The 55,984-nt window shown below is 69.3% G+C and carries 58 protein-coding genes (1 of these 58 cut by a window edge); 31 read left to right on the forward strand and 27 right to left on the reverse strand.

Annotated features, from left to right (window positions below; translation table 11 throughout):
• Window positions 1–38: 38 nt before the first annotated feature.
• The 7 genes from FPZ12_RS20970 to FPZ12_RS21000 all read right to left on the reverse strand — a co-directional run bounded on the left by FPZ12_RS20970 (window position 39) and on the right by FPZ12_RS21000 (window position 5,751).
• Window positions 39–662, reverse strand: coding sequence for a TetR/AcrR family transcriptional regulator (locus FPZ12_RS20970; RefSeq protein WP_166462846.1), 624 nt, complete (start codon window positions 660–662; stop codon window positions 39–41).
• 116 nt (window positions 663–778) lie between these two features.
• On the reverse strand, window positions 779–1,282 hold the full coding sequence (locus tag FPZ12_RS20975; RefSeq protein ID WP_144756357.1) for an HtaA domain-containing protein: 504 nt from the start codon (window positions 1,280–1,282) through the stop codon (window positions 779–781).
• Window positions 1,283–1,347: 65 nt separating this feature from the next.
• Window positions 1,348–2,307 (reverse strand): NADPH:quinone oxidoreductase family protein, encoded by a 960-nt coding sequence (locus FPZ12_RS20980; RefSeq protein ID WP_144756359.1) that lies wholly within the window; start codon window positions 2,305–2,307, stop codon window positions 1,348–1,350.
• 50 nt (window positions 2,308–2,357) lie between these two features.
• Window positions 2,358–2,780: a MarR family winged helix-turn-helix transcriptional regulator gene (locus FPZ12_RS20985; RefSeq protein WP_208025935.1), complete on the reverse strand. Its 423-nt coding sequence runs from the start codon at window positions 2,778–2,780 to the stop codon at window positions 2,358–2,360.
• A 31-nt stretch (window positions 2,781–2,811) separates the two neighbouring features.
• Complete coding sequence (locus FPZ12_RS20990; protein ID WP_144756361.1) at window positions 2,812–4,041, reverse strand: MFS transporter; 1,230 nt, start codon at window positions 4,039–4,041, stop codon at window positions 2,812–2,814.
• Between the two features lie 69 nt (window positions 4,042–4,110).
• Window positions 4,111–5,046: a 4-hydroxy-tetrahydrodipicolinate synthase gene (dapA, locus tag FPZ12_RS20995; protein ID WP_144756363.1), complete on the reverse strand. Its 936-nt coding sequence runs from the start codon at window positions 5,044–5,046 to the stop codon at window positions 4,111–4,113.
• Window positions 5,047–5,055: 9 nt separating this feature from the next.
• Window positions 5,056–5,751, reverse strand: coding sequence for an RraA family protein (locus FPZ12_RS21000; RefSeq protein ID WP_144756365.1), 696 nt, complete (start codon window positions 5,749–5,751; stop codon window positions 5,056–5,058).
• 43 nt (window positions 5,752–5,794) lie between these two features.
• Between FPZ12_RS21000 and FPZ12_RS21005 the strand changes: the two genes are divergently transcribed.
• The gene (locus tag FPZ12_RS21005) at window positions 5,795–6,694 is read left to right on the forward strand and encodes a LysR family transcriptional regulator (RefSeq protein ID WP_144756367.1); all 900 of its coding nucleotides are present in this window, start codon (window positions 5,795–5,797) and stop codon (window positions 6,692–6,694) included.
• Between the two features lie 11 nt (window positions 6,695–6,705).
• Here the strand turns inward: FPZ12_RS21005 and FPZ12_RS21010 are convergent, their stop codons facing one another.
• The 3 genes from FPZ12_RS21010 to FPZ12_RS21020 are packed head-to-tail and all read right to left on the reverse strand — an operon-like array spanning window position 6,706 to window position 9,329.
• The gene (locus FPZ12_RS21010) at window positions 6,706–8,037 is read right to left on the reverse strand and encodes an MFS transporter (RefSeq protein ID WP_144756369.1); all 1,332 of its coding nucleotides are present in this window, start codon (window positions 8,035–8,037) and stop codon (window positions 6,706–6,708) included.
• Window positions 8,024–8,920 (reverse strand): amidohydrolase family protein, encoded by an 897-nt coding sequence (locus FPZ12_RS21015; RefSeq protein ID WP_144756370.1) that lies wholly within the window; start codon window positions 8,918–8,920, stop codon window positions 8,024–8,026. The genes FPZ12_RS21010 and FPZ12_RS21015 overlap by 14 nt, the downstream gene beginning before the upstream one ends.
• Window positions 8,913–9,329 (reverse strand): RidA family protein, encoded by a 417-nt coding sequence (locus FPZ12_RS21020; protein ID WP_144756372.1) that lies wholly within the window; start codon window positions 9,327–9,329, stop codon window positions 8,913–8,915. Before FPZ12_RS21020 ends, FPZ12_RS21015 begins: the two co-directional genes overlap by 8 nt.
• Window positions 9,330–9,482: 153 nt before the next feature.
• Here FPZ12_RS21020 and FPZ12_RS21025 point away from each other — a divergent pair, with 153 nt between their 5' ends.
• The 21 genes from FPZ12_RS21025 (at window position 9,483) to FPZ12_RS21125 (ending at window position 32,081) form a co-directional block, all read left to right on the forward strand.
• Window positions 9,483–10,343 (forward strand): HpcH/HpaI aldolase family protein, encoded by an 861-nt coding sequence (locus tag FPZ12_RS21025; protein ID WP_144756374.1) that lies wholly within the window; start codon window positions 9,483–9,485, stop codon window positions 10,341–10,343.
• A complete protein-coding gene (locus tag FPZ12_RS21030) occupies window positions 10,340–11,377 on the forward strand; it encodes an amidohydrolase family protein (protein ID WP_144756376.1) in 1,038 nt (345 codons plus the stop codon). The genes FPZ12_RS21025 and FPZ12_RS21030 overlap by 4 nt, the downstream gene beginning before the upstream one ends.
• A complete protein-coding gene (locus FPZ12_RS21035; RefSeq protein WP_144756378.1) occupies window positions 11,374–13,029 on the forward strand; it encodes a thiamine pyrophosphate-binding protein in 1,656 nt (551 codons plus the stop codon). Before FPZ12_RS21030 ends, FPZ12_RS21035 begins: the two co-directional genes overlap by 4 nt.
• On the forward strand, window positions 13,029–13,886 hold the full coding sequence (locus FPZ12_RS21040) for a substrate-binding domain-containing protein (protein ID WP_144756380.1): 858 nt from the start codon (window positions 13,029–13,031) through the stop codon (window positions 13,884–13,886). Before FPZ12_RS21035 ends, FPZ12_RS21040 begins: the two co-directional genes overlap by 1 nt.
• Window positions 13,883–14,752 carry an amidohydrolase family protein gene (locus FPZ12_RS21045; protein ID WP_144756382.1) on the forward strand — a complete coding sequence of 290 codons (870 nt, stop codon included), beginning with the start codon at window positions 13,883–13,885 and terminating at the stop codon, window positions 14,750–14,752. Before FPZ12_RS21040 ends, FPZ12_RS21045 begins: the two co-directional genes overlap by 4 nt.
• A 13-nt stretch (window positions 14,753–14,765) precedes the next feature.
• Window positions 14,766–15,845, forward strand: coding sequence for an ABC transporter substrate-binding protein (locus FPZ12_RS21050; RefSeq protein ID WP_144756384.1), 1,080 nt, complete (start codon window positions 14,766–14,768; stop codon window positions 15,843–15,845).
• A gap of 52 nt (window positions 15,846–15,897) precedes the next feature.
• Window positions 15,898–17,679 carry an ABC transporter permease gene (locus FPZ12_RS21055; protein ID WP_144756386.1) on the forward strand — a complete coding sequence of 594 codons (1,782 nt, stop codon included), beginning with the start codon at window positions 15,898–15,900 and terminating at the stop codon, window positions 17,677–17,679.
• A complete protein-coding gene (locus FPZ12_RS21060; RefSeq protein ID WP_144756388.1) occupies window positions 17,676–18,836 on the forward strand; it encodes an ABC transporter ATP-binding protein in 1,161 nt (386 codons plus the stop codon). Before FPZ12_RS21055 ends, FPZ12_RS21060 begins: the two co-directional genes overlap by 4 nt.
• Before the next feature lie 146 nt (window positions 18,837–18,982).
• A complete protein-coding gene (locus tag FPZ12_RS21065; RefSeq protein WP_208025936.1) occupies window positions 18,983–20,356 on the forward strand; it encodes an NADP-dependent succinic semialdehyde dehydrogenase in 1,374 nt (457 codons plus the stop codon).
• A gap of 86 nt (window positions 20,357–20,442) precedes the next feature.
• Window positions 20,443–21,165 (forward strand): GntR family transcriptional regulator, encoded by a 723-nt coding sequence (locus tag FPZ12_RS21070; protein ID WP_144756392.1) that lies wholly within the window; start codon window positions 20,443–20,445, stop codon window positions 21,163–21,165.
• Between the two features lie 205 nt (window positions 21,166–21,370).
• Window positions 21,371–22,798, forward strand: a complete 1,428-nt coding sequence (locus FPZ12_RS21075) for an MmgE/PrpD family protein (RefSeq protein WP_166462847.1) — start codon at window positions 21,371–21,373, stop codon at window positions 22,796–22,798.
• A gap of 23 nt (window positions 22,799–22,821) precedes the next feature.
• Window positions 22,822–23,742 (forward strand): VOC family protein, encoded by a 921-nt coding sequence (locus FPZ12_RS21080; RefSeq protein ID WP_144756396.1) that lies wholly within the window; start codon window positions 22,822–22,824, stop codon window positions 23,740–23,742.
• Between the two features lie 29 nt (window positions 23,743–23,771).
• On the forward strand, window positions 23,772–24,788 hold the full coding sequence (locus tag FPZ12_RS21085) for a dihydrodipicolinate synthase family protein (RefSeq protein ID WP_144756398.1): 1,017 nt from the start codon (window positions 23,772–23,774) through the stop codon (window positions 24,786–24,788).
• 11 nt (window positions 24,789–24,799) lie between these two features.
• On the forward strand, window positions 24,800–25,819 hold the full coding sequence (locus tag FPZ12_RS21090; RefSeq protein ID WP_166462848.1) for an ornithine cyclodeaminase family protein: 1,020 nt from the start codon (window positions 24,800–24,802) through the stop codon (window positions 25,817–25,819).
• A 1-nt stretch (window position 25,820) separates the two neighbouring features.
• Window positions 25,821–26,864, forward strand: a complete 1,044-nt coding sequence (locus FPZ12_RS21095) for a substrate-binding domain-containing protein (RefSeq protein ID WP_144756402.1) — start codon at window positions 25,821–25,823, stop codon at window positions 26,862–26,864.
• Complete coding sequence (locus FPZ12_RS21100; RefSeq protein WP_150980435.1) at window positions 26,861–27,760, forward strand: substrate-binding domain-containing protein; 900 nt, start codon at window positions 26,861–26,863, stop codon at window positions 27,758–27,760. The genes FPZ12_RS21095 and FPZ12_RS21100 overlap by 4 nt, the downstream gene beginning before the upstream one ends.
• Window positions 27,761–27,780: 20 nt before the next feature.
• Window positions 27,781–28,407 carry a cysteine hydrolase family protein gene (locus FPZ12_RS21105; RefSeq protein WP_144749163.1) on the forward strand — a complete coding sequence of 209 codons (627 nt, stop codon included), beginning with the start codon at window positions 27,781–27,783 and terminating at the stop codon, window positions 28,405–28,407.
• Window positions 28,404–29,273, forward strand: a complete 870-nt coding sequence (locus FPZ12_RS21110) for an isocitrate lyase/PEP mutase family protein (protein ID WP_144749164.1) — start codon at window positions 28,404–28,406, stop codon at window positions 29,271–29,273. Before FPZ12_RS21105 ends, FPZ12_RS21110 begins: the two co-directional genes overlap by 4 nt.
• 65 nt (window positions 29,274–29,338) lie before the next feature.
• On the forward strand, window positions 29,339–30,223 hold the full coding sequence (locus FPZ12_RS21115) for an ABC transporter permease (protein WP_144749165.1): 885 nt from the start codon (window positions 29,339–29,341) through the stop codon (window positions 30,221–30,223).
• Window positions 30,224–30,261: 38 nt separating this feature from the next.
• Window positions 30,262–31,266 carry an ABC transporter substrate-binding protein gene (locus FPZ12_RS21120; protein WP_144749166.1) on the forward strand — a complete coding sequence of 335 codons (1,005 nt, stop codon included), beginning with the start codon at window positions 30,262–30,264 and terminating at the stop codon, window positions 31,264–31,266.
• Window positions 31,267–31,301: 35 nt separating this feature from the next.
• Window positions 31,302–32,081 (forward strand): ABC transporter ATP-binding protein, encoded by a 780-nt coding sequence (locus FPZ12_RS21125; protein ID WP_166462849.1) that lies wholly within the window; start codon window positions 31,302–31,304, stop codon window positions 32,079–32,081.
• 21 nt (window positions 32,082–32,102) lie between these two features.
• On the opposite strand, the gene FPZ12_RS21130 is transcribed toward FPZ12_RS21125, so the two are convergent.
• Entirely contained in the window at window positions 32,103–32,678 is a 576-nt protein-coding gene (locus tag FPZ12_RS21130) for a TetR/AcrR family transcriptional regulator (protein ID WP_144749168.1), read from the reverse strand.
• Between the two features lie 99 nt (window positions 32,679–32,777).
• Between FPZ12_RS21130 and FPZ12_RS21135 the strand changes: the two genes are divergently transcribed.
• On the forward strand, window positions 32,778–33,341 hold the full coding sequence (locus tag FPZ12_RS21135; RefSeq protein WP_144749169.1) for a YbhB/YbcL family Raf kinase inhibitor-like protein: 564 nt from the start codon (window positions 32,778–32,780) through the stop codon (window positions 33,339–33,341).
• Between the two features lie 68 nt (window positions 33,342–33,409).
• Here the strand turns inward: FPZ12_RS21135 and FPZ12_RS21140 are convergent, their stop codons facing one another.
• From FPZ12_RS21140 to FPZ12_RS21165, 6 genes are all read right to left on the reverse strand, one after another.
• Window positions 33,410–34,447 (reverse strand): sugar kinase, encoded by a 1,038-nt coding sequence (locus FPZ12_RS21140; protein ID WP_208025937.1) that lies wholly within the window; start codon window positions 34,445–34,447, stop codon window positions 33,410–33,412.
• Window positions 34,444–34,983 (reverse strand): bifunctional 4-hydroxy-2-oxoglutarate aldolase/2-dehydro-3-deoxy-phosphogluconate aldolase, encoded by a 540-nt coding sequence (locus FPZ12_RS21145; RefSeq protein WP_144749170.1) that lies wholly within the window; start codon window positions 34,981–34,983, stop codon window positions 34,444–34,446. Before FPZ12_RS21145 ends, FPZ12_RS21140 begins: the two co-directional genes overlap by 4 nt.
• Window positions 34,980–36,257 (reverse strand): MFS transporter, encoded by a 1,278-nt coding sequence (locus tag FPZ12_RS21150; protein WP_144749171.1) that lies wholly within the window; start codon window positions 36,255–36,257, stop codon window positions 34,980–34,982. The genes FPZ12_RS21145 and FPZ12_RS21150 overlap by 4 nt, the downstream gene beginning before the upstream one ends.
• Window positions 36,258–36,284: 27 nt before the next feature.
• Complete coding sequence (locus tag FPZ12_RS21155) at window positions 36,285–37,400, reverse strand: mandelate racemase/muconate lactonizing enzyme family protein (protein WP_144749172.1); 1,116 nt, start codon at window positions 37,398–37,400, stop codon at window positions 36,285–36,287.
• Window positions 37,397–38,413 (reverse strand): LacI family DNA-binding transcriptional regulator, encoded by a 1,017-nt coding sequence (locus FPZ12_RS21160; protein ID WP_144749173.1) that lies wholly within the window; start codon window positions 38,411–38,413, stop codon window positions 37,397–37,399. Before FPZ12_RS21160 ends, FPZ12_RS21155 begins: the two co-directional genes overlap by 4 nt.
• 65 nt (window positions 38,414–38,478) lie before the next feature.
• The gene (locus FPZ12_RS21165) at window positions 38,479–39,798 is read right to left on the reverse strand and encodes an aminotransferase class I/II-fold pyridoxal phosphate-dependent enzyme (protein ID WP_144749174.1); all 1,320 of its coding nucleotides are present in this window, start codon (window positions 39,796–39,798) and stop codon (window positions 38,479–38,481) included.
• A 26-nt stretch (window positions 39,799–39,824) separates the two neighbouring features.
• Between FPZ12_RS21165 and FPZ12_RS21170 the strand changes: the two genes are divergently transcribed.
• Genes FPZ12_RS21170 through FPZ12_RS21185 form a run of 4 tightly spaced genes read left to right on the forward strand, consistent with a single transcriptional unit; the run spans window position 39,825 to window position 44,295 of the window.
• Complete coding sequence (locus FPZ12_RS21170; protein WP_144749175.1) at window positions 39,825–40,457, forward strand: FMN-binding negative transcriptional regulator; 633 nt, start codon at window positions 39,825–39,827, stop codon at window positions 40,455–40,457.
• A 39-nt stretch (window positions 40,458–40,496) separates the two neighbouring features.
• A complete protein-coding gene (locus tag FPZ12_RS21175) occupies window positions 40,497–41,804 on the forward strand; it encodes an MFS transporter (protein WP_144749176.1) in 1,308 nt (435 codons plus the stop codon).
• Window positions 41,801–43,339, forward strand: coding sequence for an amidohydrolase (locus FPZ12_RS21180; protein ID WP_208025938.1), 1,539 nt, complete (start codon window positions 41,801–41,803; stop codon window positions 43,337–43,339). Before FPZ12_RS21175 ends, FPZ12_RS21180 begins: the two co-directional genes overlap by 4 nt.
• On the forward strand, window positions 43,327–44,295 hold the full coding sequence (locus FPZ12_RS21185) for an NAD(P)-dependent oxidoreductase (RefSeq protein WP_144749177.1): 969 nt from the start codon (window positions 43,327–43,329) through the stop codon (window positions 44,293–44,295). The genes FPZ12_RS21180 and FPZ12_RS21185 overlap by 13 nt, the downstream gene beginning before the upstream one ends.
• Here FPZ12_RS21185 and tcuA read toward each other — a convergent pair.
• Window positions 44,252–45,730, reverse strand: a complete 1,479-nt coding sequence (tcuA, locus tag FPZ12_RS21190) for an FAD-dependent tricarballylate dehydrogenase TcuA (protein ID WP_144749178.1) — start codon at window positions 45,728–45,730, stop codon at window positions 44,252–44,254. The genes FPZ12_RS21185 and tcuA overlap by 44 nt on opposite strands.
• A 151-nt stretch (window positions 45,731–45,881) precedes the next feature.
• On the opposite strand from tcuA, the gene FPZ12_RS21195 reads away from it, so the two are divergent.
• Entirely contained in the window at window positions 45,882–46,307 is a 426-nt protein-coding gene (locus FPZ12_RS21195) for a DoxX family protein (RefSeq protein WP_144749179.1), read from the forward strand.
• Window positions 46,308–46,309: 2 nt separating this feature from the next.
• Here FPZ12_RS21195 and FPZ12_RS21200 read toward each other — a convergent pair whose 3' ends face one another.
• The 9 genes from FPZ12_RS21200 to FPZ12_RS21240 all read right to left on the reverse strand — a co-directional run bounded on the left by FPZ12_RS21200 (window position 46,310) and on the right by FPZ12_RS21240 (window position 54,443).
• The gene (locus FPZ12_RS21200; protein WP_166462850.1) at window positions 46,310–46,741 is read right to left on the reverse strand and encodes a PadR family transcriptional regulator; all 432 of its coding nucleotides are present in this window, start codon (window positions 46,739–46,741) and stop codon (window positions 46,310–46,312) included.
• 132 nt (window positions 46,742–46,873) lie between these two features.
• A complete protein-coding gene (locus tag FPZ12_RS21205; RefSeq protein WP_144749181.1) occupies window positions 46,874–47,548 on the reverse strand; it encodes an O-methyltransferase in 675 nt (224 codons plus the stop codon).
• Complete coding sequence (locus FPZ12_RS21210) at window positions 47,548–48,366, reverse strand: siderophore-interacting protein (RefSeq protein ID WP_144749182.1); 819 nt, start codon at window positions 48,364–48,366, stop codon at window positions 47,548–47,550. The genes FPZ12_RS21205 and FPZ12_RS21210 overlap by 1 nt, the downstream gene beginning before the upstream one ends.
• Entirely contained in the window at window positions 48,363–49,073 is a 711-nt protein-coding gene (locus tag FPZ12_RS21215) for a class II aldolase/adducin family protein (RefSeq protein WP_166462851.1), read from the reverse strand. Before FPZ12_RS21215 ends, FPZ12_RS21210 begins: the two co-directional genes overlap by 4 nt.
• Complete coding sequence (locus FPZ12_RS21220) at window positions 49,070–50,074, reverse strand: ABC transporter ATP-binding protein (protein ID WP_424923624.1); 1,005 nt, start codon at window positions 50,072–50,074, stop codon at window positions 49,070–49,072. The genes FPZ12_RS21215 and FPZ12_RS21220 overlap by 4 nt, the downstream gene beginning before the upstream one ends.
• Window positions 50,055–51,044 (reverse strand): ABC transporter ATP-binding protein, encoded by a 990-nt coding sequence (locus tag FPZ12_RS21225; protein WP_144749185.1) that lies wholly within the window; start codon window positions 51,042–51,044, stop codon window positions 50,055–50,057. The genes FPZ12_RS21220 and FPZ12_RS21225 overlap by 20 nt, the downstream gene beginning before the upstream one ends.
• Window positions 51,041–51,931: an ABC transporter permease gene (locus FPZ12_RS21230; protein WP_144749186.1), complete on the reverse strand. Its 891-nt coding sequence runs from the start codon at window positions 51,929–51,931 to the stop codon at window positions 51,041–51,043. The genes FPZ12_RS21225 and FPZ12_RS21230 overlap by 4 nt, the downstream gene beginning before the upstream one ends.
• A complete protein-coding gene (locus tag FPZ12_RS21235; protein ID WP_208025939.1) occupies window positions 51,928–52,893 on the reverse strand; it encodes an ABC transporter permease in 966 nt (321 codons plus the stop codon). Before FPZ12_RS21235 ends, FPZ12_RS21230 begins: the two co-directional genes overlap by 4 nt.
• The gene (locus FPZ12_RS21240) at window positions 52,878–54,443 is read right to left on the reverse strand and encodes an ABC transporter substrate-binding protein (RefSeq protein ID WP_144749187.1); all 1,566 of its coding nucleotides are present in this window, start codon (window positions 54,441–54,443) and stop codon (window positions 52,878–52,880) included. The genes FPZ12_RS21235 and FPZ12_RS21240 overlap by 16 nt, the downstream gene beginning before the upstream one ends.
• Window positions 54,444–54,849: 406 nt before the next feature.
• Here FPZ12_RS21240 and FPZ12_RS21245 point away from each other — a divergent pair, with 406 nt between their 5' ends.
• The 3 genes from FPZ12_RS21245 to FPZ12_RS21255 form a co-directional block, all read left to right on the forward strand.
• Window positions 54,850–55,302 (forward strand): pyridoxamine 5'-phosphate oxidase family protein, encoded by a 453-nt coding sequence (locus FPZ12_RS21245; protein ID WP_144749188.1) that lies wholly within the window; start codon window positions 54,850–54,852, stop codon window positions 55,300–55,302.
• Window positions 55,303–55,369: 67 nt separating this feature from the next.
• Entirely contained in the window at window positions 55,370–55,774 is a 405-nt protein-coding gene (locus FPZ12_RS21250; protein ID WP_144749189.1) for a VOC family protein, read from the forward strand.
• A 7-nt stretch (window positions 55,775–55,781) separates the two neighbouring features.
• Window positions 55,782–55,984 carry the start of an alpha/beta fold hydrolase gene (locus FPZ12_RS21255; RefSeq protein ID WP_144749190.1) on the forward strand. It continues 586 nt past the right edge of the window, so only the first 203 of its 789 coding nucleotides appear in the window; its start codon is at window positions 55,782–55,784; the stop codon falls past the right edge of the window.

A 55,984-nucleotide genomic window follows, 5' to 3' on the forward strand; every position in this document is an offset into this window, starting at 1 on the left:
GGCCGGATCGGGAGCGGGAGTCGGGACTGGCGCCGGGCCTAACGCTGGCGGCGCCGGGGGTGGGCGGCGATCGAAGGCCAGAGCAGGTCGAGGCTTTCCCGGTCGCGGTCCGTCCCGTCCGTGCCGGTGCGCAGGCTGACCACGAGCTGGGCGCCGTAGATCATCGTCGCCGCGTGTTCGGTGTTCACGTCTTCGCGGACGTCGCCGCTGGCCTTCATCTCGTCGAGCAGCTCCGCGATCGCGCGGGTGCGCGGTTCGAGGACGAGCTCGTCGAGCAGCTCGTTCAGCTCCGGGATGCGCGGGCTTTCGGCGAGCAGCGTGGCGTAGAGCCGGCGGATCTCGTCATCGTCGTCCGGCCGGAGCCCGCTGAGCAGACGCAGCACTCTTTCCTTGGGCGGCAACCCATCCGGGCTCGCCGGGGCCGGGGCGCCCCGCTGCTCCAGCGCCGCGCGGACGGCGGCGACGACGAGCGCGTGCTTACTGGGCCAGCGCAGGTACATCGTGGGCCGGGTGGTGCCCGCGTCGCTCGCGATCTTCGCCAGCGACATGCCCGTGTACCCGTCCTCCACGAACCTGCGCACGGTCGCCCTGAGGATCGTCTCGTCCACGCCGGTGTCCCGCGGGCGCCCCGTTTGCGGGCGCGGGACCGATCCGGTCACCACCGGGCCTCCTCGGGCCGGCGACGACCGGCCGAAGACGCACCAGTGCTCACCACACCCCGCAGGATACTGCCCGCGTGTTCGCTTTGGCCCGATTGGTGCTTTCCGGACGAGCCGGCTCAGGCGACGGTGAAGCTGAACGTCTCGAACGGTTCGCCGGCCTGGTAGGTCTCGCCGAAGAGCTCGACGCCCTCGGGCGCGAGCCGGACATCGGTCGCGTCCCAGCGCTCGCGTCCGTCGTCCGCGACAGGCCCGGCGAGGTCGAACGTCACGAGCCGCATGTACTCGCCGCCGGCCGAGTCCGGGTTCGGCACGGTCAGCTCGCCCTTGCCGTCGATCACCGTCACCCGGGGCTCGGAGATCCGCACCGACATCATGCCGAAATGCGCGTCGAACTGGACGAGACCGCCGAACGCGAAGACCGTGCCGTTGGCGTCGGTGGCCTCGTTCTCCTTGTGCGGGAACAGGATTTCGTTGCGCTCGTTCACCCCGGCGCCACGGCTGAGGTACGCCTTGCCGTCCGGCGTGCGGGCCACGTACGCCACGAAGCTGCTCTTGATGCCCCAGGTCAGTCCGGTGAAGTCCGCGGGGGTGCCGGGCTGTGCCTCGCGGGGATCAGTCATGGTTCGGCCTCAGTTCTGCGTTCGGTTTCGTGCTAAGACAGTGCCGGGTCGCCAATATACGGCCGTCAGGGCTCGATGACGACCTTGCCCAGCACCTGACGGGTGTCCAGCCGCGCCACGGCTTCGCCCGCGTCCTCCAGCGCGTAGGTCGCCGCGATCGGCGGGTCGACCTGGCCGGATTCGAGGTAGGGCACCAGCTTTTCCCACATCTCCTGCTGGAAACCCGGTCGCTTGGCCACGAACGCGCCCCAGCCGACGCCGCGCACGTCGATGTTGTTGAGCAGCAACCGGTTCACCTTGACCGTGGGGATGTCGCCCGCGGTGAAGCCGATGACGAGCAGCCTGCCGAGCGGGCCGAGCGAACGCAGCGAGTCGGTGAACCGGTCGCCGCCGACCGGGTCGACGACAAGGTCGACGCCGCCGGTCAGCTCCTTGACCGCGTCCTTGAAACCCTCGGCCAGCACCGCCTCGTCGGAGCCGACCGACTTGACGAACTCCGCCTTCTCCGGCGTGGACACCACGGAGATCACGCGGGCGCCCATCGCCTTCGCCAGCTGGATCGTCGCGGTGCCGATCCCGCCGGCCGCGCCTTGCACCAGCACGGTTTCGCCCTCCCGGAGCTGCCCGCGCACGCCGAGCCCGAACACCATCGTCAGGTAGTTCATCGGCAGGCACGCGGCCGCGGCGAACCCGACCCGTTCCGGCAGCCGGAACACGTTCTCCACCGGCGCGGCGGCCAGCTCGGCGAACCCGCCGACCGTGGTGCTCGCGGCGACCCGGTCACCCGGCGCGAAACCCGAATCCGCCGGTGCCTCGCGGACGACCCCGGCGAGCTCGCCGCCGAGCACGAACGGGATTTCGGGCTTGTACTGGTACTTGTCCTGGGTGAGCAGCACGTCGGGGAAGTTCACCCCGGCCGCCTCGACCTCGATCAGGACCTCGCCGGGCCCGGCGGTCCTGTCCGGCACGGTCCCGATTTCGAGCGCCTTCGGTCCGTCTGTCCTCGTCACCTGTGCTGCACGCATGAGATCACCTTACGAGCCGAGCGCACGGCGGACACGTGCGCCGGTGGTGCTCACTCTTCCTGGATCTTGTGCAGGATCCGGGCCGCTTCGGCGAGGACGGTCAGCTCCTGGTCCGACAGCTTTTCCAGCCGGGACGCCATCCAGGCGTCCCGGTTCCGCTTGACGCGGCGCAGGGTTTTCGCGCCTTCGGGCGTCAGCGAGACGATCACATGCCTGCCGTCATCCGGGTCGGCGGAGCGGCTGACGTAGTCCAGGCGCTGGAGCGCGTTGATGGTCCGTGTCATGGCGGGCCCCGAGACCCTGTCCCGGTCGGCGAGCTGGGTGGCGGTGCGCGGCTGGTGTTCGAGCTGGGTCAGTACGGAGTACAGATGCGGCGCGATCTCCGCGCTGCTGTCGGCCCGCACGAGCCGGGCGATCCGCATGCAGGCGAGCCTGAGCGCGCTCGACACTTCGTACAGTTCGGACCTGCGCACAACCGCCAGCTTAGGCCACCCGCGCGGGCGGTCAGCTCAGGAAACCCCGCGCGCGCAGGACGAAGTACAGGACGAACGTCAGCACCGCCATCGCCGCCGCGCCCACGAACACCGAGCCCGTGCCCGCCGCGGACGCGAGCGCGCCGAGCGCGACGGCGCCGATCGCCTGGGACAGATCCATCGCCATGAAGAACGTGGAATTGGCCAGCCCGCGGCTTTCCCTGGCCGCCGAGAGCACCGCCATCGAGTTGAGCCCCGGCTGCACCGAACCGAAACCCAGCCCGTAGCAAGCGCCGGCGGCCATCAGCACGGGCAGGCCGGGTGACCAGGCGATCCCGAGCAGGCCCGCCGCGATCAGGGTGATGCCCGGCGCGATGATCCACACCGCGCCGAACCGCCGCTCGATCCGCCCGACGAGCAGGCGCGCCACCGCGACCGCCACCGCCGACGCGGTGTAGTACAGCCCGGCGTTCGCGATGCCGTGGCCGATCGCGTGCACCGCCATGAAGGTGTTCACCGCGGCGCCGCCGAACATCAGGAAGAACATGATCAGCGACGGCCGCCAGGCGTGCTCGTCGACGATCCTGCTCCACCACGGCCCGGCGCCGGTTTCGTCCCGCGCCCGCTCCGCCGCGCGCCGCTCGCGGTCGAGCCGCACGGCGATCTTCCGCAGCGGGAAGCGGACGAGCAGGTTCAGCACGCCGAGCGCGAAAACGACGCTGAACGCCACCCGGTAGCCGAACGCGCCGAGCAGCGTCAGCGCGAACCACGGCGCGAACAGCTGGGCGACGGTCTGCTCGATGCCGAGATAGCCGAGCCCTTCCGCCATCCGCCCTTCCGGGATGAGGTCGGTCGCCAGCGTCGTCACCGCGGTGCCGTTGAAACTGAACCCGAGGCCCTGCAAGGCGCGCACCGCGAGCAGCGCCCACACCGGCAGCGTCGGCACGTACAGGCCTGTCGCCACCATGTACAGCAACGCGCCCAGCACCATGACGATGTACCGGCCGCGGGTGTCGACCAGCCTGCCGGACAACGGCCGCACCAGTACCGCGGCGAGCATGTAGCAGGTGGTGGTCAGCCCCGCGACCGTCGTGGAAAACCCGCGCTGGACAACGTAAAGCGGGACGAGCGCGATCAGCATGAACGTGCAGATACGCAGCAGCCCGTTCGCGACCATCAGGCTGACGAAGGGGACCGTGAAGATCCGGCCCGCCCCTTCCGCGCCGGCCCGCGGCGAGCCCGGCGCCAGTCCCCGCGTCACGATACTTACCCTAGGTCATTAACCGAGTGAAGTAAATGCCTCCTGTTCCGTCCTCAATGGACGGTTCGCTCAGCGGGCCGGATTTCCCGGACGGGGGAGCAGATCCGCGCCCTCGGCCAGCAGCTTTTCGACCTTGACCTTGCCTTCGCCGGTGAGTGGGACCAGCGGCGGGCGGACGAAACCGGATGCGATGCGGCCTTCCCTGGCCAGCGCCCATTTGAGCGGCGCCGGGTTGGTCTCGACGAACAGCAGGTCGGCCAGCGGGTGCAGGCCGAAGTGCAGCTCGCGCGCCCGGGCGTGCTCTCCGCTTTCCCAGGCTTCGTACATCCCCGCGACCGCCGCCGGGGCCAGGTTGGCGACCGCGCTGATGAAGCCGACGCCGCCGAGTGCCAGCAGGGGGAGGCACAGCAGTTCGATGCCGGACCAGACCAGCAGGTCCGGCCCGCAGGCGTGCAGCACGCGGGAGAAATGCGCGAAGTCCTTGGTGGTCTCCTTGATCCCGACGACGTTGTCGAAGTCGCGGTGCAGCCGGGCGACCGTTTCCGGCGCGATCTCCACCGCCGTGCGTGACGGCACGTTGTAGATCACCACGGGCAGCTCGGGGAATTCGCGGGCGACGGTCGCGTACCAGTTGTAGAGGCCCAGCTGGGTGGGCTGCGCGTAGTAGGGCGTGATGATGAGTACGGCGTCCGCGCCGGCGTCGCGGGCGATCGCGGTCAGTTCGAGGGTTTCGTCGAGTTTGGCGCTGCCGGTGCCGGGCAGGAAGGGCACCCGGTCGTCGACCGCGGCCGCGACCGTGCGGATCGCGTCGGCCCGCTCGGCGAGCGTCTGCGCGCCGGGTTCACCGGTCGAGCCGCCGAGCGAGATGGCGTGCGATCCGTGGCCCAGCTGGAAATCGACCAGGCCGCGTAGGCTGTCGTGGTCGACGGAGCCGTCGGCGTGGAACGGGGTGACCAAGGGAGCGATCGAGCCGCGCAGCCGGGCGGGATCGTTACGGAACTTCACGGTGTTCTCCTAGTTGTTGGTGAGCCATTCGTCGTAGCGGTTCCGCCAGGTGGGGCCGAGCGGGTAGAGGCCTTCGATTCCGGCGCCCGCGGCCACCTGTTCGGCGATGAACCGCTCCTGGCGCTCCTGCTCGATCGCGGCGTCGAGTACTTCGCGTACCAGCGATGGTGGGATGACCAGCACGCCGTCGTCGTCGCCGGCGAGCCAGTCGCCGGGGAGCACGGCCGCGCCGCCGCAAGCGACGGGAACGTCGATGTCCCAAGGCACATGCCGCCGCCCGAGTACCGCCGGGTGCGCCCCGCCGTGGAACACCGGGATGCCGAGTTCCGCGACGACCGCCGCGTCTCGCAGGCCGCCGTCGGTGACGATGGCCGCCGCCCCGAGCACTTCGGCGCGTTTGGCGAGGATGTCGCCGATCGTGCCGCTGCCGCGTTCTCCGCGAGCCTCCATGACGAGGACCTCGCCGTCGCCCAGCGACTCGATCGCCCGCTTCTGGGCGTTGAAACCGCCACCCCGTTCGGCGAACAGGTCTTCGCGGTGCGGCAGGTACCGCAGCGTGCGGGCGCGCCCGGCGAAGCGTGCGCCCGGCTTGGCCGGGTACACGCCGTCGACGGTGACGTTGTTGAGCCCGCGCTGCCGCAACTGCGCCGACAGCGTGGCCACGGAAACCGTGGTCAGTCCGGTGCGGACGTCGTCATCCGCCATGCTCGGCCGCCTTTCTCACGGAAGGGATTGCTAAATTCGGGGCATGAATATCGACTTCGCGTTGCTGCGCTCGTTCGTGGTGCTGGCCGAGGAGCTGCACTTCGCGCGCGCCGCGGAGCGCCTGTACATCGAGCAGCCGGCGTTGAGTCAGCGGATCCGCCGCCTCGAGCGCAGGATCGAGGTCCAGCTGTTCGACCGCGACACCCGCAATGTCCGGTTGACGCCCGCGGGAGTGGAGTTCCTCAAGGACATCCGGGACGTACTGGAGCGGTTCGACGCGGCCGTCGCGCGGGCGCAGGAGACGGCGTCCGGCGATCGCGGCACCATCCGCGTGGCTTACACGTTCAGCGTGGGCTACGAGACGCTGCCGGTGCTGCTCGCCGGTCTCGACGCCGGTTCCGGGCTGCAGGCCGAAGCGCTGGAGCTGTGGGAGAACGACGTCCTGGACGCCGTGCGCCGCCGCAGGCAGGACGTCGGACTGGTGCGGTACGACCCCGTCGACCCGGAGCTCGCCTCGGTGCTGATCCGCCGCGAGCGGCTGGTTCTCGCGGTACCGCACGGACATCGGCTCGCCACGACGACGGAGGTGTCGCTGGCCGGGCTGTCCGAAGAGCAGTTCGTGATCATCCCGCGCACCGTGGCGCCCGGCTATCACGCGGTGATCGAGAAGGTGTTCGCCAAGGCCGGGTTCGAGCCCGAGACCGTCGCGAACGCCGTCCCCGGCAGCCGTGTCATGGCGGATCTGCAGCGCAACAACGCGGTCGCCCTGCTGCCTTCTTCCGCCCAGCGCGTTCACCCTGAAGGCGTCGCCGCCTTCCTGCGGATCGAAGAGGACTTCGCGAACCTGCCCGTCCGGTTGATCCACCGGGAGGACGCGAGCACGGCCGTGCGGGCCTTCGCCGACCGGGCACAGCAGATCGCCCGCGAGCGCGGCTGGCTTTAGCGCGCCGCCCCTCACGACGGCGTGGGGTTGTTCAGCGCGCCACGGGTTTCCGCGGACCTGGCCACCGAGACGAGGAACACGACGGAAATGGCCAGGCTGAGCACGATCAGGGTCGGTAGCATGGATCCGGTGTCCGGGCTGACGGCCGTCACGAGCGTGGGCATCATCCCGCCGAGGCCGTACCCGACCGTCCACGTGAACGCGGTCGCCGTGGACCGGATTTCCGTCGGGAACCGCTCGTTCAGGAAGATGATCAACGGCGAGGTGACCGCCCCGGACACCACGACCATCAGGAACCCGCCGAGCAGCAGGACGGCCGTGCCCGGTTCGGCGAGCGCGTCGAGCAGGACGTAGGTGCCGGGGATGCACACCAGCGCCGCCGCCCCGGACACGAGGAGAACCTTGCGCCGCCCGGCATGCTGGCTCAGGTGCCCGCCGATCGCGCCGATCAGCACGCCGCCGATCATGGTGATCAGCATGAGCGAACTGGCCGTGCGCTGGTCCACTTTGAACACTTGTTTGTAGACGGTCGGCAGGATGCCGGTGGTCACGTAGTAGGCGGCCGAACCGGTGAACACGATGACGATGCTGCTGAGCACGCGGCCACGCCACTGCTTCGAGAACAGGACGTGCCCGGGTCGCCCGGTCGCCGCGCTCTCACGATTTTGCCGCCACAGCGGCGATTCCTCGGTCTTGCGGAGGAGCGCGTAGTTCAGGACCGAGGCGACGAGTCCGAAGACGAACACCAGCCGCCAGCCCCAGGCCGCGAACGCCGGTTCCCCGAGCACGGCGACGAGGACGAGGATCGCCACGTTGATCACGGCGACGCCGAGGCTCGCGCCGCCGCCCTTGATGATCCCCGACGTGAGGCCGCGGAAGCGTTCCGGCACGCTTTCGGTGGCCAGCGTGTGGGTGGACGCGGTGATGCCGCCGATGAACACCCCTTGCACGACTCGCATCAGGATCAGGCCGATCGGCGCGAGCAGCCCGATCGTCCCGATGCCCGGCAGCAGCCCCAGCAAGGCCGTAGCGACCCCGCTGCCGAGTACGGCGATGGCCATCGAACGACGCCGTCCCGCGCGGTCGGCCAGCGAACCGAACAGCAGCGAGCCCAGCGGCCGGACGACGAGGCTGATCCCGAACGAGGCGTAGGTGGCGGTCAGCGCCAGCATCGGCTTTTCGGCCGGGAAGAACGCTTTCGACACGGCGGAAGCGACGTTCAGGACCACCATCAGGTCCAGGATGTCGATCGTCCACCCGACCGTCGCGACGGCGATGACGTGCACGTCCCGCCGGCGCAGCCGGGTTTCCTCCCGGACCTCCGTGCGTTCACTCGCGACCATCGCCGCCACCGTCGGCGAACCCGAAGACCTTCGCCGGATTCGTGACCAGGATCTGCTTCCGGGTCGCTTCGTCGGGCGCGTAGCGCGCGAACAGGTCGAGCAGCTCCCCGTCGTTCGGGACGGGAACGGGGCGGATCGGATGCGGCCAGTCGCTGGCCCACAGCATGCGGTCCGGCGCACGCCGGATGTACTCGCGCGCGTACGCGACGGCGTCGTCCCACGGGTGGCCTTCGGCTTCGGCGCGTTTGTCGCCGTTGGACAGCAGCATCCACCAGTTGCCGGCGTCGAGCAGGTCCAGCATCTTCTTGAACCGGGGATCGGCGAGGCCGCGGTGGTACTGCAGCGGTCCCATGTGGTCGACGATGATGTCGGCGGCGACGCCGTCGAACAGCGAGGTCACCTCGTCCGGGTCCAGGTCGACCAGCTGCAGCTTGAAGTACCAGCCGAGCTCGGTGACCCGCTTGATCGTCCGCCGGATCTCGTCCGGGGCGAGCCTGCTGGCGGTGAGCTTCGGGTGGAAGTTGAACCGCGCGCCGCGGATGCCAGCCGCGTGCATGGCGGCGAGCTGGTCGTCGGACACCGAATCGTCGACGCGCCCGCAGCCCCGGTACCCGCTGCCCGCCGTCGCCAGCGCCTCGATGAGCGCGGAGTGGTCGGTGCCGTACGCGGTGGGCTGCACGATCACGCCGCGGTCGATCCCGGGCGTCTTGTGCATCCGCAGCATCGCTTCCACGGTGGCGTCGTAGGCGACGTAAGCGGCGTCCGGCCGCACCGGAAAACGGTCCCGATCGCCGAAAACGTGCACCTGGCCGTCACACGAACCGGCGGGAAGCCGCCATTCCGGCGCGCGTGTCTCCGGATCGAAGGTCCCGTATTCAACCATGAATTCCTCCCTCGGCCGCGTCCCCGACAACTGCGACGACGGCGCACTGGATCCGGATGTGCGGACGGTTCGTGCCGGTGGAGACCTGCCGCGCCGGGCGCCGCGCGGGGTCCGGGAACAGCGCGCACCACTGCTCGTTGAGCACCGCCCGGTCGGCGGATTCCCCCAGCTGGATGTCGAACTTCGCGACGTCGTCCAGTGAGCCGCCCGCCGCGGTCAGCACCGCGCCCACGCTGGTGAACATCCGCTCGCACTCGTCGGCGAACTCCGCGGGAAAGCTCGCGGGATCAGCCCCGTTCTCGCCGCCGTGAATTACGCCGGTGAACAAAAGACCCCCGAGACGGCAGCCCGCCGGAATGGGATTTTCGTGGGAGAACCCCTCGATGTAAATGCTTTCGCGTCGATCCACGCGGAAAACGCTAAATGGCGGCCGGGCCCGCGGCCAAGACGCACCGGCGGCTGATTTATGCACGGGCGTGATGGGTGCGATTGATGCATCTTGTGCATCAGTACGTCGCGGATGTGCCTTGAGCACGGCCGGGGCCGAACTTAGGTTTGTCCCATGTCCACATTCGACGGTCCCGCGACGGCGCGGTTGAACGGCGTGATCGCGTGCCTCGAACGCGGTGTGCCGGCGTTCGGCACCTTCGCCGCGGCCGAGCCCGCTGCCGCGATTTCCCTGCGCGGCACCGATTACGACATGGTCCTGTTCGAGACCGAGCACAAGCCGTGGGATCCGCCCCGGCTGCGCGACGCGCTCCAGTACCTGGTGGACCGCCGGCAGGTGCACCAGGCGGCGGGGCTCGCCCCGGCGACGACGCCGTTCGCCCGGATTCCGCCCAACGGCGCGGAGTATTCGCAGTGGCACGCCAAACAGGCCCTCGATCTCGGTGCCTACGCGGTGGTCTGGCCGCACGTCGACACCGTCGAAGAAGCCCGCAACGCGGTCGCCGCCTGCCGCTATCCCAGCCCCGGCAATGGGGGAGCGCGCGGCGACAGTCCCGCGTGGGCGGCGCAGTACTGGGGAATCACGGTCGCCGAGTACTACGAGCGCGCGGATGTCTGGCCGCTGGCGCCCCAGGGCGAGATCCTGGTCGGGCTGATGATCGAAAGCGTCCGCGCGGTCGGGAACCTCGACGACATCCTGCGCGAGGTGCCCGGCATCGGGTTCGTGATGGTCGGCGAAGGCGACCTCAGCCAGGAGCTGGACCTCCCGCGCCAGTACGAACATCCGGCCGTGATGGCGTACAAACAGCGGATCCTCGACGTCTGTGCCGCGCGGGGGGTGGCGGTCGCGCACCCGCACGTGACGGAGAAGAACGTCGACGAGGTCGTCGAACAGGGATACCGGCTGCTGTTCACGGCGCCGGTGGTCAGCCACCCCGGCCTGGTGCGCGGCCGGGCGATCACGGGCCGGTCATGACCGCGGCTTACGTGGACTGCCACGTCCACTTCACCAGCGTGCCGCCGGCGCTGAAACACTGGCGGAACCGGCAGATCACCGAGTTCGAGCAGCACGGACGGCGGTGGTCTCCCGCCGAACTGGAGATCTCCGACGACGAGCTGCGCCACGCCCTGGCGGACGGCCCGATCGCGCTGCAGGCCGAGTACGGGATAGATCTGTCGTTGCTCTCGCCCATCGCGGGCCTGATGGCGCACCACTACGGCGACCAGGAGACCAGCGTCGCCTGGAGCCGGTTGAGCAACGACCTGATCCACCGGGCCTGCCGGCTTTTTCCCGGAAACTTCGCCGGGGTGTGCCAGCTGCCGCAGTCCCCGGGCGGGGACATCGACGCCTGCGTGACGGAGTTACGACGCTGTGTCAACGAACTGGGATTCGTGGGCTGCAACCTGAATCCCGATCCCTCCGACGGGCACTGGCAGGCGCCGCCGATCACGGATCCGTACTACTACCCGCTTTTCGCCGCGATGGTGGAGCTGGGCGTGCCGGCGATGGTGCACGCCTCGATGTCGGCCAACCCGGCCGTGCAGGGCACCTGCGCCCATTACCTCAACGCCGACACCACGGTGTTCATGCAGCTGTGCCAGTCCACGCTGTTCGAGGAGTTCCCGGAGCTGCGGCTGATCCTGCCGCACGGCGGCGGAGTCGTTCCGTACCACTGGGACAGGTACCAAGGCGTCTTGTACGACCAGGGTCGCGGCGATCTGCTCGACATCCTCGGCGACAACGTCTTTTTCGACACCTGCGTCTACGGGCAGCGCGGGATGCAGCTGCTGGTGGACACCGTTCCGGCGAAGAACCTGCTCTTCGCCTCGGAAATGATCGGCGCCGTCCGGGGGACCGATCCCGCGACGGGCCGCCGCTACGACGACACCCGGTCGCTGCTGGAGTCGGCGCACGGACTGTCCGAATCGGACAGTGCCGCGATCTCGGCCGGCAACGCGCTCCGGGTTTTCCCCCGGCTGAGCCGGATTCCGACTGAGAGGACGCCATGACCAAGGTGTACGAAGCCCTCGCCGACGCGTTCGTGGCGGAAGGAACCTCCGCTGTCTTCGGCATGATGGGCGACGCCAACATGCACTGGATGAGCGCGATGGCGGAGCGCGGGCCGGAGCTGTACGACGTCCGCCACGAAGGTTCCGGCCTGACGATGGCGGACGGCTGGGCGCGCGCCACCGGCAGCCCGGGCGTCGCGTCGACGACGTGCGGCCCCGGCGTCACGCAGCTGGCGACGGCGCTGGTGTGCGCCGCCCGCGCCCGCACGCCGCTGGTCGTCTTCGCGGGTGAGGCGCCGCTGACGGACCCCGGCGACTCCCAGTACCTCGACCAGCGCAAGTTCGCCGACGCCGTCGAGTGCGAGTTCGTCTCCGTGTCCGCGCCGTCCCGCGCCCATGCCGCCGTGCAGGAGGCGTTCTTCCTGGCACGCACGAAATCCCGGCCGGTGATGATCAGCGCTCCGATGGACGTCCAGCAGGCGGAGTTCACCGGGGCGGCGGAGTACGTGCCCTCCACCGAGCTCGTCGATACCACGCCCGTGACGCCCGCGCCGCGGCGCATCCAGGAGGCCGCCGACCTCATCGCCGGGAGCGAGCGGGTGGTCATCGTCGTCGGGAAGGGCGCACGCGATCCGGAGGTGGCGGAGCTCGTCGTCCGGCTCCAGGAGGAAACCCGCGGGCTGCTGGCCACCACGCTGCAGGTCACCAACTGGCTGCGGGACCGGACGCCGTACCACGCCGGGATCGCCGGCGGCTACGGCACGAAGACCGCGCACGAGCTGATGCGCGAGGCGGACTGCGTGATCGCCATCGGTGCCAGCCTGAACCAGTACACGATCTGGCACGGACGGCTGTTCCCGAAGGCCGGCATCGTGCACCTCGACCGCGCCGAGCAGGTCGTTCCGGGCGACGGACGGCCGGTCGACTGCTACGTGCGGGGCGACGCCCGGCTGTCGCTGGAGCAGTTGATCACCGCGCTGGACGGCCGGGTCCCGGCCGGCGCCGGCTACCACACGCCTGTCGTCGCCGAACGGCTTCGCGAAGCCAAGACGTTCGAGGAGCCGTTCCACCACGAGCCCGGCAGGCTGGACCCGCGCGAGGTCGTGCTCACACTGGATCGCCTCATCCCGGAACGGCTGCCGCTCGTGCTCGGCAGCGGGCACCAGACCGATTTCGGGACCATGCTGTTCTCCCGGCCGCGCGAGGTCGTCTCCAACTACGGGCTGTTCGGCGCGATCGGCCAGGCACCGCTGCTCACCATGGGCTGGGCGCTCGGGCGCGGCAACCAGCCCACGTTCGTGGTGGAGGGCGACGCCAGTTTCATCATGCACCTGGCCGAGTTCGACACCGCCTGCCGCTACGGCTGGCCGGTGCTGATCCTGGTGATGAACGACGAGGCGCTCGGCGCCGAGTACCACAAATCCGAGGCACACGGGCTGCGCCAGGACCTGTCCGCGATCCGCTCCCCGGACCTCGGCGCGGTCGCCACCGCGATGGGCGGCCACGGCGCCACCGTGCGCACGATCGGCGACCTGGAGAAGGCGGTCGGCGAGTTCCTCGGCGACCCGAAGCCCACGGTCGTAGACATGCGCATCACCCGCGAGGTGATGAGCGTGCCGTTCCGGCGGCTCTGGCGCGGGGAGGAGGTCTGATGAGGCGCCTCACCGCCGCCCTGCGCCGGTACCCCCACACGGCGCCGTTGCTCGACGGCGGCCTGCTCGACGCCGCGGACATCGACCCGATCCACGAAGCCTTCGCGCCGATGGTCCGGTCGCTGCGGTACGACGTCAGCGAGCTCGCCGTCGCCACGCTGCTGCAGGCGTTCGAAGCCGGGGTGGCGATCGCCGCCCTGCCGGTGGTGCTGCTCGGGAACTTCCCGCATCGCGCGCTTTACGTGTGGGGCAACGGAAAACACGTCGAACCCGCGGACCTCGCCGGTCGCCGCGTCGGCGTGCGCGCCTACAGCCAGACCACGGGGTTGTGGGCACGCGGGATCCTCGAGGACACCTACGGAGTGTCCTCCCGCGACGTCACCTGGGTCACCACCGAGGGCCCGCACGTCGCCACCGCGAAGGACCCGGCCAACGTCGAGCGGACCTCCGGCAACCTCGTCGACGCGCTGCGCGGCGGTGATCTCGCGTCGATCGTGCTGGGCGCCCCGTTCGCGGCCAAAGTGGACGGACTGGCCCCGCTGATCCGGGATTGGGAGTCACGGCAAGAGAAGTTCTATGCCGAGCGCGGATGGGTTCCCGCCAACCATCTCGTCGTCGTGCGTCGCGACCTTCTGCGCTCTGAACCGGACCTCGTCCGAGCTGTCTACAGTGGACTCACGGCGGGCATCGACGGCGGCGCCGCGACCCGCGCCGTCCGGTACGGCCTCAGTCCGGGGTTGCTCGACATGCTGCGCACGGCGATCCGGTACGCGCATGACCAGGAAATCATCCGGCGCGAGTTCGACGCCCGCGAGCTCTTCGCCGACTTCGAAAAGTTCGTGAGTGAGGATCAATGACGACCTTCTCCTTCGACACCCACACCCACGCCATTTCCCCCGACACCGCCACCTATCCCGTGAGCCCGCTCGGCGGAGTCCGGTCCGGCTGGTCGCAAACCCGCCCCGTGACGGGGGACGAGCTGATCGGCCACCTCGACGACGCGGGCGTGCAGTGGGCCGCGCTGGTGCAGGCGTCGACCGTGTACGGCTACGACAACCGTTACGCCGCAGACGTTCTGGCCCGCCATCCCGGCCGCCTGGTCGGTGTCTGCTCGGTCGATTTCCTGTCCGGCTCGGCGGTGGACGAGCTGCGGTACTGGATCGGGGAACGGGGTTTCCGCGGCACCCGCGTCCGCATCGCCGACGGTGACACGAAAGTCACCGCCCCCGGCGCGGGATTGACCGACGAGCGGATGGCGGCCGTCTGGGAGTACCTCGAAGGTCACGGCATTCCGTTGTGCGTGCAGATGCACTCCAAGAACACGCCGGAACTGCTGAAGGTGCTGGGTGACCACCCCACGATGACGGTCGTCTTGGACCACGCCGGGCGCCCCGACGCTTCGGGCGCGCCGGAGTACCCGATGCTCGGCGAGATCGAGCAGCTCGCGGATTTCGCCGGGGTCCACCTCAAGATCACCCCCAGCGCGTTGCGGCGGCTGGACAACGAGCCCGGCGCCGACGTCACCCACGTGCTGCGGCGGCTGGCGGCGAAGTTCGGGACCGGCAGGCTGATGTGGGGCTCGGACTTCCCTGCCACCCAAGGAACGCTGCGGCAGTCACGGGAGCTGATCGAAAGCCGGCTGTCCTGGCTGGCCGGGGACGAGCGCCGGGCGGTGCTCGGCCGCAACGCGGCGCGCGTCTACGGCGTGCCGGTCTCGGAATAAGGCGGAGGAAACGATGCGAACGGCAAAGACGCCGCTACGCCGGGGGCTCGCGCTCGCCGGAGCGCTGCTGGTCCTGCTCGGTGTCACGACCGCCTGTGGCGGCGAACTCGAAACGGCCAGCCTGCCGTCCACAATGGACGAACTCGTCAAACAGGCGAAGGAGGAGGGCAAGGTCACCTGGATGGCGGCCAAGCCCCGCCAGCAGATGCAGCCGCTGATCGACCTGTTCGAGCAGACGTATCCCGGGATCGAGGTCAAGTACACCGAAACCAAGGCGCCCAACGAAGCCAGCCAGCTCAACGTGCAGCAGGCGGCCCGGCGGGTGTCGGTCGACGTGGCCAACGCCGTGGGCCAGACCGTGGTCCCGTCCGTCCCGATGGCCGACAGCATCGACTGGGCCCGCTACGGCGTCACCTCCGACGCCATCTTCGAGAAGAACTTCGTCTATACCTGGGCTTCCCCCAAGGTGTGGGTCTACAACACCGCGAAGATCCAGCCCGCCGAAGTGCCGAAAACCTGGGACGAGCTGCTGCGGCCACGGTGGGCCGGCGGCGTCGTCGCGGCGGACTCCCCGGCGCAGTTCATGACCGTGTGGGGCCTGGACCCGTCGATGGGCAACGCCAAGGCACTCGACTGGGCCACGAAGTTCGCCGCGCAGACCCCGCACTACACGCCGACGGTCAACGAGGCCGAGGCGCTCGTGGAGTCCGGGCAGGTCAGCATCGGCACCAGCCTCGTCAACCTGGTGTTGCAGGCGAAGGCCAAGGGCGCGCCCGTCGACATCGCGCCACTCTCGCCCACCAGCGCGAGCGAGGCGTACCTGTACGTGCCGAAAGGCGCCCCGCATCCGGCGGCCGGTGTGCTGCTGACTTCCTTCCTGTCCTCGGAAAAGGCGCAGCAAGCGCTCGCCAAGAGCTACAACTCGCGGGTGCCCAGCAGCACCGACTGCTCGAACCCCGGCCAGAGCGCGGCGTCGCGCGCGATGTGCGCGGCGGGGCTGGAATGGTTCCCCACCCCGACGATCGGCTCCTACAAGAGCCTCACGAAATTCTTCCCCGAGGCGCAGAAAGCGCTCGGCACGAACATCGGCTGATCTTTCAGCGCGACGAGGAGGCAATGGTGCTTCACATCCCGGAGAGTCCGTCATGAGCCAGGCCGAGATCAGCGACCCGCCCGTGCAGTCGCCGGCCCGCGAGCCGAAACCACCGAAGACGCCCGCCCGGCGCGCCCGTGGCGGAAACCGCGTGGGCGGCAACCTGGTGAACCTGGTGATGATCCTGCTCATCGGTTACCTGGTGCTCGTCCCGCTGGTGATACTGGTGTACTCCAGTTTCAAGGCGTCGACGACCCAGCTTCCCTTCCAGGTACCGGGTTTCTCGCTCGACAACTTCGCCCGCGTCTTCGAGTCCAGCCAGTTCGTCTCGGTGTCGCTGAACACCGTGCTGTACGTCGTGGGCTCACTGGTCATCGCGCTCGTGCTCAGCACCGGCCTGGCCTACCTGATGGAGCGGACCGACATCCCCGGCCGCCGTTTCCTTTCCCCGATGGCCCTTTCGCCGATGGCGGTGCCGGTCACCGTGATGGCGATCGCCTGGGCGCTGGTGGCCAACCCGGTGAACGGGCCGCTCGCGGTGCTGCTGCGGGAAACCTTCGGCCTGCACATCGACATCTACTCGCTGCCGGGCATGATCCTGGTGATGGGCATCTTCGGGGTGCCCAGTATGTACCTGATGATCGCGCCCGCCTTCGCCCGGCTGAACCCCGAGCTGGAGGAGGCCGCGGCGACCGTCGGCGCGCCGCTGCGCCGCCGGCTGCGGCTGATCGTGTTCCCGCTGATCATGCCCGCCGTGTCCGCCGCGGCGATGCTGTTCGTCGTCGTGGCGCTGGAAGGCTTCGCCATCCCGGCGATTCTGGGGCTGCCCAAGCAGATCTTCGTGTTCAGCAGCCAGATCCAGTACTACGTGGAACCGCCGACCGGGCTGCCCAACTACGGTCAGGCCAGCACCTACGGCGTGCTGCTCCTCGCGGTTTCGCTGGTCATGCTGATGGTCTACCGGCGCCGCACCCGCGATGTGCACCGGTTCCGCGTGGTGGTGGGCAAGGCGTACCGCCCGTCCAGGGCGTCGCTCGGCCGCTGGCGGATCCCGATCTTCATCGTGGTCTGTGCCTACCTGTTCCTCGGGATCGGCCTGCCGATTCTCACCCTGCTCTGGACGAGTCTTTCGCCGTTCGTCCGGCCCATCGGGTGGTCCGGGTTCCCGTCGCTGACGCTGGCGAACTTCGGCCGCGTCTTCGCCGAGCCCGACATCGGGCAGACGCTGCTGAACACCGCGGTGGTCGTACTGGTGACCGCGACGGCGGCCACCGCGATCTCGACCTGGATCGCGGTCGCGGCCTCGCGCCGCCAGTTCCCCGGGAGCAAGTTCCTGTTCGAGCTCACCTCGCTGGTCTTCGGGATCCCCAGCGTGGTACTCGGGTTCGCGATCCTGTTCCTGTATGTGTTCGTGCCGGTGCCGCCGATCTACGACACGGTGTGGATCATCGTGGTCGCGCTCGTGGCCCGGTACCTCCCGCGTGGCTCGCGAATGGTCCAGACCGCGCTGCTGCAGCTCGACGACGGGCTGGTCGAATCCGCCCGCGTCACCGGCGCCCGGCCGGTCACGGTCACCAGGAGGGTGCTGCTGCCGCTGCTGCGCCCGGCGTTGCGGAAATGCTGGTTGTGGGTGTTCGCCCAGGCGCTCGGCGAACTCCCGATCGCGCTGGTGCTGACCAGCTCGGACAACCGCACGCTCGTGGTGCAGCTGTGGGACACCTTCACCTCGAGCGGGGACTACCCGACGGCCAGCGCGCTGGCCATCATCATCCTGGCCATCTCGTCCGTCGCGGTGTGGCTGGTCAACCGAGACGGCGCAGTGGAGGAAGCATGACGAACAACGTTGTTCTCGCCCCGGAAACCGCGGTCACCGAGTCGATCGTCGTCGACCGGTTGCGCAAATCCTACGAACGCCCCTCCGGTGGCGACCTCACCTACGCGATCGACGGCGTCTCCTTCGAGGTGCCGCAAGGGAAGTTCGTCACCCTGCTCGGCCCGAGCGGCTGCGGGAAGACCACCACCCTGCGTTGCGTGGCCGGGCTCGAACAGGCGCAGGAGGGCCGGATCGACCTGGGCGGCCAGGTGGTGTTCGACGCCATGGGCAAGCGTTACGTGCGGCCGGAGGACCGGCCGATCGCGATGGTGCCGCAGTCCTACGGCATCTGGCCGCATCTGAAGGTCATCGACAACGCCGCCTTTCCCTTGCGGTACGGGCGGAACCGCGGCCGGGCCAAGGACGTGCGCGAGCGCGCCCTGCGGATGCTCGACCAGGTCGGGCTCGCCGCGATGGCCGACCGCTGGGCGACGCAGCTCAGCGGTGGGCAGCAGCAGCGGCTCGCTTTCGCGCGTGCCCTCCTGTGCGAGCCCGAGGTGCTGTTGCTCGACGAGCCGCTGTCGAACCTCGACGCGAAACTGCGGGCCCAGCTGCGGCAGGAACTGCGGTCGTTCCAGGAACAGTTCGGCGTCACCGCGCTGTACGTCACGCACGACCAGTCGGAGGCACTCGCGTTGTCGGACAAGGTCATCGTGATGAACAAGGGCCGCGTCGAGCAGATCGACGAACCGCAGCGGATCTACGCCCGGCCGCGGTCGTCGTTCGTCGCCGACTTCATCGGGAGCGCCAATCTGTTCGCGGTACAGCACGTTTCCCGGCCGGGTCCGGACGGCGGCGTCGTGGCCGAGACCGGGATCGGCGCGGTGCTCTGCGGGGAATCGGCCCCCGGCGCGCGCGGCGGCGACGGCGGTTTCGTGTGCGTCCGCCCGGAAAACGTCCAGGTGCGAACGGCGGAAGGGGAGCGGCCCGCGTTGTCGGACAACGAATTCCTGGGCACGGTGGCTTCTTCGGAGTTCCTCGGCGACCGGCTCGAACTGGTGGTCCGCTCCGGGGACGTCTCGATCACCGCGTTCGCGCGGGCCGGTTTCGCGTGCAGGCCGGGGCAGGAGGTCGTCGTGGCGCTCGATCCGGGCGCGACCCGATACCTTCCCGATTGAGTGTATATACCCCGGCCCGACTCTTCTTGGGTATTCGGGGCTTGACTTGGCACGGCGGCGGACGCAAGGTGTATACAGAATTCACATGGCGCGAGTCGGTAGTGGAGGAGCCCCGTGACAGTGCCCGGACCAAGGAGGTTTCCCCGGTGATCGCGACGGTGGACCCGGCGACGGGCCGGACGGTGAAGACCTTCGAAGAGCTCGGTGCCGCCGAGATCGAGGACAAGATCGCGCGTTCCTACGAGCGGGCGAAGTCCTACCGGCACACCACTTTCGCCGAGCGGGCCCGCTGGCTCAACGCCGCGGCGGACCTGCTCGACGCCGAAGTGGACGAGGTCGCCGCGATGATGACGACCGAGATGGGCAAGACGCTGGCGTCGGCGCGGGCCGAGGTAGCCAAGTCCGCCAACGGGATCCGGTTCTACGCGGAGCACGCCGAATCGTTCCTCGCCGACGAACCGGCCGACGCGGCGAAGGTGGGCGCCGAACTCGCCTACGCCGCGTACCAGCCGCTCGGCGTCGTCCTCGCCGTCATGCCGTGGAATTACCCGCTGTGGCAGGCAGTGCGGTTCGCCGCGCCCGCGCTCATGGCGGGCAACACCGGCTTGCTCAAGCACGCGTCGAACGTGCCGCAGAGCGCGCTGTATCTGGAGGATGTCCTGCGCAGGGCCGGTTTCCCGGACGGCTGCTTCACGACCTTGCTGATCTCGTCGAAGCAGGTCGAGCCGGTGCTGCGCGATCCGCGGGTCGCCGCGGCGACGCTGACCGGGAGCGAGCCCGCGGGCCGGGCCGTGGCGGCGGTCTGCGGCGACGAGGTCAAGCACACCGTCCTCGAACTCGGCGGCAGCGACCCGTTCCTCGTGTTGCCCTCGGCCGACATCGGCCGCGCCGCGGAGGTCGCGGTGACCGCGCGGGTGCAGAACAACGGGCAGTCGTGCATCGCCGCGAAACGGTTCATCGTGCACACCGATGTCTACGACGCGTTCGCGGAGCGCTTCGTCGCGCGGATGCGGGAACTCACCGTCGGCGACCCGTTCGACGCGGGCACGCAGGTCGGCCCGCTCGCCACCGAGCAGGGCCGGGCCGAGGTGGAGGAACTGGTCGCCGACGCGGTGGCCGCGGGCGCGACGGTGTTGTGCGGCGGCAAGCCGTTGAGCGGCCCGGGGTGGTTCTACCCGCCGACGGTGATCACGGACATCACGCCCGCGATGCGGATCCACCAGGAGGAGCTGTTCGGCCCGGTCGCGTCGTTGTACCGCGCCGGCAGTCTCGACGAGGCGATCGAGCTGGCGAACGCGACGGCTTTCGGGCTCGGCGCGAGCGCGTGGACCTCGGACGCGGGGGAGCGGGCACGCCTCATCGCGGAGCTGGAGGCCGGGCAGGTGTTCATCAACGGAATGACGGCCTCCTACCCGGAGCTGCCGTTCGGCGGGGTGAAGCGCTCCGGCACCGGCCGGGAGCTGGCCGCGCACGGCATCCGCGAGTTCTGCAACGTCAAAACGGTCTGGGTCGGGGCCTGAGGTGTCCCCGACCGCGCCGGAAGTCTGTGTACTGTATTACCATTGTCCGTTTACCGCACCTACCCGAGCCGAGCGGGGGATCCGCCGTGAGCCCAGCGGAAAACGCCAACTTCGTGCCGCGCGCGTCGTTGGCGGACACTGTCTACGAGCGCCTGCGCGAGGAGATCATGCACGGGCAGATCGCGGACGGCTCGCGGCTGAACCAGGTCGATCTCGCCGCGCGGTACGGCGTCAGCCGGATCCCGATCCGGGAGGCGCTGCGCAGGCTGCAGGCCGAGTCGCTGGTGATCGCGACGCCGTACCACCCTTACGTGGTCCGGAACGTGACCGCCGACCAGGTGCTCGAACTGGTCGACATCCGGGCCGTGCTGGAGGATCTCGCGCTGGCCAAACGCAAGGAGCTGGGGCCGGGCACGGTCGCGGAGCTGCGCCGCATCAACCGGGAGATGGCGAGCGGTCCGGGCGGGGAGGCCTTTCTCGCGCTGGACAGGCAGTTCCACACGCTCATCGCGGGGCCGGACTCGATGGTCGTCGGGATGATCAACGACGTGCGCGACAAGGTGCACAAGTACGTGAGCAACATGGTCGACGCCAAACCGGGGCGGACCGCGGCGACCCAGGAGCACGAAAAGATCATCAGCGCGCTCGAGGCACAGGACATGGACTTCGCCCGCCGCCTCATGCGGGAGCACGTCATGCAGTCGCGCCTGTTCATCATGAACCGCCTCGCCGTGGAGAACACGGAGCCGCCGGAAGACGAGAAGCCGAAGCCCGCCAAGGCTGGCCGGAAGGCGAAATCCTCGCGGTAACTCGCGGGTACCCGGGGTACGTGCACGCGGCGGTGGACCTGCGGTCCGAGCGCTGTCGCGACGGGCGCCAGCCCGCGCTTCCGGCGGCAGGCACAGGGTTTCCGCGCGGCCGCGTAGTCGCGTTCGTCCTGATCAAATGAGCTCTTGACTCTCGGCGGCTTAGTTATACTGTATACACAAGCGAGCACAGGGAAGGTGTCCGACGGTGACTGTTCAGGACCTGACCGACCGGCACGACAAACAACGCGGCGAGCCGACGGCGGCGGTGCACACGGCCGCATTGGGCGAGTTCGTTTCCGCGCTGACTCTCGACGCCGTGCCCGAACACGTCCGGGCGCACGCGAAACTCGACATCCTGGACACGCTCGGCTGCGCGTTGTTCGGCCGCGGCCTGCCCATCGCGGACGTCCTCGAAAAGGCGCTGCAGGTCGGTGACTCCGCGGGCGGCGCGACGGTTTGGGGCGGCGGCAGCTGGCGGACGTCCCCGGCCACCGCGGCCTTCGTGAACGGCACGCTGGCGCATTCGTTCGAGCTGGACGATCTGCACCACGTCGCGATCCTGCACCCCGGCGGCACCACGCTGCCTGCCACCGCCGCCGTGGCCGAGGTGACCGGCAGCGGCGACGGCGCGGACCTGCTCACCGCCCACATCGCCGGCCTCGAGGTGTCCAGCCGGGTCGGGCTCGCCGTCGGGGTTCCCCTGCTGATGCGCGGCTGGCACAACAACGGCGTGCTCGGCGTGTTCGGCGCCGCCAGTGGCGCCGCGCGGGTGCAGGGGCTGTCGGCGGTGCAGTCGCAGCACGCGATCGGGATCGCCGGAAGCCTGGCCTGCGGCCTGATGGCCGCCCAGTACGGCGCGATGGTGAAGCGCGCGCACGCCGGGAACGCGGCGCAGGTCGGCGTGCGGGCGGGGCTGCTCGCCGCACAGGACTTCACCGGCATCGAGGCGATTTTCGAGGAACCCTACGGCGGTTTCCTGTCCACCTTCGCCGACGACCACGTCATCGACGAGCTGTCCAAGGACCTCGGAACCCGTTGGGAGACGGTGAATGTCGGCTTCAAACCGTATTCTTCCTGCGGCAGTACGCACAGCACCGTGGACACCGTGCTGAAACTGCAACGCGAGCACGGGTTCCGGGCGGGCGAGATCACCCGGGTGCGAGTCGGCGCGTCGACGGCCACGCGCGACCACGTCGGCTGGCGGTACGTCCCCGACCAGACGATCACCGCGCAGATGAACCTGTCCTACGCCGCTTCGGTGGCGCTGATCGACGGCGAGTGCTTCGTCGACCAGTTCGTGGACTCCCGCCTGCGCGACCCCGAAATCCTCGAGCTGGCAAGCAAGTTCGAGATCACCGGCGATCCGGAGATCGACGCGGGCGGGCGCAGCCACCGGCACGAGGTCAAGGTGCTCGTCGAACTCGCCGACGGCCGGGAACTCCGCGGCCACACGGACGCGGCGCCCGGCAGCGCGGTCCACCCGCTGAGCCCGGACACCATCAGGGCGAAGTTCATGAACCTGGCCGGGCGGCGCGTCGGCGAACGGAACGCCGCCGAAATCCTGCGCACCGTGGAAAACCTCGAGGAGCTGACCGACCTCGGCGTGCTCTGGCGGCTGCTCGCGAACAACTGACCGAGGCAACGGAGGAGACAGTTATGACCATGACGCTGCATCACGTCGCCCTGGCATCGCCCCGAGCAGCCGACGCCGCGGAGTTCTACACCGAGGACTGGGGCCTGCGCGACGCCGGGCGCGACGGATCCTCGCTGCGCCTCGCGACGCAGACGGACCACGGCGAGGACTACTCGCTGGTGCTGGTACCGGCCGAACAGAAGTCGGTGCACCACTTCTGCCTGGTCACCGACGACGAAGCGACGTACGCGGAACTCGAAGAGCGAATCCGGGACAAGGGCGCGGAAATCGTGGATTCCCCCGCCTGTGCCGGGTTCACCCGCGCCATCCGCGTCCGCGATCACGACGGTCGGCTCGTCGAACTGGGCTACCGTCCGGCCCCGGCGGCGCCGGAAGTGCCCGGGGAGACCAGGGACGCCGTCCCGCTGTTCCCCGCGCACATCGTGCTCAACACGACCGAGCTCGAGACCACTGTGGACTGGTACACCGAGCACCTCGGGCTGAAAGTGCGTGACCGGCGTGCCACCAAGATGACCTTCCTGTACTGCAACCGCGACCACCACACGATCGCGTTCGCCCAGGCGCAGCACGCCTCGCTCAACCACGTCGCCTGGGAAATGCCCGACCTCAACCAGTTCTTCCGCGGGATCGCGCGGGCGAGCAAATCCGAGAACGGCGGCGAAAAACTGCACGGGCCCGGCAGGCACGGGCCGGGCGAATACATCTTCTGCTATTTCACCGACCCGATGGGGTTCGTCTGCGAATACGAGACCGACGGGGTCAAAGTGGACGACGAAGCCGATTATCCCTACCGCGTGCACGAATACTCACCCGAGAGCATCGACAGGTGGCTGGGCGTGCTGTCCGGTGGCACCAGCCACCGCTTCCGCGCCGCCGCGCTCGGCGACCCCGACCCTGGCGTCGTGCCCAGCCGGTCCCGCTGATCACCGCCTGCTCCGCGAAAGGATCCACCATGCCCGCATACACCAAGGAAGAGTCGAAGGACTGGGCGCGCGAGAAGATGCGCGGTGTCTGCAACGTCCTGATGCCGTCCTTCTCGAACGACCTGAGCAAACTGAACGAAGAAGCGATCCGCCACGACGTCCGCAAATGCAAGGAATACGGGTTCTGGGGCACGCTGGCCGTTTCCGAATGCGGCACCACGATGGAGGAGTACCTCCGGTTCGTGGAAATCGCCAAGGACGAGGGCGGCGAGGACTTCCACCTCGTGGTGCACGGCAGCTTCGACACCATGGAGGAGACGATCAAGGCGGGGAAGGCGGGCGCCGCGGCCGGCGCGAGCCTGCTGCTGATGTCGTACCCGCCGACGTTCTACCCCACCTCCGAGCGCGAGGTCTACGACTACTCGACCAAGGTCATGGACGAGGTGCCGCTGGCGACGGTGCTGTTTTCGGTGGGGCACTGGAACTTCGCGCGGTTGCACCCGGCCGAGCTGTCGCCGCGGCTGGTCGCCGAGCTGGCGGACCACCCGCGCGCGGTCGCGCTGAAATGCGAAGGCGGCCTGGGCAACGGCGCGCACGCCGACGTGCTGCGGCTGTGCGGGGACAAGCTGCTGATCTCCGACCCGCGTGAAGCCACCGCGCCGGGGCACGTGCAGTGGTTCGGCATGCAGTGGATGGGCACCAGCGTGTTCCAGTACTACGGCGACGCGGTCCCGAAGTACTTCGACCTGATGCACCAGGGGAAATGGGACGAGGCCATGGAGATCTACTGGCGGCTCCAGCCCGCCAGGACCGCCCGCCAGGCCGACACCGCTTCGTACTCGGGCGCGCATTTCATCCACCGGCAGAGCTGGAAGTACATGGAGTGGCTGGCCGGGTTCAACGGCGGCAGGCTGCGGATGCCGACGATGCGGCTCAACGACGGGGCCACCAGACGACTCGCCGAGGGCGCGGTCCGGGCGGGGATCATCGACGAAGCGCCGGCTCCCGGGCTGAACGAGTTCTTCCTCGGCCGCAACCCGATGTAGAAGGGAATCCGGTGCTACTTCTCAGAGACGGCACGATCCGCGCGGCGATGGAGTCCGCGGACGTGGTGGGGGGCCTGGAAGGGATGCTGTCCCGTCCGGTGGACGGGTCGCTGGAACTGCCGGCGCGGCTGACGGTCGACGCGGCCGGCGGGCAGGGGTTCCTCCGCCTGATGCCGGTGATCGCCTACGACACGGGTTACGTGGGCTACAAGGCGATGAACTACCACCCGGTGCACGGCGTCCGCTACCTGATTTCGCTGATTTCCCTGGAGGACGGGGAACTCCTCGCGCTGCTCGACGCCGACTGGATCACCGCTTACCGCACGGCGGCGACAGCGGCGATCGCGGTCAAGCATCTCGCCCCACCGGACGCGGAGACGCTCACCGTGATCGGCTCCGGAACACAGGCCCGCGCCCTGCTGCGGGCGTCGAGCGAGGTGCACCTGCCGCGGCGGGTTCTGGTGTACAGCCCCACTCCGGCCAACCGGAAGCTGTTCGCCGAGGAGATGTCCGCGGAACTCGGCCTGTCCGTGGAACCGGTGGAGGATCTGCCCGCGGCGCTGAAATCCGCGGACGTCATCCTCTCCGCCCACCGCGCGGGAGCCACGCCGCTGATCTACCCGGACGTCGTCAAGAAGGGCGCCCTGGTCTGCGCGATCAGCTCCGTGCGCCCGGCACACCGGGAGGTCGATGCCTCGCTGTGGGGCTGTAGCCGGGTCGTCGTGGACGACCTGGGACACGTGCTGGAGTCCGGCGACGGGCGCGCCGCCGACGCGCTGGGCCTGGCCGGGGCGGACAAGGTCGCCGAGCTGTGGCAGGTCCTGCGTGACCCGTCGCGCGGCAGGCGGAGCGCGGAGGACAGGGTGCTCTACAAGTCGGTCGGCACGGCGGAGCAGGACATCGCGCTCGCCGCGATGGTCTACGCGCGGGCCCGCAGCCTCGGAATGGGCGAGGAACTCGCGGAATTCCCGTCCCGGCGGCCGATCCAGTCCCGCGTACTGGCCACCGCCGACGAGACAAGGAGGAACTGACGTGTCCGCTCTCACCCGGGTTTCGTCCTCCACCCAGGCGGAAAACCCGCTCAGGTTCACCTTCGCGATCAGCTCGTACGACCACGTGCGCGAGGTCGTCGAGGGCCGGATCCCGGTCGAAGGGGCCGAGCCGTTGTTCGTCCGGCTGCCGATCCCCGAGATGTTCCGCCGGTTCGTGCGGACCCGCGACTGGGACGTGTCCGAAATGAGCTTCGGGCAGTACGGCATGTTGCGCGCCAACGGTGACGACAGCATCGTCGGGATCCCGGTGTTCCCGTCACGGTTGTACCGGCAGACGTCGATCTTCGTGCGGGGCGACCGGATCCGCGAGCCCCGCGACCTCGTCGGCGCCCGGATCGGCATCCCGGCGTGGACGAACTCCGCCGGGGTGTGGGCGCGTGGCCTGCTGGAGGACATGCACGGCATCCGGTGCGGCGACATCACCTGGTACCAGGGCGGGGTCGACCAGGCGGGGCGCCGCGTGGCCGTGGAGCCGCCGTTCCTGCCGGACGACGTGAAGATCGTCGACATCACCGACCGCAGCCTGGAGGACATGCTGTGGACGGGGGACATCGAAGGCATGATCGTGCCCGCGCCGCCGTCCAGCATCGAGAGCTCGGCGGCGTCGGGTGGCCTGATCCGCTTGCTGTACAACGATCCCTGGGCGGCGGAGCGGGAGTACCGGGAGCGGACCGGCTGCGTGCCCACGATGCACGTGGTCGCCATCAACCGCCCGCTCTACGAGCTCGATCCGGACCTGCCGCGCCGGCTGTTCGAGGCGCTCGACCTCTCGCGGCGCCGGTATCTGGAGCGGCTGGCCGACCCGGTCGCGAGCCGCGTGGCGATCCCGTGGGCCGACGAGCACGTGGAATCCCTCGGCGATCTCTTCGGCGGGGGCGAGCTCTGGCAGTACGGGGTCGAGCCGAACCGCCGCACGCTGGAGACGTACCTGCGGTATCTGCGCACCCAGGGCATGATCCAGGGGTCTCCCGATCCGGCCGACCTCTTCCCCGAATGGCTCGCGGCGACGGGGGCAGCGTCATGACGAACCGCATCCCGCTGACGATCGCGGCCACCTCCTACGATCTCGCGATCCCGGTCACCTCGGGGGAAATCGAGCTCGCCGGGGTCGAACCGTCCTTTGTGGATCTTCCGCTGCCGGGGACGCTGGCGGAGTTCCTCGAAACACCTTCCTGGGACGTCGCGGAGGTGCCGGCCGCGGAGTATGTCGCGCGGCGGTTGTCCGGGCACGACGACGTCATTGCCCTGCCGGTGTTCCTGTCGCGGATGTTCCGGCACGGCTGCCTGCACGTCACCAGCCGGATCCGCGCCCCAGAGGACCTGCGCGGCGCGCGGGTCGCGGTGGCGAGCGGGGAAACCACCACCGCGGTGTGGGTGCGGGGCATGCTCTCGGACATGTTCGGCGTGGGGCCGGACGACGTCACCTGGGTGGACGGCGCCGAACTGCTCGGCGCGGGCGGGGTCGACGCCGTGATCAGCGCCCGCCCGCCCGCCGCCGAGCCGGGGTTGACCACCCCGCTGTTCGGCAGGCCGGGGCCGCTGGAGCGCGAGTACCTCGGCAAGACCAGGAGCTTCCCGATCCTCAACGTGCTCGCCGTCCGGCCGGAAATCCTGGCGCGGCACCGCTGGCTGGCGTCGAACCTCTACCGGGCGTTCGAGATCGCCCGCCGCCGGTACTTCTACCGGCTGGAGGACATCCGCGCGAGCCGCGTGCCGATTCCTTCGGTGGCCGGGTACATGCACGGCCTGCGGGACGTCTTCGGGGGCGAGGTCTGGCCGTATGGCATCGACCCCAACCGGCCCACGCTGGAAACCCTGGTCCGGTACCTGACCGAACAGGGACTGGCGCCGCGCGAGTCCGCTGGCACGGACATCCGGCGGCTGTTCGCCCCGTACGAGTCCTTTGTGGACGGTATGTGAACACTGGGAAGAGGTGAACCATGACGGAGACAACCGAGGTGCCGCGGACAGCCGCGGATGTGCTGGACCCCGCACGCACCGCGCTGGTCCTGTGGGATCTGCAGAACGGGCTGGCCGGCCAGTCACCGGCTTTGCCCGGGCTGACCGGCGTGTGGAAAACCCTGATGGCCGGGGCGCGAGAGCACGGGGCGCTGATCGTGCGCAGCCGGCACGCGGCGCCGCGGCCCGATCTGATGGACGCGGTGCAGCGGTGGCGGATCGGGCGCCGGACGCACGGGGAGAACCGGCCGGAGCACTACATGCAGCCCGGCGGGCACGACACGGCCTTCCTGCCCGGGTTCGAGCCGGAGCCCGACGAACTCGTCATCGACAAGGCGGTGCCATCGCTGTTCCACGACACGCAGGCCGATTCCCGCTTGCGCGCCAAGGGAATCCGCACCGTGGTGCTCGCCGGGGTGGCCACCGACATCGGCATCGACTTCACCGCGCGGCACGCACTGGCGCTCGGCTATTTCGTGGTGCTCGCCGAGGACGCGTGCGCCAGCTACACGCCCGCCGCGCACGAGCACGCCATGGCGATCCTGCGCCCGGCGACGTTCGTGAGCACCAGCGAGGAGATCATCAAGGCCTGGGCGGGCAGGTCATGACCTCGCCCGGAGCGCGGCTGCGCGCCGCGATGAACGACCAGACCCCGTTGCTGCTCCCGGGAGTGCACGACGCGCTGAGCGCCCGGCTCGCCGAGCGGAGCGGGTTTTCGGTCGGCTACCTGTCCGGGTCGGCCACGGCGATGTCACTGCTCGGCCTTCCCGACATCGGCCTGCTCACCGGCAGTCAGATCGTCGAGCAGACCCGCCGGGTCACGGCCGCGTGCGAGCTCGCGCTCGTCGTGGACGCGGACACCGGGTTCGGCAACGCGGTCAACACCGCCTACACCGTGCGTGAGCTGGAATCCGCCGGTGCGGCCGGAATCCAGCTGGAGGACCAGACCTTTCCCAAGCGCTGCGGGCATTTCGCCGGAAAATCCGTGGTTCCCGTCGAGGAGATGCTGGAGAAGCTGTCCGCCGCGGTCGAAGCCCGCCGCGATGAGGATCTGGTGATCATCGCGCGCACCGACGCCAGGGCCGTCGCGGATCTGACGGAGGCCATCGACCGTGGCCTGCGCTACGCGGAGGCGGGCGCCGACGTGATTTTCGTGGAGGCGCCGCGGAACGAGGCGGAGCTGCGCGAAATCCCGGCCAAGATCGGGGTGCCGACGCTCGTGAACGTGGTGGAAGGCGGTAAAACGCCGCAGCTGCCGCTGGCCGACTATGCGGAGATGGGCTTCCGCATCGTGCTCTACCCGACGGCGGCGGTCCGCACCGTCGCGCGCGGGCTCGGCACCCTGTACGAGCACTTGCGTGAGACCGGCACGACCGAAGGCGCGGACGTCGGCATGGTCGCTTTCGCCGAGCGCAACGAAATCACCGGTTTCGCGGATTACGAAGAGCTGGCGGCGCGCGCCGCCGGGCGATGAACGTCCTTTGTGTACAGACATGGTGAGGCAGTAGGAAACTCGAGCGCGGATAGCGAGGAATCGTTGTGGAGCAGAGTAGCTACACACCCGCACAGTCCCGGACAGAGACACTCGACGACGCGCGGGGCGTGATCGCCGCCCCGGCGCCGGTACCGGCCGCGGGACGGGCGAAACAGGCCAGGCGCCGGCGTCACCTCCCGAACCGGTGGCTGAAGGTGGTCAGCGTCGTCTCGGTTCTCGTCCTCCTCGCCGTCTGGCAGCTGCTGGCCCAGCTCGGGGTGATCGACCGCACCCAGAGCAGTTCGCCCTCGGACGTCTGGCATTCCTTCGCGGTGATGGCCGGGAACGGTTCGCTGGGCACGGCTCTGCTGGCCAGCGCCAAGCTGTACGGCATCGGGCTCCTCGTCAGCATCGGCATCGGGATCGTCTTCGGGCTCGTCCTCGGCTGGTGGCGGGTGCTCGGCGCGATCTTCGACCCGTGGATCGCGATCCTCTACTCCACGCCGCTGATCGCACTGCTGCCGTTGATCATCGTCTGGTTCGGGATCGGCTTCCAGGGCCAGCTGGTGATGGTGGTCCTGGTGTCGGTGTTCCCGTTGCTGGTCAACGTCATGGTCGGCACGCGCCAGGCGGACGAGGAGCTGCTCCGGCTGGCGCACAGCTTCGGGGCGTCCCAGTTCGCGCTCGTCCGCACCATCGTGCTGCCCTCGCTGGTGCCCTACATGGTCACCGGCATCCGGCTTTCGATCGGCACCGCGCTGATCGGCATGGTGATCGGGGAGTACTTCGAGGGCACCGACGGGATCGGCAGCATCATCCTGAAATCGGGCGTGATGCTCGACTCGAGCGGCGTGTTCGTCGGCATCGTGATCCTCGCCGTCGTCGCGCTCACCCTCACCAGCCTCATCCGCGTCGCGGAGCGCAAGGTCGGCTCCTGGCGCGAAACCTGAGCACGCGGGCCATTCAACGACGAATGCGGAGGTAGCTCGTGTACACCTCACTGTCCAAAAAGGTCTCCCGCGCCCGGCGGTTCCTCGCCGCGGCGGCGTGCGTGGCGCTGCTTTCGGCCTGTGCGCCCAGCTACGGCGAGCCACTGACCAAGGACGCGTCCGGCAACACGAAGGTGACCATCGCCTACGGCGCGCCGACCGCCGACCAGATGATCCCCTCGGTCGCCGCGAGCGCCGGGCTGTTCCAGAAGTACGGGATCAACCCGGACATCAAGTACCTGGAGTCCTCGCAGCTGCTCTCGGCCGTGGTCGCGGGACAGGTCAACATGGCCGTCATTCCGGCGCCGGGATACGAGCTGATCGCGCTCAACGGCAGGCAGCTGAAGGCCATCGCCCGGATGCAGGACTCCTTCGACGTGATGTGGGTGTCCAATCCGGACTACGCGACGCCGCGGAGCATGGACGGCAGGTCCATCGCCATCTCCAAACCGGGCGCCTTTTCGGGCCTGATGGCGGAAATGGCGGAGCACCAGTTCGGGGTGTCGATGACGCAGGTGCCGCTGGGCGGCCTGTCGAACCAGGTCTCGGCCTTCCAGTCCGGGCAGGTCGACTCGATCTCGGATCTCAGCCCGGACCAGCTGCCCGGCGTCGAAAAGCACCTGCCCGGCGTGCACACGCTGGTGGACTGGCGCACGGTCAAGGACGTGCCGGCGATGATGCTGGTCGGCTACGGGCCGTGGCTCGAACAGCACCGGGCGGCGGTGGAGAACGTGCTGCGCGCGATCAACGACGGCGCGACGTACTTCAGGACCCACGAGGCCGAGTCCGTCAGCGTGATCAGCAAGGTGACGGGGCGGTCGGCCGCGTCGTCGAAGGTGGCGTACGAGAACGCGGTCGGCTGTATGTCGGCGAGTCTCCTGCCTTCGCTGGCCGCGGAGCAGAAGTCGCTGCAGTACCTCGGCGCGGACTACCCGCAGGCGAAGACGTTCGACGCGTCGCAGCTCATCGATGACAGCTACATGAAGGCGGCGCTCGGGCAATGAGCACCGACCCAGCGAGGACAGGAAAGGCCGCGACCATGACAACCAGTGTCACGTCCGGAGTGAAGGTCGATTTCCGTGGGGTGAGCAAGGTTTTCGGCGACCGGAAGAAGGGCGCGCCGCCGGTCGAGGTGCTCAAGGGCGTCGATCTGGCCGTGCGGGAGAACGAGATCGTCTGCGTGCTCGGCCCGTCCGGCTGCGGTAAGTCCACCCTGCTGAACTGCGCGGCGGGGCTGGAAAGCTACGACGGCTCGATCGTGATCAACGATCGTGAGGTGCGCGAGCCGCTGCCGGAGCTGGCGGTCGTGTTCCAGGCGCCGCATCTGCTGCCGTGGCGGAACGTCCGGAAGAACACCCAGTACGGGCTGGAAATGCGGCGCACGGTCCCGAAAGGCGACTGGCCGGGCCGGGTCAAGGACGCGATCCGGCTGGTGGGGCTGGACCATGCGGTGGACCGGTTTCCGCGGCAGCTTTCCGGTGGGATGCAGCAGCGGGTGAACATCGCCAGGGCGCTGGCCGTGGGGCCCGAAGTGCTGCTGATGGACGAGCCGTTCGGCGCTCTCGACGCGCTGACGAAGGAGCGGATGCAGGAGGAGCTGCAACGCATCGTCGCCGGCTCGCAGCTCACCGTCGTGTTCATCACCCACGACATCGGCGAGGCGATCTACCTCGGCGACCGGATCGTGGTGATGTCCTCGAACCCGGGGCAGATCCGGCTCAGCGTCGAAGTGGACGCGCCGCGGCCGCGGGGCATCGAGTTCAAGCGCAGCAGCGGTTTCCAGGAGATCTACTCGACGTTGTGGAACGCCTTGGCGTGACGGCGCGGCCGGAGCCGGAGGTCACCGGCTCCGGCCGCGGATGCCGTCGAGTTGCAGCGCCAGGTGCCGCCGCCAGTCCGCGGTCCGGCTCGGCCTGAAGTACATCGTGGACATGAGCGCGGTGACCAGGACCGGGAAATCGGCCACGGTCAGATCGTCCCGGACCGCGTCGGCGGCGATGGCGCGGTCGATGATCCGGGCGACGCTTTCCCGGATCTCGGCCTTCTGGTCGTCGATGCCGCCCCAGGGGCGCTCGTCGGAGCCCAGCAGCGCCCGCTGGAAGGCCGAATCTCCTTCGGCGGCTTCGAGATAGCCGCTCAACAGTGCTTCGAAGGCTTTCCCAGGGTCCTCGATCTGTTCCGCGTCGCGCGCGATCTCGGTGAGCTGCGAGAACCGGCGGCTGACGATGGCTGTCAGGAGCGCTTCCTTGGTGGGGAAGTGGCGGTAGAGCGTGCCCAGGCCCAACCCACAGTGCTCGGCGATTTCGTCCATCTGCGCGTCGCGGCCGAGCCGGGCGAAGAGCTCGCCCGCGGAGGCCAGGATTTTCTCGCGATTGCGCCGGGCGTCGGCGCGAAGGGGGCGTTCCGTCTCGGTCATCTCGTAGCCGATCGTACGCCCTGGCGCCGTAATGTGAACCGGACTTCCGCTTCCGTGTAGTGTGGTGGCGTAACCCCACCTCGGCAGTTGGGAGTCACCATGCCCGTGAATCCGCTCGGCGTCGCGCTGAGGAACAAGCGCGTCGGCCACGAAAAGCTCGTCTGGGCGCGTCCTGAGCTGCGTGCGCCCGAGACCTTCACCCTGAGCAGCCCGGCTTTCGAGGACGGCGGCGCGATGCCGGAGCAGTACCGCGGCCGGCTCTTCGGCCACAACACCTCGCCCGCCCTCGACTGGACCACTCCGCCGGGCACGGCCGTCGAACTCGTGCTCATCGTCGAGGACGCCGACTCGCCCTTCGGGAACCCGAACACCCACGGGCTGGCGGCGGGGATCGACCCGGCGCTGGGCGGCATCCCGGTGGACGGCCTCACCGAGGCGGGCAGGGTGACCGGGGTCGAACTCGGCAAGGCAGGGCCCCGCCACGGCTGGTTCGGCCCGATGCCCATCCGCTCACACGGCCCGCATTCCTACGTCTTCCAGCTCTTCGCCCTCGACCGGCGGCTCGGCCTCCCCGGCAGGTTCAAGCTCGGCGCCGCGGTCGAGGCGATGGCGGGGCATGTGGTCGGGCGGGCGAAGCTGGAGGGCACCCGGGAGAATCGCTGAGGTTTCGGCGCCCGGCGATCGGGGTTCTCCGGTAATCGCGCGAGCGATCACGAACATCGCCGAGTGTTTCAGCGCACCGCGACCGGAGGCGTCCCCGAGGCCACGCGGGCGACCTCGGCGGCGTCGGCGACCAGCTGGTCTCCTGGCGTGGTCATCGCGAGCGCGCCCGCCGCCGCGCCGCATTCGATCGCGTCTTGGGGGTCGCCGCCGCGCAGGAGGGTGGCGATCACGCCCGCGGCCATGGCATCGCCGCCGCCGATGCGGTCCAGCACTTCGAGGTCGTAGTCGCGGCTGCCGAGCACACCCTTGTCGCGGTCGAGCCCCAGCACACGCCACTCGTGCCTGCTCGCCGAGCGCACCCGGCGATCCGAGGCCACCACGGTCCGCACTTCGGGGAATTTGTCGAGCAATTGTGTTGCCAGCGCGGGAAAAGACCCGTCCGTGCCGGTGCCGAGACCGAGCCTGCCGGTGAGGTCGGCGACGCCCGCGAAGACCACGTCCGCACGCCGGACGAGCGCTTCGAAGGTGCTGCCGGCCCGTGCGCCGTCGACGTCGTCGCGGAAGATGCTGGGCCGGTGGTTGAGATCCACCGACGTGACGACCCCGGCCTGCCGCGCCGCGTCGAGGCCGTCGAGGGTGAGCGCGGCGGTGTCCGGGGAGAGCCCGGCGAAGATCCCGCCCGTGTGGAACCACGCGGTGCGACCGGGCGCGAAGACCGCCGGCCAGTCGAAGTCCGTGCGGCCGAGCTGTGCCGCGGCCGAGAACTCCCGGTCCGAGACACCGACCGGCGCGCGCACGCCGAACCCGCGTTCGGTGAAGTTCAGGCCGTTGCGGACCCCGGGAACCGCAGGGTCCCGCCAGATCACGTCCCGGGTGTCCACACCGGACGCCAGCACGAGCGACTCCAGCAGCCGTCCGACCGGATTGTCCACCCACGCGGTCAGCAACCGCACCGGCACACCGAAGACGGTGCGCACCGCGCGTCCGACGTTGTACTCGCCGCCGCCTTCGCTCACCTCGAACCGGCGCGCCGAGCGGATGCGTTCCTCGCGCGGGTCCAGCCGCAACATCACTTCGCCGAGGACGACGAGCTCCTGGGCACTCACGCGAGCATCCAGCTGCCGCTCACCGCGAACACCGCGGGATGCGCGAGGTAGGTCTCGGCGTTCTCCGCGGTGACGCCGCCGCTCGGCATGAACCTCATCCCAGGAAACGGCGCCGCGAGCGCGGAGATCCACGCGACACCACCGAGTAGCCCCGCCGGGAACAGCTTCACCCGGCTCAACCCGAGCGCGTGCGCGCGCATCAGGTCCGACGGAGTGCTCACCCCGGGCAGCACGGCCAGCCCGCGATCGCGCGCGTGCGTCACGACCTCCTCGGACAACCCCGGGCTCACGATGAAGCTCGCCCCGCGCTCCGCGGCCTCGTCGACCTGCTCGCGCCGCACCACTGTTCCGGCGCCGACCACGGCATTCGTGCGCGCTGCCAAGGACTCCAGCGCGTCCATCGCCTCCGGGGTACGCAGCGCCACCTCCACGACCGGCACGTCGATGGCCGCCACGCGCTGGGCATCCGCTACGGACTCGGGTGTCCACAGTGGAAGGAAGCGCGCGGAGTCGAGTACCGCGAAGACGTCGGTCACCGGACGGTCTCCTGTTCGACCTGTTCGCTTTCCGACGGCTTGTCGGAAGTGGTGCGCACGTACACGGCGAGCGCGAGGCCGCCGAGGATGGCGGCGATGCCGAGCACGGCGAACCCGGGGAAGTAGCTTCCCGTCGCGGCGAGCAGTCCGCCGACGAGCCAGCCCGCGACGATGCCGCCACCGCCCGCGCCGAACCCGTTGATGATCCCGGTCGCCGGGCCGACCGCGGTGGCCGACAGCCGGGTCACGGCGATGGCCCAGATGTTGGGCGTGTAGGCGGCGGTGAAGTAGCCGACGCTGAGGCTGATCAGCACGAACTGGGCGACCGCGTTGTGCGTGAACGGCAGGCAGGCGATGAGGATGCCGCCGACGACGAGCCCGGACACCGCGATCGGCCCGCGTTTCCCGGTGCGGTCGCTCAGCGCGATCATCGGGAAGGTCAGCAGCAGCGACACCAGGTACGGGGTCGCGGTGGCCAGCCCGCTCAGCGTCGGGGAGAGCCCGAACGCCGACACGGTCTGCGGCAGGAACAGCGTGATGCCCCAGAACAGCATGCCGTTGGCGAAGTAGCTGAACACGATGAGCAGGAACCGCCAGCCGCCGAACGACGCGGGCGTGAGCCGCTCCCGCTTGGGGCCTTCCGTGCGGGAGATGCGGACCGGCGCGAACCGCGGCACGCCAGGGCGGGAGCGCAGGAACACCGCGTACAGCGGCACGATCACCACGAGCCCGATCCCGCCGAGCAGCCAGAACAGGTGGCGCCAGTCGAACGCGGCGTAGACCGGGGTGAGCACGAAGAACCCGAGCGCCAGCGCGAGATACTGGCCGTAGTACTGGATGAGCGCGCTGGCGCGGCTCATCTCCTGCTCGTCGAACCACTCCTTCGCCAGCCGGAACTGTTGCGGCCAGTAGAAACCCTCGAAGATCCCGACCCCGACGCGGAGCGCGACCAGCGTCGCGACGTTCGGGCTGAACCCGATCGCGAAGGTGCAGGCCGAATAGCCGACGACCGAAACCAGCAGGATCCACTTGGCGTCGATCCGGGCGGTGAGGAACCCGCCGAGCAGGTTCGACACCAGATAGCCCCACAGGAACGCCGTCAGCGTGAGGCTGGACGTGGTGGCGAAGGCTCCGCCCTGGAAACCGAGGTCCCTGGCGACGCCCTTGATGCCGATCGACAGGTTCGACCGGTCCAGATACGCCACGAACAACCCGGCGGCCAGCAGCAGCCCGATCCGGAGCCAGCGCTCACGCCCGCTTGCTTTCGTCGTCATGGTTACGCTCCTTTGCGTGCGGGCGGTTCAGGCCGCGTACCGGCCGAGTAGTTCGCGATCGATTTCGATGCCGAGGCCGGGGCCGTCGGGCACGGACAGGACCGGGCCGGTGGCGAGGCCGGCCAGGCCCGAGCGGAACGGGTTCGGTGCCTGGTCGAGTTCGACCAGCACGGGGCCGCGCCCGGTGGACGGGGTGACCTGGGGGAGCGCGGTCAGCAGGTGCAGCCCGGCGGCGATGGTGATCGAGGAACCCCACACGTGCGGGAGGGTGGGGATCCCGTGCGCGCTGGCCATTCCCGCGATCAGCAGCGTTGCGCGGATTCCGCCGCAGGCCGTGGCGTCCGGCTGGAGGAGGTCGACCGCGCGGGTTTCGATGAGCTCGCGGAAGCCCCACCGGGTGAACTCGGACTCGCCGCCGGCGATGGGAACCGTTGTGCCCGCCCGGATTTCGCGATAACCCTGGAGGTCCTCGGGGAGTACGGGCTCCTCGAAGAACCACAGGTCCGCGTCTTCGAGCGCGCGCAGGAATGACTTGGCCTCGGCGGTGGTGTAGCCGCGGTTGGCGTCCACCGCGATCCGGACCGAGGGCCCGAGCGCCGCCCGCGCCCGCCGCACGCGCTCGATGTCGGTCGTGAGTTCCCTGCCGACCTTCATCTTCACGTCGCGGTAACCGGCGTCCACAATGGAGTGCGCCTCGGCTTCGATGTCGTCTTTCCAGTCGCCGCCGTAGTAGAAGGCGGACGCGTACGCGCGGACCTGCGGGGTGTGCTTTCCGCCGAGCAGCCGCCAGACCGGGAGCCCTGCGGCTTTGCCCGCCAGGTCCCACAACGCGATTTCGATCCCGGAGATGGCCGCGATGGAAATGCCCTTGCGGCCCCATTCGCGGTTCCGGTTGTAGAGCTCGTCCCAGATGTCGGTGAGCTCGCGCGGATCGCGGCCGAGCAGGAACGGGGCGAAGGATCCGTCGATGAGCGCACGGTTCCCGGGCGCCGGGCCGAAGCATTCGCCCCAGCCGGTCAGCCCGTCGTCAGTGCGGATCTCGACGAGGCAGCTGGCGCGGGAGTCCCAGTCCCACTGGGACATCCCGAACGGCACGTCGAGCCGGTGGCTCACCACGTGCGTGGTGACGGCGACGATCTTCATCTCGTTCCCTCCCGTGGCGGGCCGACGGATTCGCGGCGCACCAACGCTCCCGGCACCACGAGGTGCGGTGTTTCGCGCGGGCGCCCGCCCCGTGTCATGGCGACGATCAGTTCGCCCGCGAGGCGGCCCATTTCCTCGACCGGCTGCGACACGGCCGTGACGGCCGGGTAGACGGCCGACATCCAGCCCGCGTCGGTGAACCCGACGACCGACACGTCCTCCGGTACGTGCAACCCGGCCTCGCGGACGGCGACCAGGATTCCTTCTGTCACAGGGACGTTGAACCCCAGGACTGCCGTCACGCCGCCGGTGTCGAGAAGTTCACGCATCGCCGCGCGCCCGGCCGCGGACGTGCCTTCGGTGTAGCGCACGACCGGCTCCCGGCCCGCCGAAACCGCCTGGCGGAAACCGGCTTCCCGTAACCGGGTGGTGGAAACCCCTTCGGGCCCCAGCACGGCCGCGACCCGCCGGTGACCGGCGGCGAACAACTCCTCGGCCGCCTGCCCGAACGCCTCGGTCTCGTTGGTGACGACCGTCGGCACGTCGAGGCCGGCGATGGTGCGGCTGACGAGGACCACGTTCTCGAACGTGCCGACCTGCCGCGCGGAGAACCGGGTTCCGGTGGCCGGGGAGAGGACGAGCCCGGCCGGCCGGTACGAGGCGAGCAGGTCGAGCTGCGCGGCTTCGAGTTCGGGGTCGTCGTCGCAGTTGAGGAGGAGGACGCTGAGCCCGGCGTCGCGCAGGGGTTTCTCGATCGCCCTGTGCAGCCGGGCGTAGAACGGGTTGCCGATGTCGGACACGGCGAGGCCGACCATCGGGCTGCGCGTGGAGCGGAGACTCCGGCCGAGCACGTTCGGCGCATACCCGAGCCGCTCGACGGCCTCGACCACGCGGCGGCGGGCGTCCTCGCTGACGTACCCGCGCTCGTTCAGCACGCGCGAGACCGTCTGACTGCTCACGCCCGCGGCCTCCGCGACGTCGTGCACCGTCGCCCGCTTCGGTCTGGCTGGCATATGTTAACGATAACACATGCAGGTGGGAGCAGGTGGGTGCTGAGCCACCCCCCTGGAGGCCTCCCTCAGAGAGCCCGCCCCCGGGGCACCGACCGCAGGATCCCCGACACGTCATCGGCCAGCCGCCGCGCTTCGTCGGCCGTCAGGTCCGACGTGCAGACCCGCACGAACGGCGGGCTCGACAGCCGTGACAGTTCGCCGCCGCGGACGGCCCATCCTCGCGCCATCAGTTCCGCCGTCACGGCCGACTCGTCCCCGACCGGGATCGTCACGGTGAAACCCGAGCTGCTCAGCACGTCGATCCCGCGGCTCGCCAGGTGGCCGACGAACTCCTCGCGGCGGGCGCGGTACAGATCGGCGGCGCGCTCGACGGTCTCCAGGCACTTCGAGTCCGACAGCATCGCGGCGACGAGCCGCTGGACGAGATGGCTGACCCAGCCGGGCCCCAGCAACTGCCTGCCCTGCACCAGATCCGCGGTCGTCCGGTCGCTCGACACGACGGCGAGTCGGAGGTCCGGCCCGAAGATCTTCGACACCGACCGCACGACCGCCCACCGCCGTCGGCCGCGCGTCAGCGAGAACGCCGGTGCCCCCGAGGTCAGCGACACGTGATCGTCCTCCAGGACGTAACAGTCCGGATAGGACTCAAGCACCTCGCGCAGTTCCTTCGCCCGCAAGGAGTTCAGTGTCGCGCCCGTGGGATTCTGCGCCCGAGGCTGCAGGAGCACCATGGCGCAGTTGTGCCGCGCCAGCGTCGTGTCCAAACTGGACGGAACGATCCCATGGGCGTCGACCTCCACCCCGGCCAGCGTGTAACCCATGGTGCGCAACAAACTGTAGCCCGCGACCCACCCCGGATCCTCCACCGCGATCGTGGATCCGGGCGGGATGGCGGCCTGGCAGATCCGCTCGATGGCGTCGTGTGCGCCGTTGGTCGCCGTGAGGTGCCCGCGGATCCCGTCCTCTTCGAAGAGCGGGCCCATGGACTCGCTCAGTTCCGCCGTCACGTTCTGCGTGTCGTAGCTCCCGCTGCGCCGTGCGCCTGCCCCGGCGAAGCGGTGAATGTCCGGCAGGAGCTCCGAATCCGGCGCGACGGTGCGTAGATCGCGAACCCCGGGCCCGACCGGCAGATCGCCCGCGGTGGGCACCGCCGGTTTCGCCGCGACCCTGGCGCGCTTGCGATCCCCCACGGTGATCAGGCCGCGCTCGCGCAGCGTCCGGTACGCCAGCGAAATCGTCCCCGGGCTCACGCGGAGCTCCGTCGCCAGCGCCCGCACTGACGGCAGAGCTTCCCCTGCCTGTAGTTCACCGTCCCTGATCGCCTCGGCTATTGCGAGATGGATCTCCCGCGAGTACTTTTTGCCTGCCAGGCTCTTAACTGACACAGATTGAAACTGTACTAGGACAGATAATGTGGGTCAACCCCCTGTACCTCCGGGATCGCCCGGCCGCACTGGGCTTCGTCTCCCGGAATCCACTCGCCACGGTGGTGGGAACGGCGCCGGTCGAGGCGGCGCATCTGCCGCTGCTCCTCGACGACCCCGAAGACCCGCGCTACCTGATCGGCCACATCCCGCTGGCCGACCCGCTGTCCGCGCAGCTGCGCCGGAAATCGACCGTGCTCGCCGTCTTCGGCGGGGCGGGCAGCTACATCAGCCCCGCTGTCCACGCCGAAACCGTCCTGCCCACCTACAACTTCGTGGCCGTGCACGTCACCGGCGGCGCGGAGGTGGTGGACGACGAAGACTTCCTCCGTGCGCATCTCCGCGCGCTCACCCACGCCGGCGAAACAGCCAAAAGCTATGCACCGTACCGCGAATGGTCCATCCAGGGCGCGGCGGCGGAGCGCGCGGAGTCCCTGCTGCCACGAATCACCGCGTACCGGATCGAAATCGAGCGGCTGGAAGCCAAGTTCAAGCTCGGCCAGAACCGCACAGCGGCCGACCGGCGGCGAATTCACGACGCGCTCGCCACTTCGGCCGACCCGAACGACCGCGAAATCGCCGCGCTGATGGCGGAAGAGGCGCAGCCGGTCTCGCCCTGATCACCGACTCCCGTCCCCCCGAACGATCTTGGAGCTCTGATGTCCTCCAACCTCGCCAAAGCCACCGTCGGCGCCTTCTTCGGCAGCTGCGTCGAATGGTTCGACTTCTTCATCTACGGCACCGCGTCGGCGCTGTTCTTCGGGACGTTGTTCTTCCCCGAAACCGATCCCGCCGTCGGGACGGTGCTCAGCCTGCTCACCTTCGCGGTGGGGTTCCTGGCCCGGCCGCTCGGCGGAATCCTGTTCGGGCACATGGGAGACCGGATCGGCCGGAAGAACACTTTCGTCGTGACACTCGCCTTGATGGGGACGTCCACCTTCCTCATCGGCGTGCTCCCGACCTACGGTTCGATCGGGATCTGGGCGCCGATCATCCTGGTGTGCCTGCGCATTCTCCAGGGTCTCGGCGTGGGCGGGGAATGGGGCGGCTCCATTCTGATGACGGTGGAGAACGCGCCCTCGAAATGGCGTGCGTTCTTCGGCATCCTCCCGCAACTGGGCAGCCCGGTCGGCACGATCATGGCGAACGGTTCGTTCTCCGCGCTCGCACTGATGGACAAGGACGCGTTGCAGTCGTGGGGATGGCGCATCCCGTTCCTCGCCAGCGCCGTGCTGATCATCATCGGGTTCGTCATCCGGCTCGGGGTCGGCGAAACCGAGGAGTTCAAGGCCGAAACCGAAGAAACGGGTAAGTCGAAATCGCCGGTCAAAGAGGTGTTCACGCAGGCATGGGGCCGGGTCCTGCTGGTGGCGGGGAGCAGGCTTTACGAGGCCACGTTCTTCACCGTGGCCACGGTGTTCGTGGTCGGCTACGCCACGGGCAAGCTGGGCGTCGAAAAGCCCGTCGTCCTCAACAGCATCCTTTACGGCGGCATCGCCGAGGTGATCGCGCTCCCGATTTTCGGGCTCCTGCTGTTCAAGGCCAAGCCGCGGACGCTGCTCCAGTTCGGGGCGCTCACCGGCGCGCTCGCGATCTTCCCGTTCTTCCTGCTGATCGAAGGCGGGAACCCGGTCCTCATCGCGCTCGCGATGATCGTGACGTTCTTCCTCGGCACCGCATCGTGGGCGGCCTATCCGACACTGTTCGCGGACGTCTTTCCCAGCAGAATCCGCTACACCGGGATTTCGGTGGGTTTCCAGGCCGCGACCATTTTCAGTGGTTTCGCGCCCAGCGTCGTTTCCTACCTTTCGATCGCCGCTGGCAACACCTGGTGGCCGGTCGCGATCTTCGTCATGATCACCGCGCTGGTCAGCAGTGGCTGTGCGTTCGTGCTCGGGCGGATCAAACCGGCCGGCAAGGACGCGAACGCCGGTGCCGGTAAGACGACGAAGGCGGTGCGGGCGTGAAGATCGACAGCATCGTGGTCAACGCCGACATCGTGACCATGCACGCCGGCCGCCCCAAAGCCGCCAAGATGGGTGTGTGGAACGGGAGGATCGTCGGGTTCGACGACGACCTGAGCGGTCTCGAAGCCGGAACCGTCGTCGACGCGGGCGGGCGGGTGGTGCTCCCCGGATTCATCGACAGCCACACGCATCTGGGCCTCACCGGTCTTCGCGGCCGCGCCGTCGACATCGCCGGCCTGGCGCTGGGCGACGCCGTCGCCGCGATCGAAGCGGCGGCCGCCGGACGAGAGCCCGGCGGCTGGGTGGAGGTCGTCGGCTACGATCCCCGCGCGCTCGGCCGCAAGCTCGCCGCGTCGGACCTCAGCGGCGGATCCTGCGAGGGGCGCAAGATCTGGGTCCGGGACATCTCCAGCCATTCGTCGGTCGTCTCCCCGGCGGTTCTCGAAGCGGCCGGGATAACCTCGGGTGAGCTGCTGGACGGCAGGCTGGAGGAAGACGATCAGCAGATCGTGCTCGACCAGCGTCTGCCGTATCCGCCGGAGGACATCGAAGAGGGCCTGCTGGCGGCGGGAAAAACCTGTCTCGCACAGGGAATCACCACCTGCGTCGAAGCGGGGGTCGGTGGCGGCGGCGCGAGTCTCCGGCACGACGAGCTGTCGGTGTACCTCGCGATGGCCGAGGCCGGGACCTTGCCGCTGCGCACCTGCCTGATGCTCACCGGGGAAGCCGTGCCCCATTTCGAATCGCTCGGCCTGGCCGCCGGTTTCGGCGGCGACTGGCTGTCGGTGCACGCACAGAAGATGTGGCTGGACGGCGGAATGCTGGTGCGGTCCGCGGCCGTCACCGAACCCTTCGTCGGCTCGGAGCACCCGGGTGCGCTGCTCGGCGAGGAGGAAGAGATCCTCGAGCGCATCGTCGCCGCGCACCGCGCCGGCTGGCAGCTGGCCATCCACGCCATCGGTGACCGCGCGATCGACGCCGCGCTCGACGGGCTGCTGGCCGCGCAGGAAAAGTATCCCCGCGCCGACGCCCGGCACCGGATCGAGCACGCCGGGATGGTCCGCGAGGACCACCTGCCCGTCATGGGGCGGCTCGGCCTCGGTGTCGGCTCCCAGCCGTGCTTCCTCTGGGATTCCGGCGACGACTACGCGAACATCGTGGGGCCGCACCGGGTTCCGTGGCTGTATCGCGGGAAATCGTTCCTGGACAACGGGATCAAGCTGCTGGGCAGCACCGACCGGCCGCTTCCCGGCAGTCCGCTGCGCGGGATCCAGTTCTTCGTCGAACGCCGTTCGTCGAGCGGGCGATCGCTCGCACCCGAAGAGCGGATTTCGCGGCACGAGGCCGTGGCCGCGTTCACCGCGACAGCCGCCTGGGGCAGTCGGCGTGAGCATCTTCTGGGTACCCTCGAAGTCGGCAAGGCCGCGGACTACGTCGTCCTGGAGGAGGATCCGTTCGCCGTCGAGACCTCCCGGATCGGCGACATCCCGGTGGCGGCGACGTACATCGACGGGGTCCCGCGATGGCAGCGCTGAGGATTTCCGTTCCCTACCAATGGCTTTACGACTTCCTCGCCACTGACGGCGTGAAACTGCTCTCCTGGGAGGAGGGCGCACCCGATCAGGCTGATCTCGACGAGACGGACCTGCTGGTGCTGCCGGTCCACACGCTCGACAAGCACCCGCGTTTTCCTTACGTGACAGCAGCTTTGGCGAACGAGGTGATCGCCCGGAGCCGCGCGCGTCTCGTGCAGCTGTTGTCGGTCGGCCACGAGGGGCTCGTGTCCCCGTCCGTGCCGATCGCCAATGCCGAGGGCGTGATGGAGGGGCCCACCGCGGAGCACGCCGTCACGCTGCTGCTGAGTTCGATGCGCTCGCTGCCGGATTTCGCCGCCAGTCAAGGGAATGCGACTTGGCACAACTTCACCTCGCCCGGGCTGATCGGGAAATCGGTCGCACTGCTCGGGTACGGGGGAGTGGGCAGCGCGATCGACCAGCGGCTGCGGAACTTCGACTGCCACGTCACGCGATTCGCGTCGCGGGCCAGAACGACGGCTGACACGGTGGTCCACGCGCTCAGCGCGCTGGACGCCGGCTGGTTGGGCACTTTCGACGCGGTCGTCCTGGCCCTGCCGTCGACCCCGGCGACGAGGAAACTGGTCGACCCGGCCTTTTTGGCTGCCATGAAGGAAAACGCGGTGCTGGTCAACGTCGGCCGCGGGGTTGTGGTGGACACCGAGGCGCTCGTCGAGCACGCCGCGAAGGGGCACATCCGGGCCGCTGTGGATGTCGTCGATCCGGAACCCCTGCCGGCTGATCACCCGTTGTGGAGCACACCGAACATCACGATCACCCCGCATGTCGGTGGCAACACCGACGCTGTCGCGCCCGCGTTGACGGACCTCATTCTCCGGCAGGCCCGTCGCCTCCAGGATGGGGAGCCGGTGCTCAACCGGCTCGAGGACTCCGCAAGTGATCACTGGGCGGGGTAGCCGGATCCGTCGCCGCCGTTTTTCCCGCCGCACGGCCGAAAACGGCGGCTCGCATGAGGGCGGCGCCACCGGGGTAGTCGCCGTAGAACAGGCCGCCGGTGGCTTCACCCGCGGCGTAGAGGCCGGGGACGGCGACGCCGTCGCTGTCGAGTGCGCGGCCATCGGGGTCTATGCGCACGCCGCCGAAGGTGAAGGTCAGCCCGGCGACCGCGTGGTAAGCGACGAAAGGTGGCCGGTCCAGCGGGGTGGCCCACGCCGATTTCGCCGGGGTGAGGCCCGTCGTGCGCTCCTCGTCGGTGCAGGCGCGGTTGAACTCGTCGACGGTGCGCACGAGTTGGCCAGCGGGGACACCGATCCGCGCGGCGAGCCCGGGCAAAGTCGGTGCGGTGACAGGGATCGCCGATCCGGCGAACTCGTCCGCCACGCGCGCCGCGGTGCGCTGGTCGAAGAGCTCGTAGGCCACCCGCCCGGGCTGGCGCATGATGGCCTTCCCCATTTTCGAGTAGTTCTTCACCCACGGCCCCGGCCCTTCGTCGACGAACCGTTCGCCGTCACGGTTGACCAGCACGCCGAGCCAGAACCCGTGCAACGGGAACGGCGGCGACGCCTCGCTGCGTCCGGGGGACGGCATGGTCGGGTCGACGGCGGCGGAGTGGCAGCTCGACCACGTTCCGGCGTCGCCGGCGCCGGCCCGTAGCGCCGCCATGATCCCGTCGCCCGTGGCCAGCCGGGTGCCGCGGAGCTTGACGTCTTCCCAAGCGGGCCCGAGGTGCCGCCGCCGGAGTTCGCGGTCGGCCTGGAAGCCGCCGCTGGTGATCACCACCGCATCGGCGGGCAGCGTGCCGTCGCCGGTCATCACGCCCGTGACGCGCCCGTTCTCGCGAACCACGTCGGTGAGGGGAGTGGACCAGCGGATCTCGACCCCGATCCGGTCCGCGTGCCGCAGCAACGGTTTGATCACCTCGAACCCGCGCGACATGCCTTCGCCGGTGCTGGTGAGGATCTGTCCCGGCGGGACACGCAGCACCCCGTCCCGCACCCGCGCGCCGACCGTGCGGTTGAAGGTGAAGCGCACCCCTTTTTCCTTGAGCCAGCGCATTGTTTCCAGTGAACGAGCCGCGAGCGTTTCGACGAGCCGCGGGTCGGCCCTGCCGTCGCTCATCGCCATCAGCTCGGCGGCGTAGGCCTCGCTGGTGTAGGCCGGGGCGTCGATCTTCCCGGCCCGCATCCCGGGTTCGAACTCCTCGGCGATCGACGTGAGGTCGTCCGGCCCGTCGTAGCGGAAGAGGAACAGGCCGCCCGAGAAGGCCGCGTTCCCGCCGACGTCGTCCCGTTTTCCCTTTTCCAGCAACACAACGCTCGCGCCGGTTTCCCGGGCGGAGATCGCGGCGGCGAGCCCGCTCAGGCCGGCTCCGGCGACGACAACTGTAAGCATGCTGACAAAGTAGAGTCTTGCTTCGAAAGGTGCAAGCATGCTGATACTTGGCTCGCTGTCCCTTTGACCCCTGTCACACTTCCTGGACGGTAGTCCCGTGACTCCTTACCGTAGGCAAGCCTTGCCTAACTAAAACCCCGGAGGAGTCTCCATGCGCGGTTCGACCCTTGACAAGGCTGCACCCGTCGTCCTCGGCCTGTTCCGCATCGTCATCGGGCTGCTCTTCGCGGGCCACGGCGCCGCGTCGCTGTTCGGGATTTTCGGCGGCGCGTCCGGCACGAACGGCGGGACCGTCGCCGTGGGCGCCTGGCCGTCCTGGTACGCGGCGGTGATCCAGCTCGTCTGCGGACTGCTCGTGATGACCGGCCTGTTCACCCGGGTCGCGGCGCTGCTGGCCTCCGGCTCGATGGCCTACGCCTACTTCGTCATGCACCAGCCCGATGGGCTCCTGCCGCTGCAGAACCACGGCGAACCGGCCGCGCTGTTCTGCTGGGCGTTCCTGCTGCTGGTGTTCACGGGCCCCGGCGCCGTCGCGTTGAGCTCCCTGTTTTCCCGCGACACCACGGCGGCCGCGTGACGTCATTGCTCGGCGAGGATGCGGTAAAGCGCTTGCCGCGCGCCGCGGACGATCGCGACCGCCTGTTCGATGGACTCCTCCGAAGCCGACGACGTCACCTGCTGGGCGGCGGCACGGAGCTGGTGCATTTCGTCGCGGAGCTGTGAGTGCTCGCGCGGCTCCGCCGGGAATTCGGCGGCGAACGCGGAGACGCGACGTTCGGCGGCCTGCTTTTCCCCTTCGCCGGTAAGGGAAAAGATCCGCCGTCCGTCGGTCTCGTCGCATTTCACGAGCCGGTTGTCCTGGAACATCTGCAGCAGCGGATAGATCGAACCCGGGCTGGGCCGCCACGTCCCGCCGCTGAACCGCTCGAGCCGGTCCATCAGCTCGTACCCGTGCGCCGGACCGTCCAGCAGCGCGGTGAGCACCAGGTCCGGCACCATCCCGCGCCGCATGCGCCCGCCTTCGCCCCGGCCGCCGCCATATCCGCGATGTCCGCCGTGTCCTCGCATTGCCCGTATCACCGATTCGCCGTCGTGAGTAGTCGATATATCGTGACATTATCACGGCAGCCCCGGCCGGCCGGGTCACTCCACCTTGACCGACAGCTCGGTGGATCCCTTGAGCGGCAAGGAAAGAGACCGGAATCCCCGCTCCGGGTCACGCACGTAGTCCAGGAAATCCGTTTCGCCGTTGTCGTTCAGCACGAGTGCGCCGACGCGGAGCTGGGGCGTGAGGATTTCGATCAGCTGCCGGGCGAGGGAAGGTCCCTCCGCGACCGGGAACCCGTCGATCAGCGCGAAATCGACGGGCCCGCCGACGTCGGCGAGTGTCTCCCTGGCGTCGCCGAGCCGGATGTCGGCGTAGTCCGCCAATCCCGCCTCGGCCAGGTTCCGTTCGGCGGCGGCCGCTTTGCCGGGCACGATCTCGGCGCCGATCACCGTGCCGCCGCCGTTGTCGCGGATCGCGGCGGCGAAGTAGATCGCCGAAACACCGACCGAGGTCGCGAAGTCGACCACCCGCTTCGCCCCGATCGCCCGGCACAGCAGGTAGATGAGATCGCCCTGCTCCTGCTTGATCGAGAGCGGCCGGTCCGCGCGGGCGAACGGGTCGGCGAACGCGGGGTTGCTCCCGTCGCGCCAGCTGCCCCGCCGACCCGAACGCCCGCCGGGGAACTGGTTCGACGGCGCGTGCAGGCGATCCAGCACCGTACGCACGCGCGGATCCAGCACCGGGCCGAGGACCCGTTCTTCTTGCGGCATCAGTCTTCCCCGTGATCGTGGTCAGGGTGGTCGGCCACGCCCTGGCGCCAGTACCCGCGCGTCACCAACGATGACCGCGGCACCTGCCGGTCGAGCAGCTGCCTGCGGATTCGCCGCACCGCGGAAGCCTCACACGCCACCCAGACCTGGGTTTCCGCATCGATCACGGCACCGGCGGCCGCGTCGTACAGCTCCTCGCCCCATGCCTCGGGGTGACGCCGGTGATGCCACGTGACCGTCGTCTGCGCGGCGCTGTCGAGCGGAATCTCGTCCTCGGCACCGTCGACTTCCAGGTGCACGGCCGCTTTCGCGCTCGCGGGCAGTGCGTCGAGCAAGGTTCCCACCGCGGGCAGCGCGCTTTCGTCACCGCCGATCCACCACTCCGGTGCGGTGAGGTCGAAGGGCAGCCGTCCGCCCGGTCCGCCGATCGCGAGCTTGTCCCCGGCCTTCGCCCGCTGTGCCCAGGTGGCGGCCGGCCCGTCGCCGTGCAGGACGAACTGCACCTCCAAAGTCCCGGCGTAGGCGTCGAAGTAGCGCGGCGTGTAGGTCCGGACGATCGGCCGTGGCTTGTCCTCGGGCCACGTCCGGCCCTCGGCGGTGATCTTCGGCAGCGTGGGCGCGTCCTGGCCCGGGGCGGGCAGGAAGAGCTTGATGTGCGAAGTCGGTGCCGCGGCCTGGAACCGGCTCAGGTCCGCGCCGCCGACGTGGACCGACACCAGCCTCGGCGTGATCCGGGCAAGCCTGACCACCTCGACCGGCTCCGGTGGGCGCCGCGGCCGCCTCGGCCCGCCCCGCCTGTCCACAATGGAGTCTTTCATGCCTTGCCGTCCTTTCCGGAGTTCGTGCGCCTGACGAGGTATTCCCAGGAGCGCAACAGATAGCCGTCCGCTTCGGCGTGCGAATACCGGCTTCCCGGCTCCCGCAACGGAGGCGCGACACCCCCGGCGGCCGCCGCGAGCAGCTGCAGCCGGCACGCCCGCTCCAGCAGGACGGCGGTCATCACGGCAGTGGCGACGCTGGCACCGACGGCGACGATTCCGTGCCCCACAAGGAAAAGCGCGCGGGCATCGCCGAGGTGGCGGGCCACGTCCGCGCCCAGCTCGGGCGTTTCGACGAGCCCGACCGGCGCCTCGTATCTCGGTACGCCCGCGGCGAACGGGCCCGCGCCGTTGGAGAACGCGTAAAGCGGCTGCCCGGTCGCCGCCAGCGCGATCGCGTGCGGGGGATGGCAGTGCACGACGCTGCCGACGTCCTCCCGAACGCGCAGGACTTCGGTGTGCAGCGGGTATTCCCGGGGCACGGGGGCCGAGCCGAGGAGACGCTTGCCGTCGAGGTCGGTCAGGACGACGTCCTCGGCGCCCACCTCGTCGAAGCCGCGCGGCCCGGCCTTGAGCCAGACGTGGCCGAGGTCCCGGTCGCGCCGGGAAACGTGGCCCCAGACCGGGTCGCCCTGGTCCTCGATGCCCAGGACGTGGCAGCCGAGCACCACCTCGGCGGCGGGGTCCTCAAGGGACGGTGCGGTCACTGCTGCTCCTCGTTCTGGTCGGGGAAATGACAGGCGGCGAACTGTCCCGGCCGGACCTCGCGCATCTCCGGCTCCGTCCGCGCGCAAACCGGCTGGGCGAGGGGACACCTCGTCCGGAACCGGCAGCCGCTGGGCGGTGCGAGCGGCGAAGGCAGCTCGCCGTCGAGGGAAGGGCCGCGGAAGGGGTGGTCGGGATCGGCGAGGGGGACCGAGTCGAGCAGCGCACGGGTGTAGGGATGCGCCGGATGGTCGTAGACCTGCTGGGAGTCCCCGAATTCACACGTCTTGCCGAGGTACATGATCAGCACGTGGTCGGTCATCGAGCGCACGACGGCGAGATCGTGCGCGATGAACACGACGGTCAGGGCGAACTCGGTTTTGAGGTCCTCGATCAGGTTGAGGATCTGCGCCTGCACCGACACGTCGAGCGCGGACACGGGCTCGTCGCAGATCAGCAGCCGCGGCCGGACGGCCAGCGCCCGCGCGATCGCGACCCGTTGCGCCTGCCCGCCGGAGAGCCTGCGGGGCGACGTGGTGGCGAGCTGCTCCGGTGACAGGCCCACCGCGGTCAGGATCTCCGCGGCGGCCCGCTGCTGTTTTTCCTTGGGGGCGCCGGAAATCGCCAGGCCCTCGGCCACGATGGCGGGGACGTTCCGGCGCGGGTTCAGCGAGGCGACCGGATCCTGGAAGATCATCTGCATGTCGCGGCGCAGCGCGCGCATCCGCCTTTCGCCCGCGCCGTCGATCCGTTCGCCGCCGAAGCTGACCTCGCCGCCGACGGCGCCTTCCAACCGCAGCACCGCCCGGCCCGCCGTCGACTTCCCGCAGCCGGACTCGCCGACGATGCCCAGGGTTTCCCCGGGCAGCACGTCGAAACTGGCCCCGGACACCGCCCGCACTGTGCCGCCCTTCGTGGCGTACTCGACAACGAGATCACGCACGGATAGCAGTGCTTCGTCCCCGCGCAGGTGCGCGGTTCCGTTACCGGCCAACGAGTTCACCTCCCGTGACGGGGTTGGAGCAGGCGACGGAACGGCCTTCCCCGGCCGGCCGCATGTCGGGCCCGGGATCCGAGCACGAGGCCGTCGCGTGCGCGCAGCGCGCGGCGAACCGGCAGCCCGGCGGCACGCGGACCGGGTCGGGCAGCGCGCCGGGAATCAGCGGGAACTTCGCGTGCCGCTCGTGGTCCATGGTGGGTGTCGCGTCGAGCAGTGCGTGGGTGTAGCGGTGCCGGGGCTGCCGGAAGACGTCCCGCGTCGGCCCGACTTCGGCCAGCCGCCCGGCGTACATCACGGCGGTGCGGTCGGTCCGGCCCGCGACCACGGACAGGTCGTGGCTGACGAGGATCATCGACATCCGGTGTTCACTTTGGACTCTGCGCAGCAGGTCGAGGATCTGGCGCTGCACCGTCACGTCGAGCGCGGTGGTCGGCTCGTCGGCGATCAGCAGGTCCGGTTCGCAGGCGAGCGCCACGGCGATCATCACGCGCTGCTGCATGCCGCCGGACAGCTCGTGCGGGTAGGCGCGCAGCCGCCGCTCCGGGTCGGGCACGCCGACTTCGGCGAGGAGTTTCACCGCCCGGGCGTGCGCTTCCGACCTGCTCACGCCGAGATGGCGCCGCATCCCCTCGGTCAGCTGGCGCCCCGTCCTGACCACCGGGTTCAGTGAGCGACCGGGGTCCTGGAACACCATCGCGATCCGCGGGCCCCAGATCTCCCGCATTGCTTTCCTCGGCAGGCCAAGGAGTTCACGCCCTTCGAACGTGACGGATCCGGTGGTCTCCGACCGCCGCGGCAGCAGCCCCATGATGGCCCGCGACAGCACGGACTTGCCGGAGCCCGATTCGCCGACGAGCCCGATCGCCTCGCCGCGGGCGAGGTCGAAGGAGACATCGTCCACCGCTTTCACCACTCCGCGCGGGGAACCGAGGTAGGCGCGCAGCTCCCGGACGCTCAGCAAGATGTCGTTCATAGGTGGTCCCCGTCGAAGCGGTTCCGGAGGTGGTCGCCGATCTGGTTGAGCGCGAAGACCGTGCAGAAGATCGCGAGCGCCGGCACGAACACCAGATGCGGGTCGTCGGCGATGGAGTCCTTGCCAGCGTAGATCATCCCGCCCCAGGACGGGCTGGGCGGCGGGATGCCGAGCCCGAGGAAGCTGAGCGAGCCCTCGGCGACGATCACGTGCGCGAGCACGATCGGCAGGTACGCGGCCAGCGGCGGCAGGACGTTGGGCAGGATCTCGCGGAACAGGATCCGCCACGGCCCCGCGCCCATGTTCTTCGCCGCCCGCACGAAGCCGCGCGTCGACCAGCTCAGCGTCTGCGCCCGCGCCAGCCGGACGAACTGGGGCATGCCCATCACCCCCATGCCCACGATGAGCGTGGTGATGCTCGGGGTGAAGGTGGCGGCGAGCGCCAGCAAGAGCACGAGGCCGGGGAAGGCGAGCATCACGTCGGTCAGCAGCCCGATGCCGGTGTCGAGCTTCTTCCCGAAGTACCCGGCCATCATGCCCAGCAGCGAGCCGAGCACGAAAGTCGTTACGCAGGCGGCTGTTCCGACGACGAGCGACACGCGGGCGCCGTAGATCAGCCGGGACAGCATCGAGCGGCCGGTGCCGTCGGTGCCCAGCAGCATCGACAGCGAGTCCGTGCTCGGGCCGAGCCGGGGGAAGCCGATCGGCGTCGCATAGGAAGGCAGATGCAGCACGGGGGCGAACACGGCCAGGAGGATGATCGCGGCCATCCAGCCGTAGCTGAGCCAAACCAGGACCGAGTGGGTCTTCTTCGCCGCCGGGACGACGGGCAGTTTCGCAGCCGCCTTCTTCGCCGCTTTCCCGCGCAGCAGGCCGGTGCTCGTCATGCGGTCACCGCCCGGCGCACGCGCGGGTCGATGAGACCGTAGCTCAGGTCGACCACGGTGTTGATCGCGACGTACACGACGCCCGTGAAGGCGACGACGCCCTGCACCATGATCACGTCCCGTGACCCGATGGACGTCACGATGAGCTGGCCGAGCCCCGGTAGCGCGAACAGGGTTTCGACGATGACCGTGCCGCCGATCATCCGGCCGAGGCTGATTCCGAAGATGGTGACCAGGGAGAACGACGACGGGCGCAGCGCGTGCCGGAAGAGGACGTAGGCGTGGCTCATTCCGCGTGCCCGCGCGGCGTCGATGTACTCCTCGCGCAGGGTGCTGGTGAGGTCGGCGCGCAGCAGTCGGTGGAACGACGCGATCTCCACCAGCGCCACGGAAAGCGCGGGCAGGAAGGCCGATTCGAGGTTCGCCCCGAGGCCCTCGTCGAGCGGGGCCCAGCCCAGTACCGGGAACAGTCCGGTTTGGACGGACAGGAAGTAGACCAGGATCGGGCCGGCGATGAACGCCGGCACCGACAGCAGCACGGACGACAGCGCGTTCAGGAAGCGGTCGAACCTGCCGCGGGGCCAGGTGGCGCCCAGCACCGCGAACAGCAGCGCCAGCGCCAGCGCGATCACGAGGCTGAGCACGGCCAGTTCGACGGTCACCGGTGCCCGTTCGGCGATCGCGCTGCTCACCGGCTGGCCGGTCAGCGGCGACGTGCCGAGGTCGCCGTGCAGGGCGTTCCCGAGCCAGCTGAGGTATTGCTGCCAAAGGGGTTTGTCGAGGCCGAGCTTCGCGTTGAGCGCCGCGACGTTCTCCGGGGTGGCGTTCTGGCCGAGGATCGCCTCGGCCACCGAACCCGGGGTCAAGGCCATGAGGAGGGACACGACCATCGTCACCAGCACCATGACCAGAACCCCGCGGCCGAGCTTCTTCGCCGCGCCGGTGATCACTTCGCCAGCCACAGCAGCTCCGGCAGGACCGAACCGGTGCCGTACATCGACACCCCGCCGACCTTCGAGGAGGCGACGGCTGCCTGCGCGGGCCGGGCGTAGAAGATCACCGGCACGGTCGCGGCGAGCCGCTCGGACACCGTCTGGTAGGCCGCTTTCCGCTGGTCCGTGGAGGTTCCGGTCCGGCCGGCGAGCAGGGCCTGGTCCAGTCGCGGGTCGTTGATCCCGGTCGCGTTGCGCGGTGACTGGCTGGAGAAGGCGGAGTACAACGCGGGCTCGGGGTCGATGAAGAACGCGGTGGCCACGAGCACGTCGAAGTCGTGGGCGCCGAAGATCTTGCCGGATTCCGCGGTGTCGGCGCTTTTCACCTGCACCTTCACGTTCTGGAAGGCGGACAGCTGGGCCTGCACCGCTTCGGCCACCGCGCGGTCCTTCGGGAACGCGGTGAAGGTGAACGAAACCGGTTTGCCCTCGGCGGCGAGCTGGTCGAACAGCTGCTGTGCCTTGGCCTTGTCGTAGGTGTGCAGGGCGACATCGTTGTGGAACTTGCTGCCGGCGGGGAAAAGCTGGTTCGCTACTTCGCCGTAACCGCTGTACACGGCGGCGTTGAGGGCGTCGAGGTCGATCGCGTAGCTCAGGGCCTGCCGGGCGCGCACGTCGTCGAACGGCGCGCGCAAGGTGTTGAGCGCCAGGAACTGCCCGCCGCCGAACGGCCGGGTGACGATCTGCAGACCGGCCGCCTTGTCCTTCGCCGCGGCCTGCCAGTCCACCTCGGTCCCGAGGTCGACCTGGCCGGTCGTCAGCGCGTTCACGCGCTGCTGGGCGTCCGCCGACGTCGTGATGGTGATGTTGTCGAGGTAGGGGCGCGGGGCGTCCCAGTAGCCCGGGTTCTTCACCAGCTGGATGCTGCCGCTGCGGGTCCAGCTCTGGAGCGTGAACGGCCCGGCGCCGATGGGGTTCTGGTCGAACGCGTTCGTGCCCTTCTGGAGCGCGGCGGGGGAGGCGATCCAGTTCATCGCGCTGCCGAGCATCTGCTGCGCGAAGTACGGCGATGGCTGGCCGAGCGTGACGGTCAGCGTCGTCGGGTCGACCACCGTGCTGGACTTGACGAGCCCGGCGACGGGCTGGGAGTCGGAGCCGAGCGTGGGGTCCTTCAGCCGGTCCCAGTTGAACTTCACCGCGGCGGCGTCCAAAGTGGACCCATCGGAGAACTTCAGCCCGTCCTTGAGTTCGAGGGTGAAGGTCTTGCCGCCGTCGGTGCTGGAGAAGTCGGTGGCCATGCGGTACTCGACCTCGCCGGTCTGCTGGTTGTCGATCATCAGCGTGCCGTAGAGGGCGTTGCCGAGCAGTGCGGTGCCCTGGCCCGTGTTCTGCAGCGCGGCGGGGTCCAGGGTGCGCGGTTCGCTGAACTCGAGCACCTTCAGCGTCCCGCCCGCCACCGGGGCGCCCTCGGGCCCGGCGCCCCCCGCGCCCACCTTGCCGCCCGCCCCGCACGCGGCGAGTACAAGCATCGCGGCCACCAGCAAAGCGACGGCGGAAAACCGCCGACCATGTCTTTTCATCGCAGAACTCCAGTGTTCCCAGGGCTGCCGGAGGCAGAGCCCGCGTTGCCGGCGATACGCCGCCTTACCAGGTGCGGTCGAGAAGTTTCCCTTGAGCAGCAAAGCTTTCCGGGCGCCGGGCCGGTGCGGCGCGGCTTGCGGGGCCGCCGTCCACGACGCTATCGTGACCTATCGCGAACTATCGTGATCTATCGTGGTGTGGGTCACGCTAAGACCGGCCCGGCGCACTGTCAAGGCTCTGCTTCCGCCGCGGGACCGGCTTCGAACGTAAAGCCGGAGCAAGTGATCGGCCATGACCATCCGTGCATCCATTGGTTGCACGAATGGGCTCCCGCGGCGCCGGGCGGGTCCTTGACACTCGAAAAAACAGCGATATAGCTTCGATATATCGTTAAAGGAGAGGTCAATGACAGACAAGATCGATCTGACCGGGGTTCTCGCCGCCGCGATCGACAGCGCGATGGACCGAGGCCGCCCCTTCGTCGTGAGCGCCGTCGACGCCGACGGGAACCCGGCGGTGTCCTTCCGGGGCAGCACGTACGTCCATTCGCCGGACCAGCTCGCGATCTGGGTGCGCAAACAGGACGAGGGCCTGGCCGCGTACGTCGCCGCCAACCCGCGGCTGGCTTTGCTTTACTACGACCCGGAACAGGGTCCCGACCCGGCGACCTCGCCGCGCCGGCTCCTGATCAAGGGCCGGGCCAGGGTGGACCCCTCGGCCAACGACGCCGTCTACGCCGGCATCCCGGAAGTGGAGCGCGGGCGGGACAAGGAACGCCGGGGTGTCGCGCTCGTCATCGACGTCGACTCCGTCAACGGGTTCGGCGGTAGCGGGCCGATCAACCAGGCCCGTCCGTAGCTCTTCCCGGCGCGCGCTCCCGCCACTGTAACGATATGTCATGACAGATCAAGAAAGGACTGGGCTGATGACTGCTCCGGTCAAGCTCGCGCACACCATCCACCACGTCAACTTCCCGATCACCGATCCGGCGAAGACCGAGAAGTGGTACACCGAGGTCTTCGGGATGAGCCGGATCATCCCGAAGGGCCGGTCCGGTTCGGCGAACGCGCCGAAGATCCAGGCCCTGCTGATGACGCACGGCAACTTCGACCTGCACTTCAGCCCGGTCGAGCACATCGACCCCAAGACGCACTACCACTTCGCCATCGAGGTCGAGGACTTCGACGCGTTCCTGGCGCACCTGGACGCGCTCGGCGTGCACTACGACGAGCCCTACAGCAGGCCGCAGAACAACTCGCGCACCACGACCCTGCACGATCCCGACGGCCACCACGTCGAGATCACCCACCACGCGGACCGGACCTGGTAGGCCCGGCATGGTCAACGTGCACACCGACGAGTTCGACGTCTACTACGAGTCCCACGGCGAAGGTCCCGCGCTGGTGCTGCTGCACGGCGGCGGCGGAAACCACGCGGCGTGGTGGCAGCAGATCCCGCATTTCAGCGCGAAGTACCGGGTGCTCACGCTGGACCTGCCAGGGTTCGGACTGTCCAAAGTGAACAACGGGGTCTACGACAC

Source organism: Amycolatopsis acidicola (assembly GCF_007713735.2).
GTDB lineage: Bacteria > Actinomycetota > Actinomycetes > Mycobacteriales > Pseudonocardiaceae > Amycolatopsis_E > Amycolatopsis_E acidicola.

Coding starts and splice junctions, on each gene's coding strand:
- FPZ12_RS20975 (WP_144756357.1), bottom strand. CDS start 1,282: ATGACTGATCCCCGCGAGGCACAGCCCGGCACCCCCGCGGACTTCACC.
- FPZ12_RS20980 (WP_144756359.1), bottom strand. CDS start 2,307: ATGCGTGCAGCACAGGTGACGAGGACAGACGGACCGAAGGCGCTCGAA.
- FPZ12_RS21000 (WP_144756365.1), bottom strand. CDS start 5,751: ATGGCGGATGACGACGTCCGCACCGGACTGACCACGGTTTCCGTGGCC.
- FPZ12_RS21005 (WP_144756367.1), top strand. CDS start 5,795: ATGAATATCGACTTCGCGTTGCTGCGCTCGTTCGTGGTGCTGGCCGAG.
- FPZ12_RS21010 (WP_144756369.1), bottom strand. CDS start 8,037: ATGGTCGCGAGTGAACGCACGGAGGTCCGGGAGGAAACCCGGCTGCGC.
- FPZ12_RS21015 (WP_144756370.1), bottom strand. CDS start 8,920: ATGGTTGAATACGGGACCTTCGATCCGGAGACACGCGCGCCGGAATGG.
- FPZ12_RS21025 (WP_144756374.1), top strand. CDS start 9,483: ATGTCCACATTCGACGGTCCCGCGACGGCGCGGTTGAACGGCGTGATC.
- FPZ12_RS21030 (WP_144756376.1), top strand. CDS start 10,340: ATGACCGCGGCTTACGTGGACTGCCACGTCCACTTCACCAGCGTGCCG.
- FPZ12_RS21035 (WP_144756378.1), top strand. CDS start 11,374: ATGACCAAGGTGTACGAAGCCCTCGCCGACGCGTTCGTGGCGGAAGGA.
- FPZ12_RS21040 (WP_144756380.1), top strand. CDS start 13,029: ATGAGGCGCCTCACCGCCGCCCTGCGCCGGTACCCCCACACGGCGCCG.
- FPZ12_RS21045 (WP_144756382.1), top strand. CDS start 13,883: ATGACGACCTTCTCCTTCGACACCCACACCCACGCCATTTCCCCCGAC.
- FPZ12_RS21050 (WP_144756384.1), top strand. CDS start 14,766: ATGCGAACGGCAAAGACGCCGCTACGCCGGGGGCTCGCGCTCGCCGGA.
- FPZ12_RS21055 (WP_144756386.1), top strand. CDS start 15,898: ATGAGCCAGGCCGAGATCAGCGACCCGCCCGTGCAGTCGCCGGCCCGC.
- FPZ12_RS21060 (WP_144756388.1), top strand. CDS start 17,676: ATGACGAACAACGTTGTTCTCGCCCCGGAAACCGCGGTCACCGAGTCG.
- FPZ12_RS21080 (WP_144756396.1), top strand. CDS start 22,822: ATGACCATGACGCTGCATCACGTCGCCCTGGCATCGCCCCGAGCAGCC.
- FPZ12_RS21085 (WP_144756398.1), top strand. CDS start 23,772: ATGCCCGCATACACCAAGGAAGAGTCGAAGGACTGGGCGCGCGAGAAG.
- FPZ12_RS21100 (WP_150980435.1), top strand. CDS start 26,861: ATGACGAACCGCATCCCGCTGACGATCGCGGCCACCTCCTACGATCTC.
- FPZ12_RS21105 (WP_144749163.1), top strand. CDS start 27,781: ATGACGGAGACAACCGAGGTGCCGCGGACAGCCGCGGATGTGCTGGAC.
- FPZ12_RS21110 (WP_144749164.1), top strand. CDS start 28,404: ATGACCTCGCCCGGAGCGCGGCTGCGCGCCGCGATGAACGACCAGACC.
- FPZ12_RS21125 (WP_166462849.1), top strand. CDS start 31,302: ATGACAACCAGTGTCACGTCCGGAGTGAAGGTCGATTTCCGTGGGGTG.
- FPZ12_RS21130 (WP_144749168.1), bottom strand. CDS start 32,678: ATGACCGAGACGGAACGCCCCCTTCGCGCCGACGCCCGGCGCAATCGC.
- FPZ12_RS21135 (WP_144749169.1), top strand. CDS start 32,778: ATGCCCGTGAATCCGCTCGGCGTCGCGCTGAGGAACAAGCGCGTCGGC.
- FPZ12_RS21150 (WP_144749171.1), bottom strand. CDS start 36,257: ATGACGACGAAAGCAAGCGGGCGTGAGCGCTGGCTCCGGATCGGGCTG.
- FPZ12_RS21155 (WP_144749172.1), bottom strand. CDS start 37,400: ATGAAGATCGTCGCCGTCACCACGCACGTGGTGAGCCACCGGCTCGAC.
- FPZ12_RS21160 (WP_144749173.1), bottom strand. CDS start 38,413: ATGCCAGCCAGACCGAAGCGGGCGACGGTGCACGACGTCGCGGAGGCC.
- FPZ12_RS21170 (WP_144749175.1), top strand. CDS start 39,825: ATGTGGGTCAACCCCCTGTACCTCCGGGATCGCCCGGCCGCACTGGGC.
- FPZ12_RS21175 (WP_144749176.1), top strand. CDS start 40,497: ATGTCCTCCAACCTCGCCAAAGCCACCGTCGGCGCCTTCTTCGGCAGC.
- FPZ12_RS21185 (WP_144749177.1), top strand. CDS start 43,327: ATGGCAGCGCTGAGGATTTCCGTTCCCTACCAATGGCTTTACGACTTC.
- tcuA (WP_144749178.1), bottom strand. CDS start 45,730: ATGCTTACAGTTGTCGTCGCCGGAGCCGGCCTGAGCGGGCTCGCCGCC.
- FPZ12_RS21195 (WP_144749179.1), top strand. CDS start 45,882: ATGCGCGGTTCGACCCTTGACAAGGCTGCACCCGTCGTCCTCGGCCTG.
- FPZ12_RS21200 (WP_166462850.1), bottom strand. CDS start 46,741: ATGCGGCGCGGGATGGTGCCGGACCTGGTGCTCACCGCGCTGCTGGAC.
- FPZ12_RS21205 (WP_144749181.1), bottom strand. CDS start 47,548: ATGCCGCAAGAAGAACGGGTCCTCGGCCCGGTGCTGGATCCGCGCGTG.
- FPZ12_RS21210 (WP_144749182.1), bottom strand. CDS start 48,366: ATGAAAGACTCCATTGTGGACAGGCGGGGCGGGCCGAGGCGGCCGCGG.
- FPZ12_RS21225 (WP_144749185.1), bottom strand. CDS start 51,044: ATGAACGACATCTTGCTGAGCGTCCGGGAGCTGCGCGCCTACCTCGGT.
- FPZ12_RS21230 (WP_144749186.1), bottom strand. CDS start 51,931: ATGACGAGCACCGGCCTGCTGCGCGGGAAAGCGGCGAAGAAGGCGGCT.
- FPZ12_RS21240 (WP_144749187.1), bottom strand. CDS start 54,443: ATGAAAAGACATGGTCGGCGGTTTTCCGCCGTCGCTTTGCTGGTGGCC.
- FPZ12_RS21245 (WP_144749188.1), top strand. CDS start 54,850: ATGACAGACAAGATCGATCTGACCGGGGTTCTCGCCGCCGCGATCGAC.
- FPZ12_RS21250 (WP_144749189.1), top strand. CDS start 55,370: ATGACTGCTCCGGTCAAGCTCGCGCACACCATCCACCACGTCAACTTC.